The organism is Agromyces sp. H17E-10 (assembly GCF_022919715.1).
GTDB lineage: Bacteria > Actinomycetota > Actinomycetes > Actinomycetales > Microbacteriaceae > Agromyces.
In genome coordinates this window covers 1,656,597-1,713,826 of sequence record NZ_CP095042.1, presented here as the reverse complement: position 1 = coordinate 1,713,826, position 57,230 = coordinate 1,656,597, and the positions used below count along the sequence as shown (strand labels likewise).

Annotated in this window: 45 protein-coding genes and 3 pseudogenes (1 of these 48 only partly in view); 28 read left to right on the top strand and 20 right to left on the bottom strand. The window is 71.4% G+C overall.

Annotated elements, in window-relative coordinates; all coding sequences use genetic code 11:
• Positions 1 to 239: 239 nt before the first annotated feature.
• Entirely contained in the window at positions 240 to 2,090 is a 1,851-nt protein-coding gene (locus MUN74_RS07630) for a SulP family inorganic anion transporter (RefSeq protein WP_370647361.1), read from the bottom strand.
• A gap of 34 nt (positions 2,091 to 2,124) precedes the next feature.
• Positions 2,125 to 2,697, bottom strand: a complete 573-nt coding sequence (locus MUN74_RS07625; protein WP_244855874.1) for a TetR/AcrR family transcriptional regulator — start codon at positions 2,695 to 2,697, stop codon at positions 2,125 to 2,127.
• A gap of 74 nt (positions 2,698 to 2,771) precedes the next feature.
• Here MUN74_RS07625 and MUN74_RS07620 point away from each other — a divergent pair, with 74 nt between their 5' ends.
• The 3 genes from MUN74_RS07620 to MUN74_RS07610 all read left to right on the top strand — a co-directional run bounded on the left by MUN74_RS07620 (position 2,772) and on the right by MUN74_RS07610 (position 4,279).
• Positions 2,772 to 3,344: a dihydrofolate reductase family protein gene (locus MUN74_RS07620; protein WP_244855873.1), complete on the top strand. Its 573-nt coding sequence runs from the start codon at positions 2,772 to 2,774 to the stop codon at positions 3,342 to 3,344.
• Between the two features lie 84 nt (positions 3,345 to 3,428).
• Entirely contained in the window at positions 3,429 to 3,776 is a 348-nt protein-coding gene (locus MUN74_RS07615; protein WP_244855872.1) for a hypothetical protein, read from the top strand.
• Positions 3,777 to 3,778: 2 nt separating this feature from the next.
• Positions 3,779 to 4,279 carry a hypothetical protein gene (locus MUN74_RS07610; RefSeq protein ID WP_244855869.1) on the top strand — a complete coding sequence of 167 codons (501 nt, stop codon included), beginning with the start codon at positions 3,779 to 3,781 and terminating at the stop codon, positions 4,277 to 4,279.
• A gap of 341 nt (positions 4,280 to 4,620) precedes the next feature.
• Here the strand turns inward: MUN74_RS07610 and MUN74_RS07605 are convergent.
• The 4 genes and pseudogenes from MUN74_RS07605 to MUN74_RS07590 form a co-directional block, all read right to left on the bottom strand.
• A pseudogene (locus MUN74_RS07605) lies at positions 4,621 to 5,853 on the bottom strand (alpha-hydroxy acid oxidase); the annotation flags it as partial.
• A gap of 55 nt (positions 5,854 to 5,908) precedes the next feature.
• Positions 5,909 to 6,610 (bottom strand): FadR/GntR family transcriptional regulator, encoded by a 702-nt coding sequence (locus tag MUN74_RS07600; RefSeq protein ID WP_244855868.1) that lies wholly within the window; start codon positions 6,608 to 6,610, stop codon positions 5,909 to 5,911.
• Positions 6,611 to 6,740: 130 nt separating this feature from the next.
• Entirely contained in the window at positions 6,741 to 7,775 is a 1,035-nt protein-coding gene (locus tag MUN74_RS07595) for an NAD(P)-dependent alcohol dehydrogenase (RefSeq protein WP_244855867.1), read from the bottom strand.
• Between the two features lie 66 nt (positions 7,776 to 7,841).
• Positions 7,842 to 8,927, bottom strand: a complete 1,086-nt coding sequence (locus MUN74_RS07590) for an NYN domain-containing protein (RefSeq protein ID WP_244855866.1) — start codon at positions 8,925 to 8,927, stop codon at positions 7,842 to 7,844.
• 177 nt (positions 8,928 to 9,104) lie between these two features.
• On the opposite strand from MUN74_RS07590, the gene MUN74_RS07585 reads away from it, so the two are divergent.
• Complete coding sequence (locus MUN74_RS07585; RefSeq protein WP_244855857.1) at positions 9,105 to 10,073, top strand: aldo/keto reductase; 969 nt, start codon at positions 9,105 to 9,107, stop codon at positions 10,071 to 10,073.
• 158 nt (positions 10,074 to 10,231) lie between these two features.
• Entirely contained in the window at positions 10,232 to 11,821 is a 1,590-nt protein-coding gene (locus MUN74_RS07580) for a serine hydrolase (RefSeq protein ID WP_244855856.1), read from the top strand.
• 9 nt (positions 11,822 to 11,830) lie between these two features.
• Here the strand turns inward: MUN74_RS07580 and MUN74_RS07575 are convergent, their stop codons facing one another.
• Positions 11,831 to 12,772 (bottom strand): 2-hydroxyacid dehydrogenase, encoded by a 942-nt coding sequence (locus MUN74_RS07575; RefSeq protein WP_244855855.1) that lies wholly within the window; start codon positions 12,770 to 12,772, stop codon positions 11,831 to 11,833.
• A 95-nt stretch (positions 12,773 to 12,867) separates the two neighbouring features.
• Between MUN74_RS07575 and MUN74_RS07570 the strand changes: the two genes are divergently transcribed.
• From MUN74_RS07570 to MUN74_RS07560, 3 genes are all read left to right on the top strand, one after another.
• Positions 12,868 to 13,383, top strand: coding sequence for a hypothetical protein (locus tag MUN74_RS07570; protein WP_244855853.1), 516 nt, complete (start codon positions 12,868 to 12,870; stop codon positions 13,381 to 13,383).
• A gap of 110 nt (positions 13,384 to 13,493) precedes the next feature.
• The gene (gdhA, locus tag MUN74_RS07565) at positions 13,494 to 14,855 is read left to right on the top strand and encodes an NADP-specific glutamate dehydrogenase (RefSeq protein WP_244855851.1); all 1,362 of its coding nucleotides are present in this window, start codon (positions 13,494 to 13,496) and stop codon (positions 14,853 to 14,855) included.
• A gap of 30 nt (positions 14,856 to 14,885) precedes the next feature.
• Positions 14,886 to 16,298 (top strand): GH1 family beta-glucosidase, encoded by a 1,413-nt coding sequence (locus MUN74_RS07560; protein ID WP_244855850.1) that lies wholly within the window; start codon positions 14,886 to 14,888, stop codon positions 16,296 to 16,298.
• 1 nt (position 16,299) lies between these two features.
• On the opposite strand, the gene MUN74_RS07555 is transcribed toward MUN74_RS07560, so the two are convergent.
• The gene (locus MUN74_RS07555; RefSeq protein WP_244855844.1) at positions 16,300 to 17,673 is read right to left on the bottom strand and encodes an MFS transporter; all 1,374 of its coding nucleotides are present in this window, start codon (positions 17,671 to 17,673) and stop codon (positions 16,300 to 16,302) included.
• A 5-nt stretch (positions 17,674 to 17,678) separates the two neighbouring features.
• Entirely contained in the window at positions 17,679 to 18,173 is a 495-nt protein-coding gene (locus MUN74_RS07550) for a MarR family winged helix-turn-helix transcriptional regulator (RefSeq protein ID WP_244855843.1), read from the bottom strand.
• Between the two features lie 89 nt (positions 18,174 to 18,262).
• Between MUN74_RS07550 and MUN74_RS07545 the strand changes: the two genes are divergently transcribed.
• Positions 18,263 to 18,676 carry a nitroreductase/quinone reductase family protein gene (locus MUN74_RS07545; RefSeq protein ID WP_244855842.1) on the top strand — a complete coding sequence of 138 codons (414 nt, stop codon included), beginning with the start codon at positions 18,263 to 18,265 and terminating at the stop codon, positions 18,674 to 18,676.
• A gap of 138 nt (positions 18,677 to 18,814) precedes the next feature.
• Here the strand turns inward: MUN74_RS07545 and MUN74_RS07540 are convergent, their stop codons facing one another.
• Positions 18,815 to 22,621, bottom strand: a complete 3,807-nt coding sequence (locus MUN74_RS07540) for an NPCBM/NEW2 domain-containing protein (protein ID WP_244855841.1) — start codon at positions 22,619 to 22,621, stop codon at positions 18,815 to 18,817.
• 140 nt (positions 22,622 to 22,761) lie between these two features.
• Between MUN74_RS07540 and MUN74_RS07535 the strand changes: the two genes are divergently transcribed.
• Both MUN74_RS07535 and MUN74_RS07530 read left to right on the top strand, forming a co-directional pair.
• A complete protein-coding gene (locus MUN74_RS07535; protein WP_244855840.1) occupies positions 22,762 to 23,607 on the top strand; it encodes an alpha/beta hydrolase in 846 nt (281 codons plus the stop codon).
• Between the two features lie 140 nt (positions 23,608 to 23,747).
• Positions 23,748 to 25,469: a beta-N-acetylhexosaminidase gene (locus tag MUN74_RS07530; protein WP_244855836.1), complete on the top strand. Its 1,722-nt coding sequence runs from the start codon at positions 23,748 to 23,750 to the stop codon at positions 25,467 to 25,469.
• Between the two features lie 114 nt (positions 25,470 to 25,583).
• Here the strand turns inward: MUN74_RS07530 and MUN74_RS07525 are convergent, their stop codons facing one another.
• Positions 25,584 to 26,228 (bottom strand): histidine phosphatase family protein, encoded by a 645-nt coding sequence (locus MUN74_RS07525; protein WP_244855834.1) that lies wholly within the window; start codon positions 26,226 to 26,228, stop codon positions 25,584 to 25,586.
• A 123-nt stretch (positions 26,229 to 26,351) separates the two neighbouring features.
• Between MUN74_RS07525 and MUN74_RS07520 the strand changes: the two genes are divergently transcribed.
• The 5 genes from MUN74_RS07520 (at position 26,352) to MUN74_RS07500 (ending at position 29,691) form a co-directional block, all read left to right on the top strand.
• Positions 26,352 to 27,011, top strand: a complete 660-nt coding sequence (locus MUN74_RS07520) for a TetR/AcrR family transcriptional regulator (protein ID WP_244855833.1) — start codon at positions 26,352 to 26,354, stop codon at positions 27,009 to 27,011.
• Complete coding sequence (locus MUN74_RS07515; RefSeq protein WP_244855832.1) at positions 27,008 to 27,580, top strand: hypothetical protein; 573 nt, start codon at positions 27,008 to 27,010, stop codon at positions 27,578 to 27,580. The genes MUN74_RS07520 and MUN74_RS07515 overlap by 4 nt, the downstream gene beginning before the upstream one ends.
• Positions 27,581 to 27,636: 56 nt before the next feature.
• Complete coding sequence (locus MUN74_RS07510) at positions 27,637 to 28,143, top strand: hypothetical protein (protein WP_244855830.1); 507 nt, start codon at positions 27,637 to 27,639, stop codon at positions 28,141 to 28,143.
• Positions 28,144 to 28,270: 127 nt separating this feature from the next.
• Complete coding sequence (locus MUN74_RS07505; protein ID WP_244855829.1) at positions 28,271 to 29,320, top strand: lipoate-protein ligase LplAB; 1,050 nt, start codon at positions 28,271 to 28,273, stop codon at positions 29,318 to 29,320.
• A 44-nt stretch (positions 29,321 to 29,364) separates the two neighbouring features.
• Positions 29,365 to 29,691 (top strand): hypothetical protein, encoded by a 327-nt coding sequence (locus tag MUN74_RS07500; protein WP_244855827.1) that lies wholly within the window; start codon positions 29,365 to 29,367, stop codon positions 29,689 to 29,691.
• An 88-nt stretch (positions 29,692 to 29,779) separates the two neighbouring features.
• On the opposite strand, the gene MUN74_RS07495 is transcribed toward MUN74_RS07500, so the two are convergent.
• Positions 29,780 to 30,388 carry a TetR/AcrR family transcriptional regulator gene (locus tag MUN74_RS07495; RefSeq protein ID WP_244855826.1) on the bottom strand — a complete coding sequence of 203 codons (609 nt, stop codon included), beginning with the start codon at positions 30,386 to 30,388 and terminating at the stop codon, positions 29,780 to 29,782.
• Between the two features lie 99 nt (positions 30,389 to 30,487).
• Between MUN74_RS07495 and MUN74_RS07490 the strand changes: the two genes are divergently transcribed.
• The 6 genes from MUN74_RS07490 to MUN74_RS07465 all read left to right on the top strand — a co-directional run bounded on the left by MUN74_RS07490 (position 30,488) and on the right by MUN74_RS07465 (position 41,933).
• Positions 30,488 to 31,951, top strand: coding sequence for an APC family permease (locus tag MUN74_RS07490; protein WP_244855824.1), 1,464 nt, complete (start codon positions 30,488 to 30,490; stop codon positions 31,949 to 31,951).
• A 355-nt stretch (positions 31,952 to 32,306) separates the two neighbouring features.
• Positions 32,307 to 34,037: an amidohydrolase gene (locus tag MUN74_RS07485; RefSeq protein ID WP_244855823.1), complete on the top strand. Its 1,731-nt coding sequence runs from the start codon at positions 32,307 to 32,309 to the stop codon at positions 34,035 to 34,037.
• A gap of 95 nt (positions 34,038 to 34,132) precedes the next feature.
• Entirely contained in the window at positions 34,133 to 35,029 is an 897-nt protein-coding gene (locus tag MUN74_RS07480) for a DNA-methyltransferase (RefSeq protein ID WP_244856385.1), read from the top strand.
• Positions 35,026 to 35,754, top strand: a complete 729-nt coding sequence (locus tag MUN74_RS07475; RefSeq protein WP_244855821.1) for a GntR family transcriptional regulator — start codon at positions 35,026 to 35,028, stop codon at positions 35,752 to 35,754. The genes MUN74_RS07480 and MUN74_RS07475 overlap by 4 nt, the downstream gene beginning before the upstream one ends.
• Positions 35,755 to 36,004: 250 nt before the next feature.
• Positions 36,005 to 40,474, top strand: coding sequence for a LamG-like jellyroll fold domain-containing protein (locus MUN74_RS07470; RefSeq protein ID WP_244855820.1), 4,470 nt, complete (start codon positions 36,005 to 36,007; stop codon positions 40,472 to 40,474).
• On the top strand, positions 40,464 to 41,933 hold the full coding sequence (locus MUN74_RS07465; protein ID WP_244855813.1) for a HupE/UreJ family protein: 1,470 nt from the start codon (positions 40,464 to 40,466) through the stop codon (positions 41,931 to 41,933). The genes MUN74_RS07470 and MUN74_RS07465 overlap by 11 nt, the downstream gene beginning before the upstream one ends.
• A 182-nt stretch (positions 41,934 to 42,115) precedes the next feature.
• Here the strand turns inward: MUN74_RS07465 and MUN74_RS07460 are convergent, their stop codons facing one another.
• From MUN74_RS07460 to MUN74_RS07440, 5 genes are all read right to left on the bottom strand, one after another.
• Complete coding sequence (locus MUN74_RS07460; RefSeq protein WP_244855811.1) at positions 42,116 to 43,138, bottom strand: LacI family DNA-binding transcriptional regulator; 1,023 nt, start codon at positions 43,136 to 43,138, stop codon at positions 42,116 to 42,118.
• Between the two features lie 18 nt (positions 43,139 to 43,156).
• Positions 43,157 to 44,620: a GH1 family beta-glucosidase gene (locus MUN74_RS07455; RefSeq protein WP_244855810.1), complete on the bottom strand. Its 1,464-nt coding sequence runs from the start codon at positions 44,618 to 44,620 to the stop codon at positions 43,157 to 43,159.
• 26 nt (positions 44,621 to 44,646) lie between these two features.
• Positions 44,647 to 45,570: a carbohydrate ABC transporter permease gene (locus MUN74_RS07450; RefSeq protein ID WP_244855808.1), complete on the bottom strand. Its 924-nt coding sequence runs from the start codon at positions 45,568 to 45,570 to the stop codon at positions 44,647 to 44,649.
• Positions 45,567 to 46,742: a carbohydrate ABC transporter permease gene (locus tag MUN74_RS07445; RefSeq protein ID WP_244855806.1), complete on the bottom strand. Its 1,176-nt coding sequence runs from the start codon at positions 46,740 to 46,742 to the stop codon at positions 45,567 to 45,569. The genes MUN74_RS07450 and MUN74_RS07445 overlap by 4 nt, the downstream gene beginning before the upstream one ends.
• 75 nt (positions 46,743 to 46,817) lie before the next feature.
• Positions 46,818 to 48,140 carry an ABC transporter substrate-binding protein gene (locus MUN74_RS07440; protein WP_244855805.1) on the bottom strand — a complete coding sequence of 441 codons (1,323 nt, stop codon included), beginning with the start codon at positions 48,138 to 48,140 and terminating at the stop codon, positions 46,818 to 46,820.
• A 240-nt stretch (positions 48,141 to 48,380) separates the two neighbouring features.
• Between MUN74_RS07440 and MUN74_RS07435 the strand changes: the two are divergent.
• The 4 genes and pseudogenes from MUN74_RS07435 to MUN74_RS07425 form a co-directional block, all read left to right on the top strand.
• Positions 48,381 to 48,992, top strand: a pseudogene (locus tag MUN74_RS07435) (M15 family metallopeptidase); the annotation flags it as partial.
• A pseudogene (locus tag MUN74_RS19310) lies at positions 48,969 to 49,058 on the top strand (D-alanyl-D-alanine carboxypeptidase family protein); the annotation flags it as partial. The pseudogenes MUN74_RS07435 and MUN74_RS19310, both read left to right, overlap by 24 nt.
• Before the next feature lie 74 nt (positions 49,059 to 49,132).
• Positions 49,133 to 50,419: an MFS transporter gene (locus MUN74_RS07430; protein ID WP_244855803.1), complete on the top strand. Its 1,287-nt coding sequence runs from the start codon at positions 49,133 to 49,135 to the stop codon at positions 50,417 to 50,419.
• A 186-nt stretch (positions 50,420 to 50,605) separates the two neighbouring features.
• Entirely contained in the window at positions 50,606 to 52,096 is a 1,491-nt protein-coding gene (locus MUN74_RS07425) for an amidase domain-containing protein (RefSeq protein WP_244855802.1), read from the top strand.
• 13 nt (positions 52,097 to 52,109) lie between these two features.
• Here MUN74_RS07425 and pgm read toward each other — a convergent pair whose 3' ends face one another.
• Both pgm and MUN74_RS07415 read right to left on the bottom strand, forming a co-directional pair.
• Positions 52,110 to 53,738 (bottom strand): phosphoglucomutase (alpha-D-glucose-1,6-bisphosphate-dependent), encoded by a 1,629-nt coding sequence (gene pgm / locus MUN74_RS07420; protein ID WP_244855798.1) that lies wholly within the window; start codon positions 53,736 to 53,738, stop codon positions 52,110 to 52,112.
• Between the two features lie 94 nt (positions 53,739 to 53,832).
• Entirely contained in the window at positions 53,833 to 55,101 is a 1,269-nt protein-coding gene (locus MUN74_RS07415; RefSeq protein WP_244855797.1) for a DUF445 domain-containing protein, read from the bottom strand.
• A gap of 48 nt (positions 55,102 to 55,149) precedes the next feature.
• On the opposite strand from MUN74_RS07415, the gene pheA reads away from it, so the two are divergent.
• On the top strand, positions 55,150 to 56,112 hold the full coding sequence (pheA, locus tag MUN74_RS07410) for a prephenate dehydratase (protein WP_244855796.1): 963 nt from the start codon (positions 55,150 to 55,152) through the stop codon (positions 56,110 to 56,112).
• Positions 56,113 to 56,144: 32 nt separating this feature from the next.
• Positions 56,145 to 57,107: a hypothetical protein gene (locus MUN74_RS07405; RefSeq protein ID WP_244855795.1), complete on the top strand. Its 963-nt coding sequence runs from the start codon at positions 56,145 to 56,147 to the stop codon at positions 57,105 to 57,107.
• Between the two features lie 21 nt (positions 57,108 to 57,128).
• Here MUN74_RS07405 and MUN74_RS07400 read toward each other — a convergent pair whose 3' ends face one another.
• On the bottom strand, positions 57,129 to 57,230 hold the 3' portion of the coding sequence (locus MUN74_RS07400; protein ID WP_244855794.1) for an ROK family transcriptional regulator. The gene runs 1,122 nt beyond the window's last position; the window shows 102 of its 1,224 coding nt (coding positions 1,123-1,224); the start codon falls outside the window, past its right edge; the stop codon is at positions 57,129 to 57,131.

Genomic DNA, 57,230 nt, shown 5'->3' with positions numbered 1-57,230 from the left:
GTCGCCGTCGTCGCCGGCGCGATCTCGACCGGCATCTTCGCCATGAGCTACCTGCCCATGCTGGTGAAGGCGGCGCGCACGAGGGACCTGTCGTCGTACAGCGTCGGCAACCTCGTGATCACGAACATCGGCAACGCGCTCTACACGGTGTACGTCGTGAGCATGCCGTTCGGGCCGATCTGGTTCCTGCACGGCTTCTACCTCGCGAGCTCGGCGCTCATGCTGGCGTGGTTCGTGCGCTACCGATCGCGGTCGGATGCCCCGGGGCCGGCGTCGTCGAAGGGCGAGGCCGGGTCGGATGCAGAGCCCGGGGTGGGGGGCCCGGCGAACGCGCGCGCCGCGGCGATCCCCGCGTCGAGCGAGTCGCCGATGCGCGGCGTCGCGGCGAAGACCCGGTCGCGTCCGATCACGACCGTCGCACGCGTCGCATCGAGCTGGGTCATGACGCGGTCGCCGAGACCGACGAGGATGAGCGCGCCGCCCGCGCGCCGCAGGCGCTCGGAGTAGTCGGTGACGACGCGGATGAAGGTCGACCCGAGTTCGTCGGTGCCGCGCATCCGGAGCACGACCACCGCGCGCTCGCACCGCTCGGGGATCGCGGGCAGCTGCTCGGCGAAGATCGGGGCCGCCGCGAAGAACAGGCTGCCGTACGGCACGAGCACCACGATCTCGCCCGGCGTGAGCGTCGCCGGCGGATCGGTCTCGACGGGGTGCGGGCTCGCGTCGTCGTAGACCCAGCGGCGGATCACGACCCGGTTCGACTGCCGGGCGACGTGCAGCACCACCGCGAGCCCGACGCCCACGAGCACGGCGTACTGCAGCGGGACGATGAGGGTGAGCACGAAGGTCACCGCGAGCACGCTCGCCTGGATCGGGCCCGTGCGCCACACCATCACGAGGTCGCGCGGCTTGAACGTGCGCACGCCGATGAGGATGAGCAGGCCCGCGAGCGCCGGCATCGCGACCTGCGTGATGAGGCCGCCGAGCAACAGGATTCCGATGATCATGACGATCGCGGCGCTCAGGTTGCCGAGCGCACTGCGGGCGCCCGCCGCCCGCACGATCGCGGTCGCCGACATCGAGCCGCCGACCGGCATGCCCTGGAAGAGGCCGCTCGCGAGGTTCGCGACGCCCTGGCCGCGGAAGTCTGCCGACGCATCGGGGTACTCGCCGTCGGGATTGGCGATCGAGCCCGAGATCGCGGCGCCCTGCACGAGCCCGACGAGGGCGAGCGACAGGGCCGGCACGAGGAGCTCGAGGGTGAGGGACGGATCGGGCAGCGCGGGCATCGGCAGTGCGTTCGGCACGTCGGTGAGGTCGCCGACGAGCGCGACCTCGCCGAACCAGGGCACGAGCGGCAGCAGCGAGGCGAGGGCGACGGCCGCCACGAGCGAGAGCGGCCCGAGGAAGGTGCGCTCGAGCAGCAGGATGAGGCCGATCGTCACGGCGCCGATCACGAGGCTCGGCCAGTGGATCGAGGTGACGTGGAGAAGCGTGTCGATCGTGCGGAGGATGCGGTTCGCGCCCTCGCCCTGGTAGCCCGTGAGGTTCGCGAGCTGGCCGAGCACGATGTTGATCGCGACCGCGTTGATGAACCCGACGAGTACCGCCGTCGGGATGAACCGCACAAGGGACCCGAGCCGGGCGAGCCCGAGCCCGAGCATGACGAGGCCCGTGAGCATCGCGAGCGTCGCGATGATCGTGCCCTGGCGCTCGCCGGCGGCGTCGATGCCGGGCACGTCGGCGATCATGACGGACATGGCGCCGGTCGCCTGCACCGACATGTACACGGAACCGGTCGCGAGGGCACCGCCGAGTGTTCCGAACAGGTAGCCGTAGAGCCCGAAGACGGGGTTCACCCCGGCGAGCACGCCCGACGCGAGGCCGTCGGGGATGCTCTCGATGCCGAGCACGAGGCCCGCCCGCGCGTCGGAGAGCATCGTGCGGCGGGTGCCGAAGCGGGCGAGGTACCGGCGCATCGGGCTGCGCTTCGGTGCAGGCGCGGCCTCGGCGGGCGCGGCACTCGCGCCGGACTTGCGCGGGCTCCCGTCTGGTTCGTGCGAGTTCGCCTCGCCCGTCGCATCCGTCATGCTCGACCTCCCCCCGCTCATCGTAGGCGGCGGGTCAACCCGGTGGCAGCAGTCCCGTCACGAGCGCGTCGACGACCTCGTCGGTCGAGGTGCCGGGATCGATCGGCATCGTGAGCCGGTCGAGCACGAGCCCGTCGAGGGCGTAGTGGAAGAGCGCGATCTCCCGGCGGCCGCCCGGCAGGCCGGCCGCCTCGTTGAACGCGATGTCGGCCGCGAACGCGGTGCGCTGCCACTCGTGCAGCACGGCGGCGACCTCGGGGCGGCGGGTGCTCTCGAGCCGGAGCTCGAAGAGGGCGAGCGTGACCTCGCGCTCGGCGCAGAGCCGGCGCACGATGTCGCGGACGTAGTCGGCGAAGAGGGCCGGGCCGACGGGCTGCGTCGCCCGGGTGCCGAGGTCGTCGTCGGTCGGCCCGAGACGTTCGCCGATGCGCGTGACGAGGCCGCCGATGAGCGCGTCGCGGCTGCGGAAGTAGTTCGAGGTCGTGCCCGTCGGCACACCCGCCTCGACGTCGACCGCGCGGTGGGTGAGCCCGCGTGCGCCCTCGCGGGCGAGCACCGCGAGACCGGCATCGGCGAGCAGTCGGCGGCGGTCGTCGTTTCGGGCCATGCGTCCGAGTGTAGACAAGATCACGACAGCTGTAGTAGTTTCGCAACCACAACATCAGTAGTGGATAGGGAACGATGCGAGAACTCGTGTACTACGTGGCCGTCAGCCTCGACGGCTTCATCGCCGGACCGAACGGCGAATTCGACGCCTTCGACGCCGAGGGCGACCACATGGCGACGATCTACGACCGCTACCCCGAGTTGATGCCGACCGCCGGAGCGGCCGCGCTCGGGGTCGACCAGTCGACCAAGACCGTCGACACCGTCGTGATGGGCTGGAACACCTACGCCGTCGGCCTGCCGTTCGACATGACGAGCCCCTACTCGCACCTGCGGCAGATCGTGTTCTCCCGGTCGCACCAAGCCGAGGGCGAGAACCTCGTCGTGACGGCCGACGACCCCGTCGAGGTCGTGCGGTCGCTCAAGGCCGAGGACGGCGCCGGCATCTGGCTCTGCGGCGGCGGGTCGCTCGCCGGGCAGCTCGTCGACGAGATCGACCGCCTCGTGCTCAAGGTGAACCCGAAGCTCTTCGGCGACGGGGTGCCGCTCTTCGCAGGCCTCGACTACCGCCCGCGCGGCTTCGAACCCGTCGTGAGCACGCCCCACGGGTCGGGCGTCGTCATCGCCGAGTTCGCCCGCACCCGCTGAGGGGCGGAGCGGCTCCAGCCCGCAACCCCCTTGTCGCGGTCGCCGCGGCGACCTAGACCGGAGGGGACGGAAGGGAGCAGGCACATGGCCATCAGGCTCAACGAAACGGCGCTCCGCCACGCGAGATCGCTCGTGAACGACGGCGACGTCGTGCGCGACGAGCGCGACGACTGGAGCGAGCACGCGCCGAGCACCGACGACGAGAACGCCCTCATCGACGACGAGGGGTGGACCGAGTACCGGCACTGGCACCTCGGCATCGACGACGACGCCGACGACGAGACGAAGGAGGCGTACTCGTTTCCGTACGGCGACTTCCGCAAGGTGCACCGCTGCGCGGTGATCTCGCTCGAGAGCCGGGCGGGTCAGTACGACCACGACGACGTCCGCGATGCAGCGAAGCGCCTGCTCGACCTGATCGACGAGGGGTGAAGATGCGCGACTCGACGCGGGCAGAGCGACGCCGCGCGAAGGAGGCGATCGCCGCGGTGCGCGACATGGAGGGCGAGGTGCGGCGCATGGCGAAGCACCTGCCGCGCGACGCCCGCGGGCGTCGCAGGCTGGACGCGGCCGTCGGCTTCGCGGAGGCCGGGGCGCGGGCGGCGGAGGCCGAACGCCGCCGATCGCCCCGGCTCGCCGCGCTCCTCGCCGAACGTGCCGCCGCACGGCTCGACCGGATGTCGATCCGGTACGCGCCGGGCTCGGGCGCTCGTGCGGGTCATGGCGGCGCCGTCGCACCCGTCGGTGCCGACGCCGCGCAGCGTGCACGGCGGCGCGCGAAGCTCGTGGCGCGCCGCCGCAAGCAGGCCGACCAGGTGCGCAAGATGGCAACCCGGGCGGCCGCACTCACGATCGCCCAGTCGATCGTCGTGCCGAACGACAAGGCGGAGGGGCGAGGCGGGCGAGCGGCATCGCGGCAGGCGCGAGGGCGCTGACCCCACGGCCTTCGCCGACACGGATCGTCGGCGACCTGCGAGGTCGCCGGTCAGTCGGCGGCGGCCTCGGGGGCTGCGGCACCGCCCGTGCGCGGCTTCGCGGAGGCCTTCGCCGCGGGTGCCTTCGCCCGGGTCGTCGTCGACGACTTCGCCGCGGCCGCCGCGGTCTTCGCACCCGTCGTCGTCGTGGCCGCCGACTTCGTGGCCGCGGTCTTCGCGCCCGTCGTCGTCGTGGCCGCCGACTTCGTGGCCGCCGACTTCGCGGCCGGCTTGCTCGCACGCGTGGTCCGCACGGTGGTCGGCTTCGACGACGCGGCCTCGGCAGCGGCATCCTGCACCGGTCGCGCGATGGGCTGCAACCTCGCCAGCTGGGTGACGTGCTGGGGGCCGAGCTCGTCGAGCGTCTCGACCTCGAGCAGCTTCATGGTGCGCTCGATCTCGGTGCGCAGGATCGAGATCGTCTTGTCGACGCCCGCGCGACCGCCGGCCATCAGTCCGTAGAGGTAGGCGCGGCCGATGAGCGTGAACCTGGCGCCGAGGGCGATGGATGCGACGATGTCGGCGCCGTTCATGATGCCGGTGTCGACGTGCACCTCGAGGTCGCCGCCGACCTCGCGCACGACGTGGGGCAGCAGGTGGAAGGGGATCGGCGCCCGGTCGAGCTGGCGCCCGCCGTGGTTCGACAGCACGATCGCGTCGACGCCGCGGTCGGCGAGCAGCTTCGCGTCGCCGACGGCCTGCACGCCCTTGACGGCGATCTTGCCGGGCCAGATCTCGCGGATGATGTCGAGGTCGTCGAACGAGATCGTCGGGTCCATCGCCGAGTCGAGCAGTTCGCCGACCGTGCCGCCCGTCGAGCTGAGCGAGGCGAACTCGAGCTTCGGGGTGGTGAGGAAGTTGATCCACCACGCCGGGCGGGGGATCGCGTTGACGATCGTTCCTGGCGTGAGCTGCGGCGGGATCGAGAAGCCGTTGCGCTTGTCGCGCAGGCGCGCGCCGGCGACGGGGGTGTCGACCGTGAAGAAGAGGGTGTCGAAGCCGGCGGCCGCGGCGCGCTTCGCGAGGTCGTACGAGATCTCGCGACGGCGCATGACGTAGAGCTGGAACCAGTTGCGCCCGTTCGGGTTCGCGGCCTTCACGCCCTCGATCGAGGTCGTGCCGAGCGTCGAGAGCGTGAACGGGATGCCGGCCGCGCCCGCCGCACCGGCGCCGGCGACCTCGCCCTCGGTCTGCATCAAGCGGGTGAACCCGGTGGGCGCGATGCCGAACGGCAGCGCGCTCGGGCCGCCGAGCACCTCGCGGCTCGTGTCGACCTCGGGCACGCTGCGCAGGATGCCGGGGTGGAACTCGATGTCCTCGAACGCCTGGCGGGCGCGGGCCAGCGACAGCTCGCCCTCGGCCGCACCCTCGGTGTAGTCGAACGGCGCCTTCGGCGTGCGGCGCTTCGCGATCGCGCGCAGGTCGGCGATCGTGAGCGCCTTGTCGAGGCGGCGCTTCGTCGCGTTGAGCTCGGGCGCCTTGAAGCGCATGAGCTCGGCGAGCTCCTTGGGGTTCGGGAACTGGCGCTGGACCATCGTGGTGCGTGCCTCTCGTGGGTCGGTGCCGGCGGTGGACGCCGGTCGTGGTGGGTCAGTGGTGGTCGACGAAGGTCTCGGCGTAGTACCCCGAGATGTGGTCGTGGATACGGGTGCGGGCAGCGTCGGCGTCGCCCGCCCGGATCGCGGCGACGACTGCGCGGTGCTCGCCGCGCAGGCGAGCGGAGGTGGTCGGCCAGTCGTCGATGCGGGCGAGCCCCTCGAGCGCGTACCCCTCGATGCCGCTGCGCAGGCCGGCCATGGTGGCCGTGATGACCTGGTTGCCGGATGCCTCGGCCAGTGCGAGGTGGAACTCGGCGTCGAGCGCGAGGAACTCCGCGGGGGTGAGCCCGGGGGAGTCCATCGCGTCGAGGAGGCGCTCGGCGGCGGCGAGGTCGGGGGTGCTGCGCTCGGCGAGCTCGCCCGCGACCGTGCTCTCGAGCAGCAGTCGCGTGCGCACGATGTCGGCGACCGGGAACCCGCTCGCGGCGACCTGCAGCCGCATGAGGGTGCTCATGCCGCCCGATGGCGTCGCGATGATGATCGCTCCGGCGTTGGGACCCGAGCCAGCCTGGGTGCGGATGAGCCCGAGCACCTCCAGCACCCGCAGTGCTTCGCGCACGCTCGAGCGGCCGACGCCGAGGTCGGCCGAGAGCGCGCGCTCGCCGGGCAGCCGGTCGCCCGGGCGCAGGCGCCCCTCGATGAGCTGCGACTCGATGTGCTCGAGCACGGTGCGCCACGCGCGCGTCTCGCTCATGCGGTCGCCTCCCTGCGCTCGTCGTGGTGCCACCTGTGGTCTGACCACACGCTACCACATGTGGTCAGACCACACAGCGGATGCCCCGGGGTCGGCCCCGGGGCATCCGCATCGCGTCTCGAACCGCGCGTCAGGGCACGACGACCGCGCGCCCGCGCAGGGTGCCGTCGTGCAGGCGCCGGTACGCCTCGGGCGCCTCGTCGAGCGAGAAGCGCTCCGTCTCGATCTTGACGAGCCCCGCTCGGGCGAGGTCGAACACCTCGAAGAGCTCGGCCCGTGAACCCCAGTAGGGCGAGCGCACCGTCGCGTCGTACGGGGTCATGAGCATGCCGGCGGGCAGCATGCCGGCGCCGACGCCGACGATGACCTGGTCGCCCTCGACGGCGAGCATCGCATGGCCGGCGTCGAGCGTCGGCTGGATCGCGACGAAGTCGAACACGGCCGCGGCGCCCCGGCCGCCCGTGAGCTCCTTGACGCGTGCCGGTGCCTCGGCGTCGGAGGGGAACACGTGGTGCGCCCCGACCTCGGTCGCGAGCCGCAGCTTGTCCTGGCTGACGTCGAGCGCGATGACCGTCGCGGGCGTGAGCGCGCGCAGGATCTGGATCGCGACGTGCCCGAGTCCGCCCGCGCCGATCACGACCGCGGTCGTCCCTGGTCCGAGCTTCGGCAGCGACATCTTGATCGCGTGGTACGGCGTGAGCCCCGCGTCGGTGAGGGCGACGTGCTCGACCGGGTCGAGGTCGCCGAGCGGCAGCAGGAACCTCGCGTCGGGCACGATCATGTATTCGGCCATGGCACCGGGTGCGCCGAGGCCCGGCGGCCGGATCTCGAGCTCGGCGGCGCGCTCGCAGTAGTTCTCCTTGCCCTGCGCGCACTGCACGCAGCGGCCGCAGCCCCACGGTCCGTAGACGGCGACGGCCTCGCCGAGCTCGACGCCCGTCACGCCCTCGCCGAGCGCATCGACGACGCCCGCGCCCTCATGGCCGAGCGTGAGCGGCAGGCCGTAGACGTACTGCTCCTCGTTCAGCCCCATGATGAAGCTGTCGGAGTGACACGCTCCGGCGGCCGTGATCCTGAGCCGCACCTCGCCCGGCCCCGGCTCGGGCGTGTCGATCTCGACCAGCTCGGGCTCCTGCCCGATCGCGCGGTACTGCAGTGCCTTCATCTCGATCTCCCCTTCGTGATGGCCCTCCGCCGGTCGAGGGGCCGACGAACGAGGCGTCTCGAAACCTCAGTCCTTCTTCGGCCGGATTCGCACCCGCCCCCGGCCCGTCTCGTCGAGCTCGACGACGCCGCCGCGCGACTTCAGGAAGTCGGTGAACGACGCGAACCCGAGCCGCCGCTCCTGGAACGACGGGTCCATGCGCAGCATCTGGTTCTTGACGGCGCTCGACGACTGCCACTCCTCGTCGTTCTTCGAGTGCAGCAGCTCGATCGCCTTCTGCAGCAGGCGGCCGGGGTTGCGCGGGCTGCCCGTCGGTTCGGCCTCCGACGGGTCGGTCGGCGCGACGAACTGCAGCACGCGAGCCGACGGGCGCTCGACCGGTTCGGCGGGCGCTGCCGGCTCGGCGGGTTCGGTGGGCTCGGACTTCGCGCGGCGCCTCGAGCCGCTCTTCGACGTCTTCTCGGGTGCGGATGCCTCGGGCTCGGCGTCGGCCGCGGCATCCGGCTTGCTCGTGCCCGAGCGCCGGCGGCGGTTCGGCGCGGGTTCGGGTGCTGCCGCGGGCGAATCGGCTTCGGACTCGTCGACGGCCGCGTCGGTCGTGAGCAGCGCGTCGTAGTCGGCGAACTCGTCGACCGCCGCCGTGAGGGCCCGGCTCGTGCCGCCGGCGACCCCGATGCCGACGACGTAGCGGCCGAGCCGCTTCGCCTTCTGCGCGAGCGCCACGTAGTCGGAGTCGCCCGCGACGATCACGATGTGCGAGAGGTCGTCGATGCGGAACATGTCCTCGACGGCGTCGACCGCGAGCCGGATGTCGGCGCCGTTCTTCGTCGCCGACAGCGGGAACAGCTGCACGAGGTCGACGGCGCGGTCGATGAGCTGGCCGCGGTAGCTCGCGTTCACGGGCGTCGACCAGTCGGCGTAGGCGCGGGCGATCGCGATCGTGCCGAACGTGGCGGCGAAGTCGAGCACGGCGTCGATGTCGACCGTCGCCTCGCGCAGCTTCTCGGCGGTCTTCGTGCCCGCGGCCGGGGCCTTCGACCGCGAGGTGTCTTTTCGGTAGGCGAAGTCGCCGTGGAGCTGGTCGTACCGCGAGATGACGATGTTGTCGAAGTCGAAGTAGAGGGCCACGCGGGGTTCTGCCGAAACGGGCATGTCGACCTTCCGTCGGTTGGCGTCACCTTCGAGCCTATGCCCGCGCGAGCCCATCGCGCAGGCGTCATCGTGCGCAACACGGGGAATACCGTCCCGGCGTCGTGGTTGTGGTCACTGCCGGCGGGTCCACCTCGCCGATGCCGACCCCTGCCGTCCATCGACCCGACTGGAGCACACGTGACCGAGACCGCCACCGCCGCCCGCGCCCGCATCGGCGCATCCGACCTCGAGATCGCGCCGCTGTCGCTCGGCACGAACGTGTTCGGCTGGACCGCCGACCGCGATGCGACGTTCGCCGTGCTCGACGCGTTCGTCGCGGACGGGGCGAACTTCGTCGACACCGCCGACGGCTATTCGGCCTGGGTGCCCGGCAACACCGGCGGCGACAGCGAGCGGCTCATCGGCGAATGGATCGCGGCCCGCGGTTCGCGCGACGACGTGGTCATCGCGACCAAGGTGAGCACGCACCCCGAGTACCCGGGCCTCGCCGCCGCCAACGTGCGTGCGGCGGCCGACGCTTCGCTGCACCGTCTCGGCACCGACGTCATCGACCTCTACTACGCCCACTTCGACGACGCCGAGGTGCCGCTCGAGGAGACGGTCGGGGCGTTCTCGGCGCTCGTCGACGCCGGCAAGGTGCGGGCCATCGGCATCTCGAACTATTCGCCCGAGCGCATCGACGAGTGGTTCCGGGTCACCGAGGCGAACGGCTTCCACCGTGCGGTCGCCCTGCAGCCGCACTACAACCTCGTCGAGCGCGACTTCGAGTCGAACGGCCTGCGCGAACGCGCCGAGCGCGAGGGGCTCGCGGTCTTCCCCTACTTCTCGCTCGCGAAGGGGTTCCTCGCCGGCAAGTACCGCACAGAGGCCGACGTCACCGCCGATGGGGCGAGCGTGCGCGCGGGCGGCGCCGCGCCGTACCTCGGCGAGCGCGGCGACCGGGTGCTCGCCGCGCTCGACGAGGTCGCCGCGGCACACGGCGCATCGGTCGCCGCCGTGTCGCTCGCCTGGCTGCGGCAGCAGCCGACCGTCGTCGCGCCCATCGCGAGCGCCCGCAACGTCGAGCAGCTCGGCGACCTGCTCGCCTCGATCCAGCTCGAACTCAGCGACGCGGAGCTGACGGCGCTCGCCGACGCCTCCGCCTGACGCCTGGGCCTGGACGCTCGGGCCCGGACGCCCGGGCACGATCGCACCGGGAGGGTGCCGGTCGTGCGCCGGGGCCGGGCCGGACGCTAGGCTGCGCTCGTCGCTTCATGGGGGGAGCCGGGGCTCGGTCAGTCCGGCGCGAACGGGGGAGGAACGCCATGCGCGTCATCCGAATCGCCGTACTACCGGTCATGGTGATCGTGGCCGCAGCACTCGCCGGATGCACAGCGGCTCCGCCGTACGCGCCGAGGATCGAGCTCGGCGACGCGCCGCCCGCCGACGCCGTCGAGCTCGCCGAGGGCGGCCTCGACTCGGCGATCGAGTCGCTGCCCGATCTCATCGAGCGCGTACTCGACGAGACGGGCGTGCCCGGCGCGGCGGTCGCGGTCGTGCACGACGGCGAGACGGTGTTCGCCGACGGGTTCGGGGTCAAGAAGGTCGGGGAGGACGACCCCGTCGATGCGGAGACGGTGTTCCAGGTGGCGTCGATGTCGAAGCCGATCGGGGCGACCGTCGTCGCGACGCAGGTCACCGACGGCGTCGTCGGCTGGGACACCCCCGTCGCGCCGCTGCTGCCCGGCTTCGCCCTCGCCGACCCATGGGTCACCGAACACCTCACGGTCGGCGACCTCTACGCCCACCGGTCGGGCCTCCCGCTCGCCGCGGGCGACGACCTCGAAGACATCGGCTACGACCGCGAATACGTCATCGACCACCTGCGGTACCAGCCGCTGAACCCGTTCCGCACCAGCTACGGCTACGCCAACTTCGGCATGACCACGGGCGCCGAGGCCGTCGCGAACGCCGCGGGCGTCGACTGGGAGACGCTCTCGGAACGCGAGCTCTACGAGCCGCTCGGCATGACCTCGACGAGCTCGCGCCACGACGACTTCGTCGCCCGCGACGACCGCGCGGCGTTGCACGCGCTCGTCGACGGCGAGTTCCAGCCGCTCTACGAACGCGACCCCGACGCGCAGTCGCCCGCGGGCGGTGTGAGCTCGAACGTCGTCGACCTCGCCAAGTGGATGGAGTTCGTGCTGGCCGACGGCGTCGTCGACGGCGAGACGCTCATCGACGCGGCCGACCTGGCGGCGGCGATGCGCCCGCAGGTGACCTCGGCCCCGTCTGACGTGCCCGGCATGCGATCGGGGTCGTACGGCTACGGATTCAACGTCGGCACGCAGACGAGCGGTCGCGCGACGGCCTCGCACTCGGGCGCCTTCGTGCTCGGCGCGGGCACGAACTTCCAACTCGTGCCCTCGCTCGGGCTCGGCGTCGTCGCCCTCACGAACGGGGCGCCGGTCGGCGCGGCCGAGGCGATCGTGAGCGAGTTCCTCGACCTCGTGCAGTACGGCGAGTCGACCCGCGACTGGGTCGAGGCGTATGGAGCGGCGCTCGCGCACTACCGCGAGCCGGCGGGAGACCTCGTCGACGCGACGCCGCCCACCTCTCCGGCCCCGCCGACGGCGCCGCTCGAGTCGTACGCCGGCACGTGGTCGAACGAGTACTTCGGACCGGCCGAGGTGGTGGTCGCCGGCGACTCCCTCGTGGTGCGACTCGGGCCCGACGGCGGCTACGAGGTGCCGCTCGAACCGTGGGACGGCGACGTATTCGCCTTCACGCCGAGCGGGGAGAACGCGCCCGAGGGCTCGCGCTCGTCGGTGACGTTCGAACTCGGGCGTTCAGGGGAGTCGGCGATGACCGTGCAGTTCTTCGACGGCAACGGGCTCGGAACCTGGACCCGCTGATCGGCCGGCTCAGCTGCGCAGCACCACGTTCTCGGGCTCGTCGCCGCGCAGCATCCGCTCGATCTGACGACGCAGGAGGCGCGCCATGCGCGGCATCATCGCGGTCGAGGCGCCGCCCACGTGCGGCGTGACGAGCACGTTCGGCAGCGCGAAGAGCGGGTGGCCGTCGGGCAGCGGCTCGGGCTCCGTGACGTCGAGCGCGAAACGCAGCCGGCCCGTGCGCGCCTCGGCGAGGATCGCATCGGTGTCGGCGACCATGCCGCGTGCGACGTTCACGACGAGCGCGCCGTCGGGAAGTGCCGCGAGGAAGGCGGCGTCGACGAGCCCCGTCGTCGCGTCGTTGAGCGGCACGCCGACGATCACGATGTCGGCTTCGGGCAGCAGCCCCGGCAGTTCGTCGACGCCGTGGATGCGGCCCCGCTCGTCGTCGCGCGCGTGACCCGCGACCCGCGTGATCTCGACCTCGAACGGCTCGAGGCGCGCCTCGATCGCCCGGCCGACGCCGCCGTACCCGACGATCAGCACGCGTCGGTCGGCGAGGCTCGCATGCCGGGCGGGCGCCCACCTGCCGGGGCCGGCTTCCGTCGGCTCGGCCGCCGCGCGCACGAAATCGGGGATGCCGCGCTGCGAGGCCAGCACGAGCGCGAGCGCGAGCTCCGCGGTCGACGGCTCGTGCACGCTCGCGGCGTTCGCGAACACGTGCCCGGGCGGCAGGGCCGCGGCGATGTCGTCGTAGCCGATCGACTGCGACTGCACGAGGCGCGTCGTCACGTCGGCGAGTGCGCCGAGCCGGTCGGACGTGCCCATGTACGGCGGCACCACGATGTCGACATGCGCGGCGGGCGGGGGCGAATCGAGGTCCCACACGACGACTTCGGCACCGTCGGGCGGAGTGCCGAGCGCATCGCGCAGGGTGGTGCCGGGCACGGAGACGAGGAGCGTGGCAGCCATGCTCCGATCCTCGCAGACCGGCTGCGTGCCCGTGGCAGGCGGTGCGGTCGCGATCCTCGCAGACGCCGGAGATGGCTGCTGCTAGCGTTCAGCGCATGGACCACCGCCACCGGGAGGACCGCCCCGAGGACGAACGGACCGACGCCCTGAAGGAGCGGGTCTACGCCACGTTCACGGGCCTCGCGATCGTGCTCGTGCAGCAGGCGAACGTCGAGCACGTCGACGCCAACCGGGCGGTCGTGACGCTGCTCGTCGGCATCGTCGCGATCACCGCAGCCGGGTTCGTGGCCGACGTCATCGCGCACCTCGCCGTGCACAACGCCTTCCCCGATCGGGCCGAGGTCGGCCGCATGCTGCGCGTCTCCGGTTCGGCGATCGCCTCTGCGGGCGTGCCGCTCATCCTGCTCGCGCTCGCCGCGGTCGGCGTGTTCACGCTCGAGGGTGCGCTCCGGGCCTCGTCGATCGTCTACATCGCGACGCTCGGCGTGATCGGCTACGTCGCCGTGCGCCGCACCCGGATCACGTGGTGGAAGCAGCTCGTGGCGCTCGGGACGCTCATCGCGCTCGGCCTCGCCGTGGTCGGGCTGCAGCAGCTCGCGCACGGGCACTGAGCGGGTCCGCGTCACACTTCGCCGAGGCATCCTCGACGCTGGGTATGGTGGAGGGCGTCGCGCGCGAGCCCTACCACGCGGCATCCCCGTCTCTGAGAGAAGGAGCGCGCGTGACCGCACCTCGCACGGCAATCGACGACGTCTACGCCCAGATCCTCGCCCGCAACCCGGGCGAGTTCGAGTTCCACCAGGCGGTGCGCGAGGTCTTCGGATCCCTCGACCGGGTGCTGGAGCGCAACCCGCACTACGTGCAGGCGTCGATCCTCGAGCGCATCTGCGAGCCCGAGCGGCAGATCATCTTCCGCGTGCCGTGGGTCGACGACTCGGGTCGCGTGCAGATCAATCGCGGCTTCCGCGTGCAGTTCAACTCGGCGCTCGGGCCCTACAAGGGCGGCCTGCGCTTCCACCCGACGGTCGGCCTCGGCACGGTCAAGTTCCTCGGATTCGAGCAGATCTTCAAGAACTCGCTCACGGGCATGCCGATCGGCGGCGGCAAGGGCGGCAGCGACTTCGACCCCAAGGGCAAGAGCGACGCCGAGATCATGCGGTTCTGCCAGTCGTTCATGACCGAGCTCTCGCGCCACGTCGGCGAGTACCGTGACGTGCCCGCGGGCGACATCGGCGTCGGCGGTCGCGAGATCGGCTACCTCTTCGGCCAGTACAAGCGCATGACCAACCAGTACGAGTCGGGCGTGCTCACGGGCAAGGGACTCACGTGGGGCGGCTCGCTCGTGCGCACCGAGGCCACCGGGTACGGCGCGGTCTTCTTCACGCAGCACATGCTCGAGACGAAGGGGCGGTCGTTCGACGGTGCGCGCGTGCTCGTGTCGGGCTCCGGCAACGTCGCCGTCTACGCGATCGAGAAGGTGCACGAGCTCGGCGGCGTCGTCGTCGGCGCATCCGACTCGTCGGGCGCCGTGTACGACCCCGACGGCATCGACGTCGCGCTCCTGCGCGAGGTCAAGGAGGTGCGCCGCGAGCGCATCGAGCGCTACGCCGCCGACCGCGGCGGCCGGGCCGAGTTCGTCGCCGGCGCCACCGTGTGGGACCTCGCCGACCGCGGCCCCGTGCACGTCGCGCTGCCGTGCGCGACCCAGAACGAGCTCGGCGAGGCGCACGCGCGGGCACTCGTCGCCGCGGGCGTCGTGGCCGTCGCCGAGGGCGCCAACATGCCCACGACGCCCGAGGCGATCGCGGTGCTGCGCGAGGCCGGTGTGCTGTTCGGGCCGGGCAAGGCGGCGAACGCGGGCGGTGTCGCGACGAGTGCGCTCGAGATGCAGCAGAACGCGTCGCGCGACTCATGGAGCTTCGAGCACACCGAGGAGCGGCTCGCCGCGATCATGGAGGCCATCCACGAGCGCTGCGCGACGACCGCCGAGGAGTACGGGGCGCCGGGCGACTACGTCGTCGGCGCCAACATCGCCGGATTCATCCGGGTGGCCGACGCGATGCTCGCGCTCGGCGTGATCTGAGCCCGGACCGCAGAGCAGGGGAGAGCCGTGATGAGCAGCGCAGATCGTACCGAGGCGCCGGGCGGCCTCGTCTTCCCGCCCGGCTTCGTGATCGGCTCGGCGACGGCGTCGTACCAGATCGAGGGGGCCGCGAACGAAGACGGGCGCACGCCGTCGATCTGGGACACGTTCAGCCGAACGCCGGGCCGCACCTGGAACGGCGACACCGGCGACGTCGCGTGCGACCACTACCACCGGCTCGAGTCCGACCTCGACCTCATGGCGTCGCTGGGCCTCGAGGCGTACCGCTTCTCGCTCTCGTGGTCGCGACTGCTGCCGGGCGCGGGAGATCGGCCGAACCCCGCCGGCGTCGACTTCTACTCGCGGCTCGTCGACGGGCTGCTCGACCGCGGCATCCGGCCCATCGCCACGCTCTATCACTGGGACCTGCCGCAGGAGCTCGAGGACGCCGACGGCTGGACGAACCGCGACACCGCGCTGCGCTTCGCCGAGTACGCGGGGCACGCCGTCGACGCGCTCGGCGACCGCGTGCACACGTGGACCACGCTCAACGAGCCGTGGTGCTCGGCGTACCTCGGCTACGGTTCGGGCGCGCACGCGCCGGGGCGCACCGACGGCGCTGCCGCACTCGCCGCGGTGCACCACCTGAACCTCGCGCACGGGCTTGCGGTGCCGGTCATCCGCGAACACGCCACGAACGACCCCGACGTGTCGGTGACGCTCAACTTCCACGTCATCCGCGGCGGCGACGCCGAGGCGACCCGCCGCATCGACGCGCTCGCGAACCGCGCGTTCACGAGCCCGATGCTGCTCGGCCGCTACGACGACGACCTCATCGCCGACACCGCTGCGGTCACCGACTGGTCGTTCGTGCGCGACGGCGACCTCGGCCTCGTGCACCAGCCGCTCGACGTGCTCGGCGTCAACTACTACTCGACCGTGACCGTCGCGATGTGGGACGGCACGAGCGAGCGCAGCCGAAACGACGGCCACAAGGACGTCGGCGGCACGCCGTGGCCCGGCAGCGAGCACGTCGAGTTCCTGCCGCAGGCGGGCCCGTACACCGACATGGGCTGGAACATCGCCCCCGACGGCCTCGAGGACCTGCTCGTCTCGCTCGCCGCGCAGTTCCCCGATCAGCCGCTCATGATCACCGAGAACGGTGCGGCATTCGCCGATGTGGTGACGCCCGGGCCCGACGGGCCGCGCGTGCACGACGCCGAACGCGTCGACTACCTGCAGCGGCACTTCGCCGCGGCACGGCGTGCGATGGACCGCGATGTCGACCTGCGCGGCTACCTCGTCTGGTCGCTGCTCGACAACTTCGAGTGGGGCTACGGCTACTCGAAGCGGTTCGGCATCGTGCGCGTCGACTACGACACGCAGGAGCGCATCGTGAAGGACAGCGGCCGCTGGCTGGCCGGGCTGCTCGCGTCGCGCTGAGTCACGCCGTGCGGCGTGCGCCTGCGCCCGTCGCGTCGGCGATCGGCGTCGCCTCGGTGGGCACCGCGAGCGCCTCGGTCGGCACCGCGATGGCCGACGTCGGAACGACCGCGATCGCGGCGGTCGGCGGGGCGTCGAAGCGCACCGCGGGTGCCCAACGGCGATCGGGATGCCGCGTGAGACGCATGCCACGCGAGGTGACGAGCCAGATCGCACCGATGAGCGCGGCGAGGCCCGCGGCGATCGCGGCGACGCCGAGCCCCCAGCGCGGGCCCCAGCTGTTCGCCACGGCGCCGACGATGGGTGCGCCGATGGGCGTGCCGCCGGAGAGGATCGCGAAGTACAGCGCGAGCACGCGCCCGCGCAGGGCGGGCTCGGTCGTCGTCTGCACGTAGCCGTTCGCGGTCGTCAGCATCGTCACGGCGGCGAAGCCGATCAGCACGGTCGACGCGGCGAACAGGGGGAACGTCGGCATCACAGCCGAGATGAGCGCGGCGACGCCGAACCCGGCGGCCGCGAGGATCACGACGCGGATGCGCGCGCGTTCGCGCCGGGCGGCGAGCAGGGCTCCCGCGAGCGACCCGATCGCCAGGATCGAGTTGAGCAGCCCGTACTCGCCCGCGCCGCGGCCGAACTCGACCGCCATGGTCGAGGAGAAGATCGGGAAGTTCATGCCGAACGCGCCCACGAGGAACACGATCACGAAGACGACGACGAGGTCGGGCCGGCTCCACACGTACTTGAATCCCGCGACGAAGGCCCCGCGTTCGCGGCTGGCCCGGGGCATCCGCTTCAGCTTCTTGCCCTTGAGCATGGCGAGCGCACCCAGCACCGCGACGAACGTGAGCGCGTTGATGATGAACACCCAGCCCGAGCCGACGAGCACGATGAGCACGCCCGCGACGGCCGGGCCGATGAGGCGGGCCGTGTTGAACGAGGCCGAGTTGAGCGCGACCGCGTTCGACATGTCGGTGCTCGACACGAGGTCGGTGACGAAGGTCTGGCGTGCGGGGTTGTCGATCGCGTTCACGATGCCGAGCAGGCCCGCGAAGACGTAGAGCTGCCAGAGCTCGGCGTGCCCGCCGAGCAGCAGCAGGCCGAGGCCGAGGGCGAGCAGCATGAGCGCCGTCTGCGTGCACATGAGGATCTTGCGCCGGTCGAAGCGGTCGGCGATGAGGCCCGTGACCGGCACGAGCAGAAGCTGCGGGGCGAACTGCAGGGCCATCGTGATGCCCACGGCGAACGCGTCGTTGTCGCTGAGCTCGGTGAGCACGACCCAGTTCTGGGCGGTGGCCTGCATCCAGGCGCCGACGTTCGAGACGAGGGCGCCGATGAACCAGATGCGGTAGTTGACGTGGCTGAGGGAGCGGAACATGGCACTCACTGGTCGAGGAGCCTCCCGAGGATCGTGGTGGCGCGCGCGAGGACCTCGCGGTCGTCGGGGCTGAGGGCGGCATAGCGCTTCGCGATCCAGGCGTCGCGGCGCTTGCGGGTCTCTTTGACGGTGGTGTCGCCGGCGGGCGTCACCTCGACGAGCACCCTGCGGCGGTCGTCGTCGTCGGTGCGACGGGTGACGTAGCCCGCATCGACGAGGCAGTTGACCGTGCGGTTCATGCTCGGCGCGGTGACCCGTTCGAGCTCGGCGAGCCGGCCGATGGTGAGCGGCCCCTCGCTGTGGATCCACCCGAGGGTCGAGAACTGCGAAGCGCTGATCTCGGTGTCGCTGCGCTGCTGGCGCAGGCGCCGCGAGAGGCGCATGACCGCGATGCGGAGTTCGGTCGACTGCTCGGCGAGCGTGCGGCGATCGCGGGTCAGGCGGGGGGATGCTGCGGGGCTGGGCCGCTCGGGCGCGGCCGTACTCGTGGCATCGGTCATAATGCTTAGTCTAACAAATTAGTGTGGCTAAGTATTTCGATGGCGTCTGAGGCGGGAAGATTCCGCGCCTCGCCCGGGTTGCAGACGGCATGGGTTGGAATGATGACGTCATCGAGCAGTTCCGCAGCAGCAAGGGCACGGAGAACCACTGGGGTCCGAAGTTGGTGATCCTGCACTCCATCGGCGCGAAGTCGGGCGAGAAGCACCTGAATCCGGTCGTCGGATTCCGCAACGACCGCGGCTGGCGGGTGGTGGCGTCGAAGGGCGGCGCACCTGAGAACCCCGCCTGGTACCACAACCTGCGTGCGAACCCCACGTTCGACCTCGAGGCGCTCGTCGACGGCGAGATCGTCGTGCAGACGGTGACGGCGACCGAGATCCCCGACGACGAGTGGCGCGCCGCGTACGACGAGATCGTGCGCGAGGAGCCCCAGTTCGGCGGATACCTCGACAAGACCGACCGCCGGATCCCCGTGCTGCAGCTCACGCCCAGCGAGCGCTGAGCGGGCGGAGCGGCGCCGCCCGACCGCCGGAGAGGCAGACCGCCTGGGTGACGACGAACGGATGCCTCGGCGAGCAGGCGCTCGCCGAGGCATCCGTCGGTGCGGGGCGGGCTGTAGGGAGCCCGCCCCGCACGGTCGTCACTCGCAGGTGAACTTCGCGTCGCCCCACACACCGTGGGCGCCGTTGATGCTGCCCGGCGCCTCGACGATCAGGTCGACATACTGCACGCCGCTGAGGTCGACGTCGACCGACTCGGGCGCGAACCCGGGCGTGAACGTGCGCGACTGGTAGCGGTTCTCGCCGTCGGCGTCGACCTTGAAGATCACGTTGCCGGCGAAGTTCGCCTCGAGGCCCACGTCGGCCGTGAACGCCGAGCATGCGCCGCCCACGTAGTACGTGATCTTCGAGAGCGCGTGCACGCCCAGACCCTTCGCGTACGTCGGGTGCTGGCCGGTCGCCGGGTCGGTGTAGTTGATCGCGAGCGGCACGTCGGGCGAGTTCGCCGCGTCCTTGTTCGCGACGTTCTTGCCGATCACGCCCCAGCCGTTGGTCGCGCTCAGCCACGGCAGCTCCGAGGCGTAGACCGTGCCCGACGGCGGCGTCGGCAGCGGCTGGTCGACGACCTTCCAGTCGAAGATCCGCATCCGCGACTCCGTCGGCAGCACGACGTAGGCGAGCTCCTTCGACGGGTTCAGGCGCAGCACGTTCGAGTACACCTGGTACTTGCCCGTCGGGTACTCGTACACGTTCGGGTTCGTCGCGCTGTTGCGCCCGAGCGACGTGATCGCCACGGTCGACCCCTGCAGGCCCGATGCCTGCAGCAGCCAGTTCGGGAAGTACACGTTCTGCTTCGCCACGCTGCCGTCGGTGTAGTGCAGCTCGAGCTCGGGGTTGACCCCGCCGCCGGTCGCGGCCGAGGCGAGCACCGCGAGGTGCGTGCCCTGGCCCGAGAGCGCGATCGTCTGCCCGGCTGGCGACACCGAGTCGGCCGCACCGCTCGGTGCGGGCCAGGTGTACTCGATGGCCGCGTCGCCCGTGCCGACCGTGACGGTCGAGCCCGGCGTGACGCCCGCCCGGGCGAGCGCCTCGGCCGAGAAGCTCGCGCCGCCGCCGTCGAAGTTCGCGGCCTTCGCGGTCGCGATCTCGCTGATCGAGTCGGCGTTGTAGGCGCCCGCGAGCGAGCCGTACGCGACGTAGATCTGGTTCGCGCCCGACGCCGTCTGCGGCGAGCCCTGCGACGTGTACGCCGCGTCGACGCCGACCGTCTGGCGGTCTGCCGCCGCGGCATCCGTGACCTCGAACACGAACTCCGCCGTCGCCGAGGCGCCGGCGCCGACCGTGCCGGGCCGGTCGCCCGTCGCGGAGACGAGGGTCCAGCCCTCGGGTGCGGCGGGCGTCAGCACGACGCCGTCCTTCTTCTTCGTGCCGGTGTTGCGGAAGGTCGCCGTCACCGTCGTCTGCTCACCCTGGAAGACGCGGTCGACGAGGTCGACCGACACCGAGGCCGCCGACGCGTCCGCGTCACGACCGCCGACCGAGCTCGTCGCGGCGAGCACGACCTCGGCGCGCTCACCCGAGGCGATCGGCGCGAGCTTCACGGTGACCACACCGCCCGCGTCATCCGCGTCGTAGAACCAGCCGGATGCCGCGGACTCGAGTGCCTCGAGCGACGAGGCCTGCTTCAGGCCCTTGCCGTCGACCGCCACGTTCGCCGGCGCCGAACCGGTGTGCGCCTCGATCACATACGGGCGGGCGTCGGCCTTGCCGGCGTAGTCGCCCTCGCGTTCGCCGATGCCGATCGTGACGGTGCCCTTCTTGCCGGGGGCCGGCGCGTCGACCGTGAACTGCTGCGTGCTCGACTCGCCGTCGGCGTAGCCGCGGGTCACCTTGTCGTCCTCGTAGAGGGCGAACTCGCTCTCGTCCTGCGGGTAGACCGACAGGGTGACGGGCGAGTCCTCGGGCACGAACGACGCGTTGCGGGCCACGATGCCCTGGGGCACGAGGGCACCGGCGCGCACGAAGATCGGCAGCTTGTCGAGCGGTGCGGGGTGGCCGTTGATCACCTGGCCGCCCTCGTAGAGCTTGCCCGTCCAGTAGTCGACCCACTGCTCGCCCGCCGGCAGGTAGATGCCGTTGCGCACGGTCGTCTTCGTGAAGACGGGCGCCACGAGGTAGTCGCTGCCGAGCAGGAACTCGTTGTTCGCCTCGACGCTGTAGGCGCCCTGGTCCTTCGGGTACTCGAGCGCGAGCGAGCGCATCATCGGCAGGCCGCTTCGGTGCGACTCGGCCGCGAGCGAGTAGATGTACGGCATGAGCTGCTGGCGCAGCTGCAGGTACGAGCGGTTGATCGCCGTCGCCTGCTCGCCGTACAGCCACGGCCGCTTGTCGACCGAGGCCCAGCCGCTCATCGAGTAGAGCGCGGGCGCGAACGCCTTCCACTGCAGGTCGCGCACGTAGCTCTCGGCGCTGCCGCCGAAGATGCCGTCGACGTCGCCCGTCGTGAAGGGCAGGCCCGAGTTGCCCGCGCCCGTGAGCGCCGAGACCTGCCAGCGCACGGCGTCGAGGTTGCCCGAGTGGTCGCCCGTCCACTGCATGCCGCAGCGCTGCGCACCCGCCCAGCCCTCGACCATGAGCGAGGTGCCGCGAGCGTCGGAGTACTGCTCGATGCCGTCGTGGGCGGCCTCGCAACCGGTGAGCGCGAGGCGGTAGCCCGAGCCGACCCAGGCGACGTCGAGCTTGCGCAGGCGGATGCCGGCGTCGCCGACCTCGTACTCCTGCTGGGTGAGCGAGCGCTGCGTCCACAGGCCGGTCTTGAGGCCGGTCTCCTGCTCGATCGCGTCGACCGTCTCGGGCAGTTGCTGGTACTCGCAGCCGTAGCCGTCGTTGACGAGCATCCAGCCGCCGGGCATGTCGTTCTCGACGAAGTCCTTCGCGATCTCGAGCGCCTGGGGCGTCTTGAGCTTCGCGGGGTCCCTCGTGCCCGAGTAGGTCGGGCTCGAGCGGTTGTAGCAGTCGGCGTCGCCGTACTCGAGCGCGTAGACCGGCGGCATGATCGGCCGGCCGGTGAGCTTCGTGTAGCCGTCGAGTGCCGACTCGTAGTCGCCGACGAAGTAGAACGCGTCGAAGCGCTGCTCGGCGTGGGTCGTCGTGCCGGCGGCGAAGTCGTAGCTGCCCGCGGCGAACGTGTCGCGCAGCACGCCGTAGCCGTTCGACGACATGTAGTAGGGCACCGCGTTCGGGTAGCCCTCGTCGTCCCAGTCGAAGTTCTTGGCGACGTTGATGGTCGCGCCCGTGTGGATGGAGCGACCGTTCTGCATGCCGCCGCCGAGGAACTGCTCGCCGTCGATCGGGGCGAGGTGCTGGGTGGTCGAGCTGCGGCCGAACGTGAGCGGCGCCGACTCGGCCCAGACGGTCGAGCCGTCGGCGCGCTCGAGCGACGTGCGCCCGGTGGCGCGGTCGATCTCGAGGGTGGTCTTCGCGGTCGCGATGGTGATCGTGTCGCCGTCGGTGACCGAGACGGATGCCCCGTCGAAGTCGTCTTCGCCGACGACGATGTTCGCGGTGCGGGTCGGGTCGCCCTGCGGGGTGTTCGCCGGGTCGGTGAACTCGCCGGTCGGGGTCGCCTCGAGGCGGAGGGTGCGGTCGTCGAGGAACGTCGCGCGCAGCGCGCCGTGCTCGGCCTCGAGCGTGACGGTCGCGCCGTCCTGCTCGACGCCCGTGATCGCGCCGAGCGTCGTGCCGGTCTCGTCGACGGGAACCTCGGGGTTGACCTTCTTCGGCGTGATCGGCGTCGGTTCGCTCGACGCGGCTTCGGCAGTGCTCGGCGGCGCGCCGACCGCGAGCACGAACGAGCCGAGGCCCGTCATCGCGACGAGGGCGGCGAGGCCGAGGGCGGTGAAGCGGCGTGGCGCCCCGAGGGGGCGTGTACACGGTTGCTGCATCATTGCTCGCAATCTCAAAGTGATGGTTTCTGACGTTTAGGGCCACCAAACGTTCACATTCGAGCACTGCGGCACCACCGCCGTCAAGGGGGCGTCCGGGATCGGGACGATCGGCTCGAGCGAGCGCCTGCGAAGATGTCGGCATGGCGACCTTCACCGACGGGCACGGCGTGCGCATCCACTACGAGTCCTGGCGCGTCGCCGAGCCGACCGCCGTCGTGCAGCTCGCCCACGGCGTCGGCGAGCACATCGGCCGTTATCGCGAACTGATCGCCGTGCTGAACGAGGCCGGCTACTCGGTGTGGGCCGACGACCACCGTGGTCACGGGCAGACGGGCTTCGAGCAGCACGGCGGCGACCTCACCCGCATGGGCCGGCTCGGACCGGGCGGCCTGCGCGCAGCCGTCGATGCGGTGGAGCAGTTCACCGGCGTGGTCCGCGACGCCGAGACATCCGACCTGCCGCTCGTCTACCTCGGCCAGTCGTGGGGGTCGTTCCTCGGGCAGATCATCATGAACCGGCACCCCGAGCGCTATGACGGCTTCGTCTTCACGGGCACCGCGTATCGCACGCTGTTCGACCTGCACTCGCCGAGCAACAAGCGGTTCGGGCACACCGGCCCCACGACGATGGAGTGGCTGAGCCGCGACCCCGCCGTCGCGCAGGCGTTCGTCGACGACCCGTACGCGACCGAGGTACCGCTGCCGAAGCTGTTCGGGCTGCCCGACACCCTCCGGCTGATCGGCCGACCGGCGCGCGACCTCCCGTCCGAGCTGCCCCTGCTCATCATGAGCGGCACCGAGTGCGCGGTCGGCGGCGAGCGCAGCGTGCGGCGCCTCGCCGAGGCCTACGTGCAGCGGTCGGGCCTGCGCGACGTCGAGCTCATCGTCTACGAGGGCGCCCGTCACGAGCCCTTCAACGAGACCAATCGCGAGGAGGTCTTCGGTGACCTCATCCGATGGCTCGACGAACGGTACGCGGTCGACTGACGCGAGAAGTGAGCGAATGATCAACGCTGCTGATCGTTTCTGATCGGAAACATCGGACTATTGACAGCCTCGATCATCGATGGCAAATTCTCGGAGTGAACCCGAGACCGCCCTACCACCGATGCTCGAGGAGGACACCGATGTCCAGATCCCCCCGCGCCGCACTCGTCGCCACCGTGGCGGCCGGAGCGCTCGCATTCGTCGCCGCTCCGATGCCGGCGACCGCCGACGACGGCGGCGGCGACCCGCTCGCCGACCTCGCCCTCATCCCGCAGCCGTCGCATGTCGCGGCGACCGGTGCCGCGCCGGTCGAGCTCGGCGCCGGCACCGTCATCAAGGTGCACCCTCGAGACGACGGTGCGGCCGCGGTCGGCGAGGGTTTCGCCGAACTGCTGCGGGATGCCACGGGCTACACGATCCCGGTCGGGCAGCGTGCTGCCGGGGCATCCCAGGGCGCCACCATCGAACTGTCGACCGACGGCGACGCCGCGCTCGGCGACGAGGGCTACACGCTCGAGACCGAGGGCACGCACGTCTCGCTCGAGGCGCACACCGCCGAGGGGCTGTTCCGCGGCGTCACGACGCTGCGGCAGCTGCTGCCGCCGCAGATCGAATCGGCCGGGGCATCCGACGTCGCCTGGGCGATCCCCGCCGTCGACATCAGCGATGCGCCGCGGTACGACTACCGCGGCGCCATGCTCGACGTCGGCCGGCGCTTCTACCCGGTCGACGACGTCAAGCGGTTCATCGACCACATGGCGCTCTACAAGTACAACGCGCTGCACATGCACCTGACCGACGACCAGGGCTGGCGGCTCACGGTCGACGCGCGGCCCGAACTCACGCAGGTCGGTGCCTCGACGCAGAGCGGATGGAAGCCCGGTACCGGCGGCCCCTGGTTCTACACGAAGGCCGACTACCAGGAGATCGTCGAGTACGCCGCCGACCACTTCATCGAGGTCGTGCCCGAGATCGACGGACCGAGCCACGCGATGGCGGCGAAGGCGTCGATCCCCGAGATCAACTGCGACGGCAAGGCCGTGCCGCCGTACTCGGGCTTCGACGTCGGCCTGCCGACGATCTGCCTCACGCCCGAGAAGCGAGCCGAGGTGCGCGCCTACCTGCAGGACGTCTTCACCGAGGCCGCGCAGCAGAGCTCGTCCGACATCGTGCACATCGGCGGCGACGAGGTGCCGTCGACCACGCAGGAGCAGATGGACTGGTACGTGGGCGCCTCGTCCGAGATCCTCGCCGAGCAGGGCAAGCGGGTCATGGGCTGGCACCAGATCGGCGCCTCGCCGCTGCCCGAGGGCGCGATCATGCAGTGGTGGGCCGACGCCGGCGACCAGGCCTCGATCGGCACGCCGAACGAACGCCCCGACGTGCGCGAGCTCCGCAACGCGCTCGCGCAGGGCGCGACCGTCGTCGCCTCGCCCGCCGACCGCTCGTACCTCGACATGAAGTACGACGCGACGGTGCCGTACGGGCTCAGCTGGGCCGGGCTCGTCGACCTCGAGCGCTCCTACGACTGGGACCCGATCTCGGTGACCTCGAGCCCCGACGGCAGTGTCTCGCTCGCGACCGAGGACCAGATCGAGGGCGTCGAGGCGGCGCTCTGGGCCGACCGGGCGTACCGCGGCTCGACGAAGCTGCCGACCTCGCTCGACCAGTTCATCCCGGTCTCGCAGTATGCCGACTTCACGAGCTTCCCGCGCATGCCCGCGATCGCGGAGGTCGGCTGGTCGGCGCCCGAGGTGCGTTCGTTCGACGACTTCGAGCGCCGCATCGTCGAGCAGGCCCACCGTTGGGACGAGATGGGCATCGGCTACTACAAGGCGCCCGACGTGCCCTGGGAGGAGTAGGGCTGCGGCATCCGCCCGTCATACGACGCGGGGCGTCACCGGTTCGCCGGTGGCGCCCCGTTGCGTTCGTGGGTCGAGGAGGCGCGCCAGCGCCGTCTCGAAACCCGGTGGCGCCTACAGCCCCGCGTGCCAGGGCGGCACGTCGTACCCGAGCAGCCGGATGCGCGGATGGTGCGCTGCGCGCGACTCGGTCGCCCACGGGTAGACGATCGTCGTGACGTTGCAGTTGCCGAGCACGGGCAGCAGGTCGCGGTAGCCGTCGGGGTCCATGCCGGCGAGCTCGCAGAACAACAGGCGGATGAGCGTCGCGTGCGCGACGACCAGCACGCGGCCGTCGGGGAACTCCTCGACGAGCTCGTCGAACACGGGCAGTGCGCGGGCGATGCCGGCGCGGCCCGTCTCGCCACCGGGGAACGGGTTCGACGCCGGCGCCTCGCAGAACGCCGCCCACTCGGCGGGGTACCGCTCGACGAGCTCGTCGGGCGTGAGGCCTTCGGCGGCGCCGAAGTCGATCTCGACGAGCCGGGGCTCGCTGCGCACGGTCAGGCCGGTGGTCTCGGACGAAGGAGCGGCCGAGCGCTGCGCGCGGCTGAGCGGCGAGGCGACGATCGCGTCGAGTCGCGCGTCGACCGCCCAGGCACCGAGCGCCGCGGCCTGGCCGAGCCCGTGGCGGGTGAGCGGCACATCGGAGTTGCCCGCGTACCGGTGGTCGGCGTGCCAGACGGTCTCGCCGTGCCGCGCCAGGAAGAACGTCGTCATGTCGCCAGCGTACGGCGCGACCCGGTGGGTCGAGGAGGGAGCGCGGCGACCGTCTCGAAACCCGCAGGTGACGAACGACGTCGATTGCGGTAGTTTTTGAACATGTTCGAAAATGAGACCGGGATGCCGCAGACGAAGTCCGAGCGCACGCGCGCGCTCATCCGCGACACCGCTCTGGCGTCGTTCCGCGGGCGCGGCTTCGACGACACGACACTCCGACTCATCGCGAAGGAGGCCGGGGTCTCGCTCGGCAACGCGTACTACTACTTCCCGACGAAGAACCACCTCGTGCAGGAGCTCTACGTCGAGGTGCAGCGCGAGCATCGCGTGGCCGCCGAACCGCTGCTCGCGGGGCACGCCGACCTCGTCGAGCGCCTCGGCGTCGTCTACCGAACCGGTCTCGCGACGCTCCAACCGTTCCATCCGTTCGCAGCCGGGTTCGTGGGCGCGGCGATCTCGCCGAAGTCGCCGATCAACCCGCTCGGCGAGGACTCGGCCGAGGCGCGCGAACTCGCGGTCGGGCTGTTCACGGAGGCGGTCGCCGGTGCGAAGCATTCGCTGCCCGACGACCTCGCCCGCTCGCTGCCCGAGGTGTTCTGGCTCGGCTACCTGCTGCTCGCCCTGTATTGGGTCTATGACTCGTCGCCCGGGCAGGAGCGAACGCTGCGCCTGCTCGACCGCGGGCTGAAGCTGCTGGCGCTCGCCCTCCCGCTCGCGAAGGTGCCGCTGCTGCGCAAGCCGCTGCGCGAGCTCGTCGAGCTCATCGCCGAGGTGCGGGCATGACCGTGCCGGCGCCGGGCGTCGCCGGCCGCTATGGCATGCGGGTACGCACACCAGAGTTGCCGATGGCGTTCACCTGGGGTGAGTTCGCGCGCGGGGCAGGGTTCGCGTGGTTGGCGTTCCAGCTCGTGTTTCCGCTGAGCTACCCGGTGATGAGCATCGTCGTCGCCCTTTCGTCGCCCGACCCGTTCGAGTCCGTGAAGAGCGCGGTCGGCTGGGCGTTGCTCGTGGTGATGATGAGCTTCCTCTACGCGCTGCCGTGGTCGATCGGGGCTCTTCTGTTGATCGGCGGGCCCGCTGCATGGGGACTGGGTCTGGGCCTTCGACGCGTGGCGTCCCTTCGGGTGCACCTCGTTGCGTTCGCACTGCTCGGTGCGGTGGTGGGCGCGGTCGTCGCGTGGATCGCCGGCACGATCATGAGCATGGGTGCGTCGGCGACGGTATTCGCCATCGACGCCGCGGTCGTCACCGGCGCGAGCGTCGCCTACGGCTGGCGCCGCACCGCCCGGCGTGCGCTCGCCGACGACGCCCGCTTGATCGGCCACGCACCTGACGGGGAGTGGCGCGCATGACGGCGTCCGGCGTACTCCGCCCGGACGGGAGGCCGGTGCGCCCGCGTGAACTGCCGATGGCGTTCACCTTCGGCGAGTTCGCTCGCGGGGCAATGTGGGCGTGGTGGACGTTTCAGTGGGTGTACCTGCTCGCCAATCTGGCGGTCGATGTCGTCGTCGCGTTTTTCGCGCACGGATCGAGCATGTCGCTGGGACTGTTCTGGTCCGTGTTCGCTTTCCTTTGGTCGGTCGGTGCGCTCCTGTTGCTCGGCGGGCCGTTGGCCTGGTTGCTCGGCCGGTCTTTGCGGAGGGTGCCGAGATCGTTCTGGCATCTCATCGCATTCGGCGCGCTGGGCCTCGTCGTCGGCGCAGTGACGACGCTCGTGGCGACCCAATGGTTCGGATTCTGGCCGGTATGGTCGTCGCTCAGCGCCATGTCGACGGCGATCGCCGCCGTGTCGACCGCGATCGCCGTCGCGTTTGGCTGGCGCCGCACCGCGAAGCGTGCGCTCGCCGGTGATGCGCGGCTCCGGGCGTCAGCCGACAGCGACCAGACCTCGACGGACGCGGAGTCGCTTGACTGAACGTTCGCCGCCGCCCGCCCCGTGATCGAGTGGGCAGAGATCGTCCAGAATTCGTTGAACCTGGACGATCTCTGCCCATTCGATTCGGCCGCCCGAGGGCGAGGGGCCGAACCGTAGGCTTGACCCCATGCACGGTGAATACAAGGTGCCCGGCGGCAAGCTCGTGATCGTCGACTTCGACGTGGTGGGCGGCGCGATCCGCAACCCGCGGGTCGCGGGCGACTTCTTCCTCGAGCCCGACGAGGCGCTCGACGACATCAACGCCGCGCTCGACGGCCTGCCCGCGGCATCCGACTCGAAACAGATCTCGGCGGCGATCAACGCCGGGCTGCGCGGCGACGCGGTGATGCTCGGCTTCTCAGCCGATGCCGTGGCCGTCGCCGTGCGCCGTGCGCTCACCGAGGCGACGAGCTGGGCCGACTATGACTGGGAGGTCGTGCACGATCCGGCGGTGCCGCCGCGCGTGCACCTCGCGCTCGACGAGGTGCTCGCCACCCGCGTCGGCGACGGTCGCCGCAAGCCGACGCTGCGCATCTGGGAGTGGGACGAGTCGGCCGTCGTCATCGGCTCCTTCCAGTCGGTGAAGAACGAGGTCGACCCCGACGGCGCCGAGCGTTACGGCTTCGACGTCGTGCGCCGTATCTCGGGCGGTGGCGCGATGATGATGGAGCAGGGCAATGTCGTCACCTACTCGCTCTACGTGCCCGCCGAGCTCGTGCAGGGCATGAGCTTCGCCGACTCGTACGCGTTCCTCGACGACTGGGTGCTGCAGGGCCTGCGCGGGCTCGGCATCGAGGCGACGTACCAGCCGCTCAACGACATCACGAGCCCGCTCGGCAAGATCGGCGGTGCCGCGCAGAAGCGCCTCGGCAACGGGGGAGTGCTGCACCACGTCACGATGGCGTACGACCTCGACAACGAGAAGATGCTCGAGGTGCTGCGCATCGGCCGCGAGAAGATCAGCGACAAGGGCATCGCGTCGGCGGCGAAGCGCGTCGACCCGCTGCGCTCGCAGACCGGGCTGAGTCGGGGCGCGATCATCGAGAGTCTCAAGCAGACCTTCGTCGCGCTCAACGGGGCGACGCCCGGGTCGGTCACGGCCGACGAGCTCGCCGAGGCGGAGGAGCTCGTCGAGACGAAGTTCGCCACGCGCGAGTGGCTCTACCGGGTGCCCTGACCGCTCGCGAGGAAGGCTCAGGGTCGTCCCGCTAGAATCGCCGGGTGGATTGGTGGATCTGGCTCGCGATCGCGCTCGGCGCGCTCGCCGTCATCGCCGTGGCCGTGCGGCTCGGCTGGATCGACCTCTCCGATAAGACCAAGAAGGGCAAGCCCTCGGGCAGCGCCGTCATGATGATCGGCGACGAGGTCTTCGCGCCGCGCAAGTACGAGGCCCAGGTCGAGATGGACCGGGAGAACCGCCTGCCCACCCCGGCGCCCACGCCCGACGGCGACAAGGGCATCGCCTTCGCCGATGACGAGGCGGATGCCGCGGCGGCGCCTCCGGCGCGGTCCGACCGGTTCAAGGGGTCGATCCGGCTCGACGTCTGACGCCTTCGCGGGTTGAGGAGGCGCGCCAGCGCCGTCTCGAAGCCCGCTGGTGATGAGAACGGGTTTCGAGACGCTCCTTCGTCGCTCCTCAACCCGCCGCGGACGGCGGGCAGCCCAGCTCGCGGGCCACTGAACGCATCGCGCCCGCGGCGGTCTCGACCGTCATGAGGGCGTTGCCGGCGACGATGTGCAGGCCGTAGGCGTCTTCGAGGGCGACGAACGTCATCGCGAGCTCGTCGTCGCCGAGGTTCGGGGAGAACACCCCGGCCGCGCGGCCGGCCGCGAAGATGCGACGGTACGTCTCGAGCTGGCGCAGGTAGAGCTTCTGCACGAGCTCGTCGTGCAGCTCCGAGTTGCCGGCGAGCACGTCGAACTCGTAGAGCAGGCTCATGAGCGCGTCGTCGGGGCCGCTCGGCAGGCCGCCGTCGATCGCGGCCGCCAGCTGTTCACGGGGATCGTCGAGACCTGCGACGAGCGCATCGCGCTCGTCGCAGAACCGCTCGACACCGGCCGAGTGGGCCTCGACGAGCAGGGCGTCGAGGTCTTCGAAGTAATAGAGGATCGCGCCCCGCGTGAGGCCCGCCTGGGCGGCGACGTCGGTGAGCGACAGTGATCGCAACCCGTGCATGCGCCCTGCGGCATACGTCGCCTCGATGAGCTCCGCGCGCCGGGCTTCCTGGTTGCGGGGTCGGGCCATGTTCTTGACACTAACCGATCGGCCTGCCATGCTCGGTGCATTCTTTGACACTTGAGTCAAATAATGTCCCTTGGTTCCCCCGACGAAGCGAGACCACCCATGTCCTCACCCGCTCCAGCGCCCTCGCCGGCGCCCGCCCTCGACACGGCCGCGACGACGACGCACGGCGCGCAGCTGTCGCGCTCGCTCGGCGTCGGCGGCAACGTGCTCATCACCCTTTCGGGCATCTCGCCCGCCTCGAGCGTGTTCATCCTGGGCGGCGCCGCCCTCGCGACCTACGGCACCGGTGTCTTCTGGGGCTTCGCCCTGGCCGGCGTCATCAGCCTGCTCGTTGCCCTCTGCTACGCGGAGCTCGGGTCGCGGCATCCCATCGCCGGCGGTGACTACTCGCTCGTGAACCGAGTGCTCGGGCCGGCCTCGGGTGCGGCGGTGTTCTTCATCAACCTCGTGACGCTGCCGCTCATCGTCGCGATCTTCGCGCTGGGCGTCGCCGACTACCTCGGCGTCGCGATCGCGGGGCTCGACCCGCTGTGGACGGCGCTCATCGTGATCGTGCTCGCGACCGTGACGGCGTGCTTCAACATCCGCACGAACGCGTGGGTGACCGGCGCGTTCCTGTTCGTCGAGATGGCGGCGCTCGTGCTGCTCGCCGTGCTCGGGCTCATCCACGTCGAGCGTCCGATCACGGCGCTCTTCGACCCGCAGGTGCTCGACCCCGCGACGGGTGGACTCGCGCCGCTCGGCATCGCGGGCCTCGTGCTCGCGATCACGCAGGGCATCTTCTCGTACAACGGCTACGGCGGTGCGATCTACTTCGCCGAGGAGACCCGCAACGCCCGCCGCACGATCGCCCGCGCCGTGCTCTGGAGCGCGCTCATCACCGTGCTCGCCGAACTCATCCCGCTGACCGCGATCCTGCTCGGCGCCGACTCGCTCGAGGGCCTCTTCGGTGCTGCCCTGCCGGTCGAGACCTTCCTCGCCGAGAGTGCCGGCGACGCGGTGACGATCGTCGTGCTCGTCGCGATCGCGCTCGCGATCGTCAACGCGATCATCGCGATCGCCCTGCAGTCGGGCCGCCTGCTCTTCGCCGCAGCCCGCGACCAGGCGATGCCGGCCGGGCTCGCCCGCCCGCTCGCGAAGGTCTCGCCCTCGACGAAGATGCCGGTCGTCGCGACGATCGTCATGGGCCTGCTCGCCCTCGCCGCGTGCTTCGTGCCGTTCGACGTGCTGCTCAACGCGACGGGCTCGACGCTCGCGTTCAGCTACGGGTTCATCGCGCTCGCCGCCCTGGTCGTGCGGCGTCAGACGAACCGCGAGGCCGCGGCCGGTGCATCCATGTCGGCGTACTTCCGCATGCCGCTGTGGCCACTCGCCCCCGTCGTCGCCCTCGTCGCGATCGCGACGATCTTCGTCATCGGCATCCTCGACCCCGCGCAGTGGTTGAGCCTCGGCATCGCCGCGGGCATCATCGTCGCCGGGTTCCTGTACTACGCCCTCTACCTGCGCACGCACCCCGGCGCCGCGCACCTGCTCGACGCCGACGAGGACGACGACCTCGCCTGATCGGCAGCGGCCGGACCGCCCGGGCTGCCCGGGCCGGCTCTGCCGAATCCCCGGCCGGACCGCGGCATGCTCGTGATCCGGCCGGGCGCCGGCACCGGCGGTGCACGGCAGGCGCCGCGGCCTGTCGCCGCGAGGTGGACGCCCTCCATCCCCGGACCGGTGGCCCACCAGGGGAGCAGCACCCCGCAGCGGTCGACCACATGACCACATGACCACACCCGGGTCGACCACATGACCACATGACCACACCGTCCGCCGAGTGAACCTCCCGCCGGATTCGCCAGGCAAGATCTCCTCAGCACCACAGCGCTCCCCGGATCACCCCGAAGCGCACGAACCGCAGAAAGCCAGCACCATGACCCTCGACCTCCTCATCACCGGCGCCCGCGTGCGCACCTTCGACCCCGCGCAGCCGTGGGCCGAGGCGATCGGCGTCTCGGGCGATCGCATCGCGTACGTCGGCCCGGCGGCCGGGGCCCCGGCTGCGCGCCGCACGGTCGAGGCCGACGGGCGGCTCGTGACGCCCGGGGTGATCGACAGCCACAACCACCTGCTGCTCGGCTTCGACGAGGACGCGGTCTCGCTCGAGGGCGCGCACACCCTCGCCGAAGTGCGGCGGCGCATCGCCGCGTTCGCCACGGCCCGCCCCGACCTGCCGTGGATCTGCGCCGAGAACGCCGTCTACGCGATCGTCGAGAACCGCCGGCCGAACGCGCGCGACCTCGCCGGGCTCGACCCGCACGGACGGCCGATATTCGTGACGACCTACGACCAGCACTCGGTCTGGCTCGACGCCCGTGCGCTCGACGTGCTCGGCGTCTCGGGCGGCGGCGAGATCGCGTGGGGCAGCGCCGAGCGCGACGCCGACGGTACGGCGACCGGCTGGGTGACCGACTTCTACACGAGCGCGATGACCGTCGCGGGGCTCGCGGCACTGCAGCGCGACATCCCGATGTACTCACCCGAACGCCGGTACCGCAAGCTCCAGTCGAGCATGCGCATGGCGACGGCGCTCGGCATCACGACCGTCGTCGAGCCGCAGGTGCCGCTCGCCGAGCTGCCGCTCTTCGAGCGGGCGCTCGCCGAGGGCGTGCTGAGCTCGCGGGTGATCGCGGCGCTCTTCCACCCGGTGGGCGCCGACGGCGAGTTCCGGCGGGCGCTGCGCGACACGATCGACGATGCGGCGGCGCACGCGGATGCCGCGGGGCTGCTCAGGCTCGGACCGATCAAGCTCTACTCCGACGACGTCATCGAGCCGCACACCGCACTCATGCTCGACGACTACGCGAACCGTCCCGGCCGGCGCGGGCGCCCGAGCTACGCGGGCAACGGCGGACGCGAGCTCGTCGACGTCGTCACCGAACTCGATCGGCTCGGCCTGCAGACCCACACGCACGCGACGGGCGACGGCGGCATCCGGCTCGCGCTCGACGCGATCGAGCACGCGCAGCGGGTGAACGGCACGGTCGACCGGCGCCACGGGGTCGTGCACGTCGAGTGCCTGCATCCCGACGACCTGCCGCGGTTCGCCGAGCTCGGCGTCACCGCGGCGATGCAGCCGCGCCACTGCTCGCCCGACCTCGTCGCCGGCACCTGGATGGAGAACGTCGGCGAGGAGCGCTGGAGCCGCGCGTGGCGGTTCAGGAGCCTCCTCGACTCGGGCGCGACCGTCGCGTTCTCAAGCGACTGGCAGGTCGGCGAGATGGACCCGTTGGTCGGGCTGTTCTCGGCCGCGACGCGCGCCGCGATCGACGGCACGGATGCCTGGACCGCGGCCGAACGCGTCGGTCTCGACCGTTCGCTCGAGGCCTACACCGTGCACGGGGCGAAGGCTTGGCACCTCGACGACCGACGCGGCCGGCTCGCGCCGGGCATGGATGCCGACCTCGTCGTCTGGTCGGGCGACCTGTACGCGCACGAGCACGACCCGATGGGCCTGCTGGGCGAGCACGCCGAAATCACGATGGTCGGCGGGCGCGTGGTGCACTCGCGGGGCGCGGTCGCCGATGTCGTCGGTTCGGCTGCGGCATCCGACCCGGCAACGGGCCGCGAGGTCGGCGACGCGCACGCGCACGAAGTGGGTTGAGGAGGCGCGCCAGCGCCGTCTCGAAACCCGTGAGCACACGACTTCGGGTTTCGAGACGCTCCTGCGTCGCTCCTCAACCCGCCTCCTGCGGCAGACTGGAGCGCGTGGCCCCCGACGAACCAGACCGCATCATCCATGCGGACAACCTCGCCGTGCTGCCCACCCTGCCCGACGGCCGGTTCACGCTCATCTACCTCGACCCGCCCTTCAACACCGGGCGCGTGCAGGCGCGGCAGGCGCTCCGCCACGTGCGGCAGGTCGAGACGGATGACGCCGACCGCGAGGCATCCGCCACGGAAACCGGAATCGGTACGATCACCGGCTTCGCGGGCAAGCGGTACGAGCGCATCCGCGGTGACCTGCTGCGCTACGACGACCGCTTCGACGACTACTGGGCGTTCCTCGAGCCGAGGCTCGTCGAGGCGTGGCGGCTGCTCGCCGACGACGGCACCCTGTACCTGCACCTCGACTACCGCGAGGCGCACTACGCGAAGGTGCTGCTCGACGCGCTGTTCGGGCGCGAGTGCTTCCTCAACGAACTGATCTGGGCGTACGACTACGGCGCCAAGTCGAAGCGGCGCTGGCCGACGAAGCACGACACGATCCTCGTCTACGTCAAGAACCCCGAGACGTACTGGTTCGACTCGACCGCGGTCGACCGCGAGCCGTACATGGCGCCGGGGCTCGTCACCCCCGAGAAGGCCGAGCTCGGCAAGCTGCCCACCGACGTCTGGTGGCACACGATCGTCTCGCCGACCGGGCGCGAGAAGACGGGTTATCCGACGCAGAAGCCCGAAGGGATCCTGCGCCGTATCGTGCAGGCGTCGACCCGCGAGGGCGACTGGGTGCTCGACTTCTTCGCCGGCTCGGGCACGACGGGCGCGGTCGCCGCGACGCTCGGCCGCCGGTTCGTGCTCGTCGACGAGCATCCCGACGCGATCGCCGTCATGCGCGGCCGCTTCGCCGAGGTCGCGGGCGTCGAGTTCGAATGACCGCCGCCCACGAGCGCGATCTGGCCCGCGAACTGCGGCGGCAGATCACCTCGGGTGAACTGCCCGCCGGGTCCCGGCTGCCGAGCGAGCTCGACCTCGCCGCATCGCACGCGGTCTCGCGCAGCGTCGTGCGCAGCGCGCTCGCCGCGCTCGCCCGGCAGGGGCTCGTCGAATCTCGACGGGGAGCCGGCTGGTTCGTGCAGGCGGCGACGACGCAGGGGTTCGACCGGATGCGCTCGTTCACGCAGTGGGCCGAGGCCCGCGGTCGCGAGTCGGGTGGCCGCGTCGTCCGCCGTGAGGTGCGCCGGGCGACGCCACGCGAGGCGCGCCTGCTCGGCATCGGCACCGGCGACCAGGTGCTGGCCATGGTGCGCGTGCGCACGCTCGAGGGTCGCGACGTCATGGTCGAGCGGTCGACCTGGGCACCGTGGGTGCTGCCGCACGTCGAGCGCATGCCCGACGACGCGCACTCGACCACCCGGTTGCTCGCCGACGCGGGCATCGTGATCACCCACGGAAACCACCGCATCGAGGCGGTCGCCGCGTCGAGCGAGGACGCGCGGCTGCTCGGCGTCCGCCGTTCGAGCCCGATGCTGCAGGTGCGGCGGGAGACCTATGCCGCGAACGGCCGCCCGGTCGAGTGCGGCGAAGACCGCTACCTGCCGCACACCATCTCGTTCGAGGCCCAGGCCGCGGGCACCGCGGAACTGCCCGACGCGGGCTGACGCGACCCGCGCCGAACCCTCCCGCGCCGAAACCGCTCCCGCACCCACTGTGCGCAGCGGGCCGACGAATCCGCGCCGACTCGCGATTCCGCCGCCGTGTCGTCCCGTCGCGTTCACCCGGTGGCCACCTTCGCTCGATTTCGTGGCAGCGTTCCGGCTCCTGTCATCCGAAGGACGTACCGTGTCGCACCCTGTCGTTCCCCCGTCCGAATCCGCCGTGCCTCGCCGATCCCGGCATCGCCCGGCCCTCATGGTCACCTCCGTCGCCGCGGCGACGCTCCTGCTCACCGGCCTCGCCGCGGTGCCGGCCCAGGCGTTCACCGCGCGGCCCGCCACCGCGCCGGCCGCCACCGCGCGGGCCGCCACCGCACCGGCCGGCGACACCTCGTCGTCGAGCACCCCGTCGGTGGGTACGTCGACGACCGCCGCCATCACCGGCCCGGCCACCGCGAACGTCGGTGACACCGTCGCCTTCACGGGTGGCACCGGCTCGGTCGGCGACCTCGTCGTCACGGTCGAGAGCCCCGACGGCGTCGTCGCCGCGGTCACCCCCGGTGACGACGGCGCCTACCGCTTCGTGCCCGCCATCGCCGGCGAGTACACGGTCGCCTTCACCGTCACCGACGCCGACGGCGGCATCACCGAGGAGACGCGCACCGTCGTCGTCACCGGGGGAGCGGCCGCCGAGGATGCCGCTGCGCCGTCGGCCACGGACGCTTCGGCCGCCGGCCGACCCGACGCCGAGGCATCCGCCACCGCACCGACGGACCCGGCGGCGACGGCAACCGGCACGACCGGCGCGGCCACCGCGACCGCCGCGGGCGAGCCCGACATCCGGTTCGCCGCGATCGGCGACATCCACGACAACTGGAGCGAGCTCGCCGAGGCCTACGACTTCTGGGCGGCCGAGAACGTCGGCACCGCCCTCTTCGTGGGCGACCTCACGAACTCCGCGACGGCGAGCGAATACGCCGGGCTCAAGTCGACGATCGACTCCAAGGCCGACCTCGGCATCGACCTCGTCGCCTCGCTCGGCAACCACGACGTCAACGCGATCTCGTCGTACGACCTGTTCACGCAGGCGACCGGCGGACAGAAGCCGAACGCCGACTACACGATCAACGGCTACCACTTCATCACCGTCTCGCCGGGCGCCGGCACGCTCGACCCCGTGACGGGCAAGCCGTCATCGGCGAGCTCGGGCAACTACGCCTACGCCGCCTCGTGGCTGCAGCAGCGGCTCGCGGCCGCAACGGCCGAGGACCCGACCAAGCCCGTCATGGTGCTCGTGCACCACCCGCTGCAGTGCACCCACTACGTCTCGAACGAGTGGTACGGCACGGGCCTGTCGAGCGGCTGCGGCAACACGCTGCAGTCGGTGTTCGACGACTTCCCGCAGGCGGTCGTCTGGGGCGGGCACATCCACACTCCGCAGAACATCCCGACGTCGGTCTGGCAGGGTCAGGAGAACCGGGCCGGCGACAAGTCGGGCAAGGGCTTCACGACCGTGAACGCGCCGCCGCTCGCGTACTACGAGTTCGAGTCGGGCGTGGTCAACACGAGCCCGACCAGCCGCGCGAACGACACGACGCCCGACGATGCGGGCAACAACCGCCAGACGGCCGTCGTCGAGATCACCGGCTCGAAGGTCACGATCAAGAACTACGACCTGCTCGCCGACCAGTGGATCGACCAGACCTGGTCGTGGGACGTCGCCGACTCGGTCGACACGACGAAGAGCTACGACGAGCGGTTCCCGCTCAACAACACGCACCGCGCGAGCCTCACGAAGGCACCCGTGTGGAACGCCGGCTCGGCGCTGACGGTGAACGGCGTCGGCGAGGACAAGGCCATGGTCGCGTTCCCGCAGGCGGTGCCCGCCCCGAACACCGTGCAGGACATCGTGCACAAGTACCGCTACACGACGGTCGACGTCGCGACGGGGCAGACGGTGAACACGTTCCTGCAGTGGTCGGGCTTCTACAACCTGCCGATGCCGACGAGCCGCAACCACGAGGTGTGGAACCTGCGCCCGTCGCGCGAGTACGAGGTGCGGGTCACCCCGATCAACGCGTGGGGCAAGGAGGGGACGGCGCTCACCGCGCGCTTCACGACGACCGGTTCGACGGGCCCCGCCGAGCCGCCGTTCGACCCCGAGACGCTGACGTTCGACGACCTGCGCGAGCAGGTGCCGACCGCCGACCTGCTCGACGTCGGCTTCGCCGAGGGCAAGGCGGTGGATGCCTCGCCGAAGGCGTGGGCCCTCACCGCGGGTTCCGCGGCCCGAGTGGCCGACGACGCCGACCTCGGCGCGCAGGTCGCGATCGGCGAGCAGGGCGCGGCGTCCGCGATCAGGACGTCGCTGTGGAGCGACGCCGACTACGCGAAGCTGCAGGACGGCTTCACGATCGACGCGACCTTCAAGCTCGACGCGATCGACAAGCCCGTCGGCGGCTACGTCGACGTGTTCGGCGGCATGCAGGGCGGCGGCATCGGCCTCGAGGCGGTGCGCACGGCCTCGGCCGAGACCTACGAGCTCGGCTTCTGGTACGCGAGCCCGCGCCCGTCAGTCGCACTGAAGTACGGCACCTGGTACCACGTGACCGGCTGGTACGACGGCACCGACGCCCGCCTCTACGTCAACGGCGCGAAGGCGGTGACCACCGAGGACGTGTCGTTCCCGGTGAAGCCGACCAACGCCGCGGCGAAGTACATGGCGATCGGCGGCGACGCGAACCCGAACGGCACGCTCGACGACTCGACGTTCGACGGGCGCATCGCGGGGGTCGAGATCTACAGCACGGCGCTGAGCGACAAGAACGTCTACCGCGTCGCGAACCGCGAGCTGAAGCTCATCGACGCCACGCCGCCGCAGGTGAGGGCCGATCGGCCAGTGCCCGGCGCGTCTGCGGTCGTCGACCAGCCGTACATCGCCCCCGCCGCGCAGGCGGTCGACAACTCGGGCCGGGTCAAGGTCGCCGTCGAGGTCACCGACCCCGCAGGCGGCGTCGTCGAGGTCACCCGCACCGACGACGGCCGGTACACGTTCACGCCGACGATGACGGGTGCGCACACGCTCGCCTACGTCGTCACCGACGCGGCCGCCCGGCAGTCGCAGGCCACCTTCACCGTGACCGCGGCGAAGGGCTCAGCGGCGATGGCCGGGCTCCTCGAGCCGCTGCCCGCCGCCGACCTGCTCGACCTCGACTACGTCGCCGGCAAGCCGGTCGACCGGTCGCCGCGGGCGCACGCGATCACGGCGGGCAACGCACCGATCGCGGTCGACGCCGCGCTCGGCACCGAGGTCGCCACGTTCACCGCGAACTCGGCGCAGGGGTCGCGCATCCCGTGGTCCGATGCCGACTACGCGAAGACCGAGGACGGCTTCGCCATCGAGTCGGTCGTCATGGTGCCGCAGATCACGACCGAGCGCGACATGATCTCGAACACGCAGAGCTCGGGCCAGGGCCTCGAGATGCTGCCGGGCACGCAGCCCGGTAAGGTCTCGCCCGAACTGTGGGTGCGGGTCGGCGGCACGTACGTCGTCGCCCGGGCCGAGAACGCGGTGACCGCGAACCGGTGGTCGCACGTCCTCGCGACCTACGACGCGACGTCGGGTGCGCTGCGGGTCTTCGTCGACGGTCGCGAGGCCGGGTCGGCCGTCGCAGCCGGCGGCGGCAAGGTGCAGAACCCGACGGGAGCTGCGCGCTCGTTCGTCGTCGGCGGCGACATCTCGACCGCCGGTACGGTCGAGTACCCCTTCGAGGGCGTCATCCAGTCGGCGAAGATCTTCAGCGAGCCGATCGCGGCAGCGCAGGTGAAGCGCCTCGCCGCCCGTGCCCTGCAGAGCAACGACACGACCCCGTCGCTCGTCGAGGTCGACCCCGAGCCCGCCGCGACCGCGACGGTCGGCGCCGACTACACGGTGCCGTCGGGCATCGCAGGCGACGACTCGGGTCAGGTCGAGCTCGCGATCACCGCGTCGGGGCCGATCGGCGACGACGTGGCGATCGAGCCGGGCACGATCGTGCCGCCGGCCGCGGGGGAGTACACGCTCCGGTACCGTGCGGTCGATGCGGCCGGCAACGACACCGTGGCCGAGTTCGACGTGACCGTCGAGGACCCGGCGCCCGTCGCGACCGTCCTTCCGAGCATCTCGGGCACCACCGAGGTGGGCGGCCTGCTCTCGGCGAAGCCCGGTGAGTGGGATGCCTCGGGCCTGACCTTCTCGTACCGCTGGACGGCGGACGGCGAGGAGATCGAGGGCGCGACCGGTGCGCAGCTGCAGGTCGGCGGGTCGCTGAACGGCGCGGAGATCGCGGTGACCGTCACCGCGAGCCGGCCGAACAGCGCCGACGGCTCGGCGACCTCGAACGCCGTCGCGATCTCGGCCCTGCCGGCCTGGCGCGCCGACCGGGTCTACAACACGGGCGACCGGGTGCTGCACGACGGCCGCGTGTTCGTCGCCCAGTGGTGGACGAAGGGTGCGACCCCCGGTGCGACCGCGAAGAACGGCAAGGTGACGAGCGCCTGGGCCGAGCAGGGCGTCGAGGTCGGCACCGCGAAGGGCGTCGTGCGGGCGTGGACCCCCTCGTGGGTCTACACCGGCGGTGAGACCGTCGCCCATGAGGGCCGGCTCTACCGTGCCTCGTGGTGGACCCGCGGCGAGGAGCCCGGTACCGCGAAGCACCCGGCCTGGGCGGACCTCGGTGCGCTCTGAGCAACCCCGCGAGCGGAGCGCGCGCCTCGTGCGCGCGCTCCTGCTCGCGTCCGCAGCGATCGTGGCGGCCGGCCTCGCCCTGCTCGTGCCGGCCGCCCCAGCCGCCGCCCACAGCTACGCGGCGACCGTCTTCGCCGACGTCACCGAGCCCGAGCCGGGACTCGTGCGCACGGTGCTCGAGGTCGAGTACGTGCTGCTTGCGACCGACGGCGCACGCGCCATGGAGGACGCCGACTTCGAGGCCGACGCCTACGCCGACGTGCAGGCGTCGGGGCGCGATCCCGAGAAGCTCACGACCGAGGTGCTCGAGCGGCACTCGGACTCCGTGCTCGGCTACGTCCTGCCCCGGTACTCGATTTCCGTCGAGGGGGATGCCCCGGCCGGGACATCCGCGCCGGTCGACGCCTGCCCGAACACGCTCGCCGAGCCGTTCGCGATCACGATCCGCGACGGCGTGCCGCACGCGAAGCTCGTGATCGACAGTGACTGCCGGTCGGAGGTCGGCGCGGCCGCGCCCGTCTATCGCATCGGCACCGAGCTGTTCCCGGGCACGGCGCCCGGCGGCAAGACGACGACGATCGTGAGCTACGACCTCCGTTCGGGGTCGGGCGTCGCGAACCTCGACACCGACACGAGCCCGACTGTGACGACGACGCAGGACTGGGGCTCGCGCATGGGGGAGTTCCTCGTGCTCGGCAGCGAGCACCTGCTCTTCGGGCCCGACCACCTGCTGTTCCTGCTCGCGCTCATCGTCGGCGCGCGGCGCCTGCGCGACATCGTCGTGGTCGCGACGGCGTTCACGGTCGCGCACTCGATGACGTTCATCGCCGCGGCGCTCGGGTTCGTGAGCGTGCCGCCGGCGATCGTCGAGCCGATCATCGCGTTCTCGATCGCGGCGGTCGCGCTCTGGAGCGTGTGGGTGTCACGGCGCGGGCGCGGCGGGCTCGGCGGGATGCTGCCCTGGAATCGGGCCACGCCCCTCGACGTCGACCTCCTGGGCTCGGGCGGCCGCAGCGGCTTGGCCTCGGGCGCCGGTTCCGGCTCGGGCGCGGGAACGCGACAGGGCTCGGGCGGCGCCTCGGCCGCGAGCCAAGGCGGCGGGCTCGCGCTCCGCGAGCGCACGGTCGTCACCCCGTTGCCGGCGGTGCTCGCGCCGCCCCGCGGGTTCTCGCGCGAGGACTGGGTGCGCGTCGCCGTCGTGTTCGTCTTCGGGCTCGTGCACGGCGTCGGCTTCGCGGGCGCGCTCGGCATCGAGGAGCCGTTCTCGTGGGGCCTGCTCGGCGCGCTGCTCGTCTTCAACGTGGGCATCGAGCTCACCCAGCTCGTGCTCATCGCGATCGCGTTCCCGCTCATCGTGCTCGTGCGGCGCCGCGTGCCCGGCGTGCCGCTGTGGATCGAGCTGGCGGTCGCGGCGGTCGGGCTCTTCTGGTTCTTTGAACGCCTGTTCGCCGTGGGGTGACGGGCGGCAGCGTCCGTCGGGTCACGACCTGGCGGGTGCGCCGACCCCGCTCCGTCGCACCGCCCCGGTGAGTCGCCGGAAGATGTCATTCATCGCTCGACGAACGACACTTTCTGGCGACTCGGCGTCCCCGACTGGGCGTGCAGCCGCGGCGTGGTGAACGACGGGCGCGGCCGCTCGCCCTACGCCGACTCGCGCACCACGAGCCGCGTCGGCAGGATGGTCTGCTTCGGCACGTCGTCGTCGCCCGAGATGAGGCGGATGAGCAGCTCGGCCATCGTGCGGCCCTGCTCCTCCGACGGCTGGGCCACGGTCGTGAGCGCGACCGGCAGGCGGGTCGCGACCGGGCTGTCGTCGAAGCCGACCACGGCGACGTCGTCGGGCACGTGCAGGCCGCGCTCGGCGAGCACCGCGAGCGCACCGCTCGCCATGAGGTCGCTCGCGACGAACAACGCGTCGACGCCGTCGTCGCCGACCCGGTCGAGCAGCCGCCGCGTCGCCGCGGCCGCTCCCTCGGCCGTGAAGTCGCCCGACTCGACGAGGTCGTCGGGCAGCCCGGCGGCGGTCACCGCGGAGCGGTAGCCGTCGCGGCGGTCGACGCCCGCGCGCATGTCGAGGGGGCCCGTGATCGTGCCGATGCGCCGGCGACCGAGGTCGATGAGGTGCTGCGTGCCGACCGCCGCGGCCGCCTCGTTGTCGACGTCGACGTAGGTCGCTCCGGCGACGAGCCCGTCGACGGGCCGACCGCCGAACACGAGCGGCACCGACGAGTCGGCGAGCAGGATCTCGTCGCCCGTGTGGTGCGAGATCACGAGCGCGCCGTCGACGACGCCCGACTCGAGGTACGTGCGGGTCTTGTGCCGCGGGTCGCTCGACGCCACGAGCAGGTTGAGCACGTAGTCGCTGTCGTCGATGCGGCTCATGATGCCCTTGACGATCTCGGCGAAGTACGGGTCGCCGAAGAACGTCGTGACGTCCTCGGGCACGACGAGCGCGATCGCGTTGGACGAGCGGCTCGCGAGCGAGCGCGCGGCTCGGTTCGGCACGTAGCGCAGGCGTTTGACCGCGTCGTTGACCGCTGCGGCCACCTCGGGGCTCACCTTGGGCGAACCGTTGACGACGCGGCTCACCGTCGCCCGCGACACTCCCGCGACGCGTGCGACCATCTCGAGCGTGGGGGCGCCCCCCGAGGCATCCTTCGCCATGTCGTCAGTCTAGGCAGGTCACAGTGAACGGTCTCGGATGACGCGGGCATACGCGTGCCCGCTGCGCTTGACGGTGCGCTCCTGGGTCTCGTAGTCGACGCGCACGATGCCGAACCGCTTCGCGTAGCCCCAGGCCCACTCGAAGTTGTCGAGCAGCGACCAGTAGAAGTAGCCCTCGACCGGCACGCCCTGCTCGATCGCGTCGAGCACGGCCGCGAGGTGCGCGACGACGAACCGTTCGCGGTCGACGTCGTCGACCCGTGCGACGCCCTCGAGATCGAGCGAGAGCTCGTCGTCGTAGGCGGCGCCGTTCTCGGTGACGTAGAGCGACACCCCGGCCGACGAGGCGTACTCGTCCCAGATGCGGCGGAGGAGCCGGGTGAGGCCCTCGGGCTGCACCTCCCAGTTCTGCGCGGTGCGCGGCAGGCCCCGTTCGACGTTGTGCAGGTCGTGGGCCGCCGGGTAGGGGCTGCGCGTCGGGCGGGTGTTGCCCGGTCCGCTCGAGACCGGCGTGTCGGCCGGTGCGGGCGGGGTCGCCGACACGAGGTCGCCGTGGTAGTAGTTCACGCCCAGCGTGTCGATCGGCGCCGAGATCAGTTCGAGGTCGCCGGGGGCGACCGCGGCTTCGAAGCGTTCGACGGCCGCGGCATCCACCGCCCTGATGTCCTCGACCACGTCGGCGGGGTAGCTGCCGCGGAACAGCGGGTCGAGGAACCACCGGTTGAACTGCCCGTCGAGCCGGCGCACCGCATCGAGGTCGCGCGGGTCGGTCGGGTCGGCGGGGTCGGCGACGGTGTGGTTGAGGGTGATGCCCAGGCTGAGCGAGGCGTCGCGTGCCCGCAGCTCGCGCACGACCTGCCCGTGGCCGAGCAGCAGGTGATGCGAGGCGAGCAGCCCCTCGGCGATGCTCTGGTGCCCGGGCGCGTGCTCGCCGCCCGTGTATGACAGGAACGAGGCGCACCACGGCTCGTTGAGGGTCGTCCACGCGGTCACCCGGTCGCCGAGCGCGTCGTGCATCGACAGTGCGTACTCGGTGAACCGGTCGGCCGTCTCGCGCACCGTCCAGCCGCCGCGCTCCTGGAGCGCCTGCGGCAGGTCCCAGTGGTAGAGCGTGAGCCACGGCTTGATGCCGGCTTCGAGCAGCTCGTCGACGAGACGCGAGTAGAAGTCGACGCCGGCCGGGTTCACCGCGCCGCCGTCGGGCCGCACGCGCGCCCACGAGGTCGAGAACCGGTACGTCTGCAGGCCGAGCTCGCACATGAGCGCGACGTCCTGCGGCATGCGATGGTAGTGGTCGCACGCGACGTCGCCGTCGTCGCCGCCCACCACGGCGCCCGGCACCCGGCAGAATGCGTCCCAGATCGACGCGGTGCGGCCGTCTTCGAAGGCGGCGCCCTCGATCTGGTACGCCGCGGTGGCCGCGCCGAACAGGAAGGCCTCGGGGAACGCCCGCCCCGCGGCATCCGTCGTCGTGTCGGTCATGGAGAGGTCCTCTCGAATTCCGATGGTCATCCCTTGACTGCTCCTGCCATGATCCCTGAAATGAGTTGCTTGCCGGCGATGATGAAGAGAATCAGCAGCGGCAGCGTCGCGAGCACCGCGCCCGCGAGCACGACCGAGTAGTCGACGTACCGCGCCGACTGCAGCTGGCTGAGCGCCACCTGCAGGGTCGGGTTCTGCGGCACGACGAGCAGCGGCCAGAGGTAGTCGGTCCACGCCGTCATGAAGGTGAACAGGCCGAGGATCGCCATCGCGGGACGGGCCGCCGGCACGCCGACGTGCCAGAAGGTGCTGATCATGGATGCCCCGTCGACGCGGGCCGCCTCGATGAGTTCGTCGGGGATGACGTCGACCAGGTACTGCCGCATGAAGAACACGCCGAACGCGGTCACGAGGGTCGGCACGATCACGGCGCCGAGGGTGCCCGTCCAGCCGAACTGCTTCATGAGCATGAACAGCGGGATGATGCCGAGCTGGGTCGGCACCGCGAGCGTCGCGATGACGAACACCATGAGCCCCTCGCGGCCGCGGAACCGCAGCTTCGCGAAGGCGTACCCGGCGAGCGTCGAGAAGCTCACGACCGAGAGCGTGATGACGCTCGCGACGATGATCGAGTTGCCGAGCGCGAGCCAGAACGGCACCGTGTCGAGCACCTCGCCGACGTTGGTCCAGAACTGGCCGCCAGGCAGCAGCGGCGGCCAGGTGCTCGTGAGCGCCGACTTGTCGCTCGAGCCGATGATGAACGACCAGTAGAGCGGGTAGGCGCCGGCGACGAAGAAGACGCCGAGCAGCGTGTAGGTGAGCCAGCCGGGGCGTCGCTCGATGCCGAGCGCTCGGCGGCGGGGTGCGTCGTGCCGTGACGGGGCGAGGTCGCGACCGCGGCCGCGGCCGCCCGTCGCGCCGCTCGTGACGACGGCCTTCGTGGCGGTCATGCGCGGTCCTCCCTGCTGGGTTCCTCGAGGCTGTCGTCGTCGAGTGTGGGTTCGGCCACCATGGCCCCGGTCACGCCCCCGGCTCCGGGCACGGCGGCGAGGGATGCCCCGGCCCGAGTCGCGGCATGGGCGTCGAGCCGGCGTCGGGTGCGGCGCTTCGCACTCTTCGCCTCGGCTCCGGCGATGCGTCGCGAGAGCCAGAAGTTCACGAGGCCGATCGCGACGATGATGAGGAAGAGGATCCACGCGACGGCGGAGGCCTTGCCGAAGTCCTGCCGGTTGAACGCGAGGTCCCAGAGGTACAGCACGGTCGTCTGGTACTGCCGTTGCGGTCCGCCGGGGATCGAGCTCGTCGCGTTGAAGAGCTTGGGCTCGGTGAAGATCTGCAGGCCGCCGATGGTCGCCGTGATGACGACGAAGACGATCGTGGGCTTGATGCTCGGGATCGTGACCGAGAAGAAGCGTCGCACGGCGCCGGCGCCGTCGATCGCGGCGGCCTCGTGGATGTCCTTCGGCACGGCCTGCATCGCGGCGAGCAGGATGAGGGCGTTGTAGCCCGTCCAGCGCCAGTTGACCATGGTCGCGATGGCGATGTGGCTCGGCAGGGTCTCGGTCTTCCACATCACGGGATCGGCGCCGAGCGTCGTGAGCAGGTTGTTGATGAGCCCGTACTTCTCGCCGAAGACGTTGCTGAAGATGAGGGCGACCGCGACGGGCGTCACGACGTAGGGGAGGATGACCGACAGCCGCCAGAAGGTCTTGGCGCGGATGTTCTGGTCGAGCACCGCCGCGATGACGATCGCGGCGATGAGCTGCGGCACGGCCGACAGCAGGAAGATGCTGAACGTGTTGAACAGCGAGTTCCAGAACAGCGGGTCGGTGAGCTCGTCGGTGAAGTTCTGGAGGCCGATCCACTCGCCGGGGCCGGTGAGCAGGTTCCAGTCGTTGAGCGACACCACGAAGGTGTAGCCGAGCGGGAAGAGTCCGACGAGTCCGAACAGCACGAAGAACGGCGCGATGTAGAGGTAGGGCGAGTACCGCACGTCCCAGCGGTTGAGCCGCTGCCGGGTCGTGAGCGGGGTGCGGGGTGCGGTGCGGGCGCGGTCGCGCTTCGCACTGCCCGACGGCGTGGGGGATGCCGCCTCCGTCGGCGGCGTGATGGTCGAAGTCATTGGGGGTTCCTCTCGTGATGCGGGCCCTTCGGAGCGGTTCGTTCCGAAGGGCCCGCGTTCACCGCACTGGTCGGACTACTGCTGGACCAGCTGGTCGAGGAGGTCGAGCGCGTGCTGCCACGCGGTCGGGCCGTCGGCCTTGCCCGAGTCGAGCTCCTGGATCGACGGTCCGAAGACCTGCTCCTGGATGACCGAGTCGTCCGGTCCCTTGTACTGGGCGACGACGCCCTCGGCACGCGAGCCGAGGATCTCGCCGATCGGGGCGTCGTTGAAGAACGCGGTCAGCTCGCTCTCACCGGTCACGCCCGCGTCGGACTGCGCCTCGACGTTCGAGGGGAACGTGCCGGCCGCCTGGAACGCGGCGACCTGCGACTGCGCGTTCGTCAGGTACTCGGCGAGCTCGGCCGCCTCCTTCGGGTGCTTCGAGGTGGTGGGCACCGTCAGGAACGCACCGCCCCAGTTGGCCGCGCCGCCGGGGAAGACGTCGGCGAAGTCCCAGCCCGTGGTGGCGTCGCCGCCGGCGGCCTCGACCTGGCCCTTCACGACGCCGAGCATCCAGCCCGGGCAGACGAAGGTCGCGAACGAGCCGTCGGTGAACGCCTTGCCGCCGCCCCAGTCCCACTGGGTCTGGTTCGACGAGAGGCCGTCGGCCGCGCCCTGCGCGAGCAGCGCCCAGCGCGCCTCGAGCTCCTTGTTGCCCTCGACGTTGAGCTCGCCGTCGGCGGTGTAGTAGCCCTCGGGCAGCTGGTTCACCATCGAGTTCCAGACGAAGCCCGACTGGTCGTAGAACGCCTTGCCGGTCTTGTCGTGGTAGGCCTTGCCGACCTCGAAGAACTTCTCCCACGAGGCATCCTCGCCGCCGAACAGGGCTGCGACGCCCTCGCGGTCGCTCGGCAGGCCGGCCTCCTCGAAGAGCTTGCCGTTGTAGCAGAGGCCCTCGGGGCCGATGTCGGTGCCGTAGCCGATGATGCGGCCGTCGGCGTCGGTGGCCTGCTTCACCTTCCAGTCGACCCACTGGTCGCTGAGGTCGTCGGCACCGTAGTCGCGCAGGTCGGTGAACGAGTCGCTCACCTGCATGACCTTCGAGAGCCAGCCCTCCTCGACGGCCTGCACGTCGGGGAGCCCGGCGCCGGCGGCCTGCTTGGTCTGCCAGTCGGTGAGGGCGTTGCCGCCCGTGTCGATGTTCGTGGCCTTGATGGTGATGCCGGGGTGGTCGGCCTCGTACTGCTCGTACAGGCCCTCGAGGCCCTGGGTGCCGAACGTGGTGACGGTGAGGGTGATGTCCTCGCCGTCGCCGGTCGTGTCGCCGCCGCCGGTGGAACAGGCTGTGGCGAGCAAGGCGATCGATGCCGCGCCGGCGATGGCGACGGCGCCGCGGGTGCGTCGTGAGAGCTTCACGGTCACTCCTTTGTGTGCGTGGTCGATTGGGGATGATGATGCAGGAATCAGAGAGCGCTCTCACCCGATTGTGAGAGCGCTCTCACATATTCGAGAGGTGACTCTACGACGCCATTTGAAAGATGTCAAGAGAGCGCTCTCACAGGCGCTCGGAGAACGGTCGGCGACCCCGCGTAGACTCGACGGGTGCCAGAGCCCGAAGGTCCCCCCGCCGTCAGCGACGAGGTGCAGCGACGTCGCATGACGGTTGCGCTCGTGCTCATCGCCGTCCTCGTGGCGATCAGCGTGGTCGTTGTCGGCGCGGTCGCCGGAGCGACCCCCGGGGGTGCGTCGGGCGCGGGCCCCGAGGCATCCGGTTCGAACAGCCCGACCCCGCGACCGGCACCGCCGACCGCTCCGCCGCCCGCGACGGTCGACACCTTCGACAAGACCGCCTATTCGCTCGACGACCCGGCGAGCATCTGGGTCGTCGTCAACCAGGTGCGCCCGCTGAACCCGCAGGACTACGTGCCCGCCGACCTCGTCGAGGTGCCCGTCGCGCACACCTGGGTGCCCGAGATGCGGCAGGAGGCGTCCGACGCGGTCGTCGCGATGTTCGCCGCCGCGGCCGACGAGGCCGACTTCTACCTGGCCTCGAACAGCGCCTACCGCAGCTACGACACGCAGGTCGAGCTCTACGGCGACGGCAGCGACCCGACGACGGCGCCGCCGGGGCACTCCGAGCACCAGACCGGCCTCGCGATGGACATCGGCACCGAGGGCGGCTGCACGTTCGAGTGCATGGACGACAGCGCCGAGGGCGAGTGGGTGCGGGCCAACGCCTACCGGTTCGGGTTCATCCTGCGCTACCCGGCCGATAAGGTCGAGGTCACGGGCTACCCGCACGAGTCGTGGCACTTCCGCTACGTCGGCGTGCCGCTCGCGACCGAGATGCACGAGAGGGGCATCACGACCCTCGAGGAGTTCTTCGGCGTGCCCGGCGGCGCCGCGCAATGACCGAGGCGGCGAGCTCGCCCGACGCGCCGACGCCGGCCGCGCCCCAGCCCGTCCCCGCCGTACCGCACCGCGGGCTCTCGCTCACGGTGCTCATCGTCAACCAGCTGCTCGCGGGCGTCGGCGTCGCCTCCGGCATCGCGGTCGCCGCGCTCCTTGTCGACGAGCTGACGGGCGTTGTCGCGTTCGCCGGCTTCGCCCAGTCGTCGAGCGTGCTCGGCGCGGCGCTCACGGCCATCCCGCTCGCGAAGCTCGCCGTGCGACGCGGGCGTCACGTCGCGCTCGCGACCGGCTATGCGCTCGGATGCCTCGGCGCCCTGCTCGTCATCGCCGCGGCGGTCAGCGGATTCGTGCCGCTCGTGTTCCTCGGGCTCATGGCGTTCGGGGCCGGAACGGCCGCCGGCCTGCAGGCGCGGTTCGCGGCGACCGAGGTCGCCGCGCCCGGCTTCGAGGCGCGCTCGATGTCGCTCGTGCTCTGGGCGACGACGCTCGGCTCGGTCGCGGGGCCCCTGCTCTCCGACCTGGGCGACACGGTCGGCCAGGCGATCGGACTGCCCGCGCTCGTCGGGCCGTTCCTGTTCTCGGGGGCGGCTTTCGCGTTCTCGACACTGCTTGTGGCGGCACTGCTGCGACTGCCGCCGGCCGGCCACCTCGCCGGGGATGCCGCGGCCGGGGCATCCCGTTCATCGGCGCGGATCGGATCGTGGCAGGCCATGCGCATCGCGTCGCGCAATCCGCGCGCGCTGTTCGCGATCTTCGCGATCGTCTGCTCGCACACGGTCATGGTCGGGGTCATGGTCATGACGCCCGTGCACATGATGGCGCACGGGCTCTCGCTGTCGCTCGTGGGCGTCGTGATCAGCATCCACATCCTCGGCATGTACGGGGCGAGCCCGCTCGTCGGCTGGCTCGCCGACCGCATCGGGTCGGAGCGCGTGATCTTCATCGGCATCGGCATCCTCGCGCTCGCGACGCTGATCGGCATCCTCGCGCCGGCCGACGACATGCTGCTCGTGCCGCTCGCGCTCGGCCTGCTCGGGCTGGGCTGGTCGTGCGGGCTCATCGGCGGCTCGACGCTCGTGACCGATGCGGTCGACCCGTCGATCCGCGTGCCGCTGCAGGGCGCGACTGACGCGTCGATGAACCTCGCGGCGGCGATCGCGGCAGCGCTGAGCGGGTTCGTGCTGGGCTTCGGCGGGTTCGCCGGCGTGTGCCTCGTGGCGATGCTCGTGCTGCTGCCGCTCGTCGTCATGGGCGTGCGCTCGGCTCGCCGTCGCCCGGCCTGAGTTCGCGGCTGCGCCGCCGTCGTGCGGGAGCGGGACGCAGCGTTCTCTGAGATCGCTCTCATCCTCCTCCCAGAGTTTGGGAGGGTTCCTCACAAAATCGCGTGGTGAGGTTTCGTGTCCCCCGAAACGCCGACCGGAACCACCTTCCCCGTGTTCAAACGAATCTCCAAGAACCCGCCTGCCCCCATGCCGCAGCGCCGACGCACGACGTTCCGTGCGCCGGGCGCGATCGACCCCGCACTCCTCGCCGAAGGCGCGGAGGCCCTGGTCGACGGCACGGGCGAGGGAGCCTCGTTGGGGCACACGACGGAAGCGCTGGAACCGGCCGGCACCCGGGAGGACTCGGCCGAGCCCGATCCGGCCGAGCCCTCCCGCCCGGCACGGGCGCGTCGCGGCTTCGTCGCCGCGAAGCCCGGCCGTGGCGTCGCAGCGCTCGAAACGACGTCCCCCGACGACGGGACTCCGCAGGGCCCGGGTTCAGTTCCCCCGAACCCGGGCCCGCCGGAGTCCCGTCGCACGGACGTCGATGCCCACGGACCCGTCTCCGCCCCGGCATCCGACGAGCCCGGGTCGCATCACCCGCGGCATCGCGCCGACCACGCACGTAACCGGCGCCCGTCGAGCGGTGCCCGGCGGCTCGTCGCGCTCGGCGCCACGACCGCGCTGCTCGGCGTGACCGCGTTCGGTGCGGTCGCATCCGCGTTCGCGCCCGACGGCGCCGCCTCGGCCGTCACCGCGATCGGGGCGACGCGGTCGGACGCGACCGGCGCATCGGCGGCCGACTCGCGGGCGGCCGCCGCCCGCGACGAGATCGTCTCGACGGCAGCGGCGGTCGACGACGGGCCGACGATCACGGGCGGCCTCTCGACGGCCGCCGTTCCGTTCACGGGCGGCACGCAGGTCTCGGTCACGGGCGACGGCCTCGACCAGGTCGGCTCTGTGACGGTCGCGGGTGTCGCCGCGCCGATCGTCTCGGCCGACGAGGGAACCGTGACGTTCACCGTTCCGGCGACCTCGGCGCAGTCGATCGGCGACGCCGAGGTGAGCTTCACCGACGCCGCGGGCAACCCCGTGCCCGTCGAGACGCCCGCCGCGTCGGTCGCGGCCGGCGTCGAGGTGCCGACGTCGTCGACGAGCGACCTGGCCGGCATCACCGCGGCATCGACGACCGAGGTGCCGACCGTGCTCACCCTCGACTACACGTCCGACGCGCGCATCGATGCGCAGGTCGGCTACGTGCTCGCGCACTGGAGCGACTACAACACCGCCGAGTACACCGTGCTGAGCGGGGTCGACTGCGCGAACTTCACGAGCCAGTCGCTCGTCGCCCGCGGCTGGAAGATGGACGACGGCTGGTACTACGACCGTGCCACGGGCGCCATGTCGCCCAGCTGGGGCAGCTCGACCGCACTGCGCGACTACCTGCTCGGACGCCCCGATCGCGCGACCCCGCTCGACGACTCCCAGCGCGGCCTCGTCAAGGTCGGCGACATCGCCCAGTTCGACTGGGATGCCTCGGGCGACCGCGACCACACCGCCGTCGTCACGCGCGTCGAGCACTCGGGCGGCACGACCCGCATCTGGGTCGGCGGTCACACGAAGGACGCCGACTACTGGGACGTCGACGAGGCACTCGCCTCGGGCGGCGGCACGGTCACGTACTTCTCGTTGAAGTGACCGCTCCCGCGGATCAGCCGCCGAGCGCGCCGTCGACGATGCGCTTCGCCTCCGCCTGCACGAGCTTCAGGTGCTCGGGGCCCTTGAACGACTCGGCGTAGATCTTGTAGACGTCCTCGGTTCCGCTCGGCCGGGCGGCGAACCACGCGTCGGCCGTCTCGACCTTGACCCCGCCGATCGAGGCGTCGTTGCCGGGCGCCTTCGACAGCTTCGCGGTGATCGGCTCGCCGGCGAGCTCGGTCGCGGTGATCGCGTCACCGTCGAGGCGGCCGAGCGCGGCCTTCTGCGCGGCGTTCGCCGCGGCATCCACCCGCTCGTATGCCGGGTCGCCGAAGCGCGACACCAGGTCGGCGTACAGCTCCGACGGCGACTTGCCGGTCACGGCGCGGATCTCGGCGGCCAGCAGGCAGAGCAGGATGCCGTCCTTGTCGGTCGTCCACACGGTGCCGTCGAAGCGCAGGAACGACGCCCCCGCGCTCTCTTCTCCGCCGAAGCCGACCGAGCCGTCGACGAGGCCCGGCACGAACCACTTGAAGCCGACCGGCACCTCCCACAGCCGGCGGCCGAGCGACGCGGCGACGCGGTCGATCATCGAGCTCGAGACGAGCGTCTTGCCGATCGCGGCATCCGACCGCCAACCCGGACGGTGCGCGAACAGGTACTCGATCGCGACCGCGAGGTAGTGGTTCGGGTTCATGAGCCCGCCGTCGGGGGTCACGATGCCGTGCCGGTCGGCGTCGGCGTCGTTGCCGGTGAGCAGATCGTACTCGCCCGCCCTCGCGACGACCGAGGCCATCGCATTGCGGCTCGACGGGTCCATGCGGATCTTCCCGTCCCAGTCGAGCGTCATGAACGACCAGGTCGGGTCGACGCGCTCGTTCACGACCGTGAGGTCGAGCCCGTAGCGGTCGCGGATCGCCGCCCAGTAGTTGACCGACGCCCCGCCGAGCGGGTCGGCGCCGATGCGGATGCCGCTGCCCTTGATCGCCTCCAGGTCGATGACGTTCGCGAGGTCGTCGACGTACGCGCCGCGGAAGTCGTACGTCTCGACGCCGCTCGGCTCGGCCTGGTTCACGCCGCGCAGGCCGCCCTCGATGAGCTCGTTCGCGCGGGCCGCGATCCACGCGGTCGCGTCGCTGTCGGCCGGGCCGCCATGCGGCGGGTTGTACTTGAACCCGCCGTCCTGCGGCGGGTTGTGCGACGGCGTGATGACGATGCCGTCGGCCTCGCCCTCGGCGCGCTTGGCGGGATCGTTGTTCCAGGTGAGGATCGCGTGCGAGAGCGCCGGCGTCGGCACGTAGTCGTCGAACTCGTCGACGAGCACGCGCACCTGGTTGCCGACGAGCACGTCGAGCGCGGTCGTCTGCGCGGGAGCGCTCAGCGCGTGGGTGTCGGCGCCGATGAAGAGCGGCCCCGTGATGCCCTGCGCGGCGCGGTACTCGACGATGGCCTGGGTCGTCGCGAGGATGTGGTGCTCGTTGAAGCTCGTCGAGAGCGACGACCCGCGATGCCCCGAGGTGCCGAACACGACCCGCTGCTCGGGCACCGAGGCGTCGGGCTGCAGCTCGTAGTACGCCCTGATGAGCGCTTCGACGTCGATGAGGTCGGACTCGATGGCCGGGGTTCCCGCTCGCTCGTGCATGCGAACAGTCTTCCGTGGGTTGAGGAGGCGCGCCAGCGCCGTCTCGAAACCGGATGCCTCGAGGGGGTTTCGAGACGCTCGTTGCGCTCGCTCCTCAACCCACCAGCGCGTGCACGGCCGTCGCGACCGAATAGATCGCGAGCCCCGCGAGCGCACCCACGACGGTGCCGTTGATGCGGATGAACTGCAGGTCGCGCCCGACCTGCAGCTCGAGCTTCTCGGTCGTCTCGCGGGGGTCCCAGCGCTCGACCGTCTCGGTGATGACGCCGGCGATCTCGTGGCGGTAGTTGCGCACGACGTAGGCCGCGGCGTCGGTGAGCCAGTCGTCGACCTTCGCCGCGAGCGCCTCGTCGGTCGCGAGGCGGGTGCCGACCTCGACGATCGCGGTGCGCAGCCCGGTGCGCAGTTCGCTCGCGGGGTCGGCGAGTCCGTCGAACAGGGTCGCCTTGACCGCGCCCCACGCCTCGCCGGCGAACTCGCGCACCCGCGGGCTCGCGAGCAGGTCGGCCTTGAGCCGCTCGACCCGGGCGATCATCGCCGGGTCGTGCTGCAGGTCGTCGGCGAGCTCGCCGAGGTAGCGGTCGATCGCGAGCCGCAGCGGGTGCTCGTCGTCGTCCCGTACCGCTTGCACGAACGTGAGCACCTCGCGGTGCGCGCGGTCGTCGACGAGGCGGTCGACGAAGCCCGGCATCCAGCGCGGCAGCCGGTCGGAGACCATGCGACCGAACGCCTCGGGGTGCGCCTCCAGCCAGGATGACGCCTGCTCGAGCACCGCGTCGACGGCGGCGCGCTGCTGGTCGGCGGCGACGAGCTGCGCGCCGATCCGGCCGATCGCCGGACCCCACTCGGGTTCGAAGAGGTGCCGGCGGGCGAGTCGCTCGATGACGTCCTCGACGTCGTCGTCACCGAGCATCGTGAGCACGCCGCGCGCGGCGACGGCGATCTCGGCCGTGACCCGCTCGGCGTTGCCCGGCTCCGCGAGCCAGCCGCCGAGCCGCCGCGAGACGCCGATCGAGCGCAGCTTGCCGAGCACGACCTCGTCGGAGAGGAACTCGTGCTCGACGAAGGCCCCGAGACTCGCGCCGATCTCGTCCTTGCGGCGCGGGATGATCGCCGTGTGGGGGATCGGGATGCCCAAGGGGTGCCGGAACAGCGCCGTCACCGCGAACCAGTCGGCGATCGCGCCGACCATCGCGCCCTCGGCCGCGGCACGCACGAAGCCCATCCAGGCGATCGAGTCCTGCAGCCCGAACGACACCGCGAACACGACGGCCGCCACGACGAGCAGGCTCGTCGCCACGCGCTTCATGCGGCGCAGCGCGACCAGCCGTTCCGCATCCGTCGGCAGGGCCCTGGTGTCCACGTCCGCAGTATCGCAGTCGGGTCGCGGACCGCTCGTTAGGCTTGGCGCATGACGACGGATGCCGCGGCGACACCCCCCGACGAGACCTACTCGTACCTCGGGCCGGCCGGCACGTTCACCGAGGCGGCGTTGAAGCAGGTGCCCGAGGCTGCGGGCAAGCACTGGCGCCCGGTGAACAACGTCGGCGAGGCGCTCGCCGATGTCGTCGAGGGGCGCTCGGTGGCCGCCATGATCGCGATCGAGAACTCCATCGACGGCGGCGTGAGCGCCACGCAGGACGCCCTGGCGACCGTCCCCGGCCTCCGCATCGTCGGCGAGTACCTCGTGCCCGTGAACTTCGTGCTCGTCGCCCGCCCGGGCACCGCGCTCGCCGACGTGCGCGTCGTCAACGCGCACCCGGTCGCCTATGCGCAGTCGCGCGGCTGGCTCGAGCGCGAGCTGCCCGACCACGGTCACATCCCGGCGACGAGCAACGTGCAGGCCGCGGCATCCCTGTTCGATTCGGCGCAGGCGGATGCGGCGGTGGCGCCGCCCGGCATCACCGAGCACCTCGACGTCGACGTGCTGGCGCGCGACATCGGCGACAACCCGAACGCGGTGACCCGGTTCGTGCTGGTCAGCCGGTCGCGCACGCTGCCGGCCAAGACCGGTGCCGACAAGACGAGCCTCATCGTCGAGCTGCCCGACGACGAGCCCGGCGCGCTGCTCGACATGCTCGAGCAGTTCTCGACGCGGGGGGTCAACCTCTCGCTCATCCAGTCGCGCCCGATCGGCGACGCGCTCGGCCGCTACCGGTTCGTGATCGACCTCGAGGGGCATGCCGAGGACGAGCGCGTCGCCGACGCTCTCCTGGGCCTGCGCCGCTACTCGCCGAAGGTCATCTTCCTCGGCTCGTACCCCCGCGCCGACCGGCGTGAGATCGAGTACCACTCGAAGTACGATGACGGCATCTTCATCGAGGCCCGCGACTGGCTGCGCGGGCTCTTGAGCGGCGAGCCCGACGACGCCTGACGGCGTCGCACGCGCACGGGAGGGGGTCGACGATGACCGAGGCACGTGAGGGCATCGATCCGCGCTACGACGCGAGGTTCCAGCGGGGGTACGACGGGCCTGGGGCGGATGCCGCGGCGCCGACTCGCTCGACCGGCGACGAACCCGGACCGAGCGACCCGCCGCTCGCGGGGCAGCGCCGGCCCGCTGCCGCGCGCGAGCTTCCCCTCGTGCATGTACCGGCCGAGCTTCCGCCCGATTCGGCTCGCGAGGATGACCTCGACCTGTTCGCCGGGCTCGAGCTCGACGCCGAGCCAGAGGCTGTGCTCGACGGCGATCGGGCCGACGGGTCCGGCGGTGACGATGACGGCGACGGCGACGGCGACGACGACGGCACGGTCGACGCGGTTCCCGTGCCGGGTGCCGCGCCGCCGCAGGGCGCCACGGCTCGAACCTGGGCCTGGCTCGGCGCGGGGTGGGCGTTCGGCGCCGTGGTCGCCGTGAGCGGCCTGTGGATCGCATGGACGGCCGCCGCCTCGTTCACCCAGAGCTACGCAGTACCGACCGAGGATCCGGCGGTCGTCCAGATGATCCAGACGCTCAGCTGGACGCTCGCACCCTCGCTCCTCATGGCGGGCGGCGTCGGCATCGTCCTCGTGACCGCGGTCGCCGCGTCCCTGACCGATCTCCCCGCCCCGCGCGGGCGCACGTTCGCGCGACCCGCTGCATGGTGGGGACTCCTGCTGCTCGCCGGTGTCGGCCTCCTCGCGGTGCCGGCCGCCGTCTCGATGATCTCCGATGGGATGACGGCCGGGATGGATTACATGGGGAGCAGCGGCCCCGGGTCCACCCCCGAGGAGATGTCCAGGATGGACGCCATGGCCCGGGGCCAGATCGCCCAATCGACCATCGGAGCGCTCGCCCTCACGGTCACGGCGGCGATCGTGTCGATCGCGTCGCTCGAGGCGCGGCGCTCGCTTCGGCGGTCGGCATCGGGCGCGGCATCCGCCGATTGACCGTATCGGCCTCTCGGCGAGTCAGCGCACCGAGCTCCGCCCCGTCGGGCGCGCCGACGGCATGAGGCCGCCGTCGATCGCTGAACCCCACGCCGACCGCACCGCCGCCGTGACCGCGCCGCG

What these genes read in the sequence shown, in the direction of transcription:
- MUN74_RS07550 (WP_244855843.1), bottom strand. Translation starts at nt 18,173, where the DNA reads ATGACCGATGCCACGAGTACGGCCGCGCCCGAGCGGCCCAGCCCCGCA.
- MUN74_RS07510 (WP_244855830.1), top strand. Translation starts at nt 27,637, where the DNA reads ATGGCGTTCACCTTCGGCGAGTTCGCTCGCGGGGCAATGTGGGCGTGG.
- MUN74_RS07445 (WP_244855806.1), bottom strand. Translation starts at nt 46,742, where the DNA reads ATGACTTCGACCATCACGCCGCCGACGGAGGCGGCATCCCCCACGCCG.
- pgm (WP_244855798.1), bottom strand. Translation starts at nt 53,738, where the DNA reads ATGCACGAGCGAGCGGGAACCCCGGCCATCGAGTCCGACCTCATCGAC.
- MUN74_RS07575 (WP_244855855.1), bottom strand. Translation starts at nt 12,772, where the DNA reads ATGGCTGCCACGCTCCTCGTCTCCGTGCCCGGCACCACCCTGCGCGAT.
- MUN74_RS07530 (WP_244855836.1), top strand. Translation starts at nt 23,748, where the DNA reads ATGTCCAGATCCCCCCGCGCCGCACTCGTCGCCACCGTGGCGGCCGGA.
- MUN74_RS07475 (WP_244855821.1), top strand. Translation starts at nt 35,026, where the DNA reads ATGACCGCCGCCCACGAGCGCGATCTGGCCCGCGAACTGCGGCGGCAG.
- MUN74_RS07505 (WP_244855829.1), top strand. Translation starts at nt 28,271, where the DNA reads ATGCACGGTGAATACAAGGTGCCCGGCGGCAAGCTCGTGATCGTCGAC.
- MUN74_RS07600 (WP_244855868.1), bottom strand. Translation starts at nt 6,610, where the DNA reads ATGAGCGAGACGCGCGCGTGGCGCACCGTGCTCGAGCACATCGAGTCG.
- MUN74_RS07570 (WP_244855853.1), top strand. Translation starts at nt 12,868, where the DNA reads ATGGACCACCGCCACCGGGAGGACCGCCCCGAGGACGAACGGACCGAC.
- MUN74_RS07495 (WP_244855826.1), bottom strand. Translation starts at nt 30,388, where the DNA reads ATGGCCCGACCCCGCAACCAGGAAGCCCGGCGCGCGGAGCTCATCGAG.
- MUN74_RS07490 (WP_244855824.1), top strand. Translation starts at nt 30,488, where the DNA reads ATGTCCTCACCCGCTCCAGCGCCCTCGCCGGCGCCCGCCCTCGACACG.
- MUN74_RS07470 (WP_244855820.1), top strand. Translation starts at nt 36,005, where the DNA reads ATGGTCACCTCCGTCGCCGCGGCGACGCTCCTGCTCACCGGCCTCGCC.
- MUN74_RS07545 (WP_244855842.1), top strand. Translation starts at nt 18,263, where the DNA reads ATGGGTTGGAATGATGACGTCATCGAGCAGTTCCGCAGCAGCAAGGGC.
- MUN74_RS07560 (WP_244855850.1), top strand. Translation starts at nt 14,886, where the DNA reads ATGAGCAGCGCAGATCGTACCGAGGCGCCGGGCGGCCTCGTCTTCCCG.
- MUN74_RS07520 (WP_244855833.1), top strand. Translation starts at nt 26,352, where the DNA reads ATGCCGCAGACGAAGTCCGAGCGCACGCGCGCGCTCATCCGCGACACC.
- MUN74_RS07620 (WP_244855873.1), top strand. Translation starts at nt 2,772, where the DNA reads ATGCGAGAACTCGTGTACTACGTGGCCGTCAGCCTCGACGGCTTCATC.
- MUN74_RS07535 (WP_244855840.1), top strand. Translation starts at nt 22,762, where the DNA reads ATGGCGACCTTCACCGACGGGCACGGCGTGCGCATCCACTACGAGTCC.
- MUN74_RS07625 (WP_244855874.1), bottom strand. Translation starts at nt 2,697, where the DNA reads ATGGCCCGAAACGACGACCGCCGCCGACTGCTCGCCGATGCCGGTCTC.
- MUN74_RS07595 (WP_244855867.1), bottom strand. Translation starts at nt 7,775, where the DNA reads ATGAAGGCACTGCAGTACCGCGCGATCGGGCAGGAGCCCGAGCTGGTC.
- MUN74_RS07610 (WP_244855869.1), top strand. Translation starts at nt 3,779, where the DNA reads ATGCGCGACTCGACGCGGGCAGAGCGACGCCGCGCGAAGGAGGCGATC.
- MUN74_RS07555 (WP_244855844.1), bottom strand. Translation starts at nt 17,673, where the DNA reads ATGTTCCGCTCCCTCAGCCACGTCAACTACCGCATCTGGTTCATCGGC.
- MUN74_RS07515 (WP_244855832.1), top strand. Translation starts at nt 27,008, where the DNA reads ATGACCGTGCCGGCGCCGGGCGTCGCCGGCCGCTATGGCATGCGGGTA.
- MUN74_RS07590 (WP_244855866.1), bottom strand. Translation starts at nt 8,927, where the DNA reads ATGCCCGTTTCGGCAGAACCCCGCGTGGCCCTCTACTTCGACTTCGAC.
- MUN74_RS07485 (WP_244855823.1), top strand. Translation starts at nt 32,307, where the DNA reads ATGACCCTCGACCTCCTCATCACCGGCGCCCGCGTGCGCACCTTCGAC.
- MUN74_RS07460 (WP_244855811.1), bottom strand. Translation starts at nt 43,138, where the DNA reads ATGGCGAAGGATGCCTCGGGGGGCGCCCCCACGCTCGAGATGGTCGCA.
- MUN74_RS07525 (WP_244855834.1), bottom strand. Translation starts at nt 26,228, where the DNA reads ATGACGACGTTCTTCCTGGCGCGGCACGGCGAGACCGTCTGGCACGCC.
- MUN74_RS07580 (WP_244855856.1), top strand. Translation starts at nt 10,232, where the DNA reads ATGCGCGTCATCCGAATCGCCGTACTACCGGTCATGGTGATCGTGGCC.
- MUN74_RS07450 (WP_244855808.1), bottom strand. Translation starts at nt 45,570, where the DNA reads ATGACCGCCACGAAGGCCGTCGTCACGAGCGGCGCGACGGGCGGCCGC.
- MUN74_RS07540 (WP_244855841.1), bottom strand. Translation starts at nt 22,621, where the DNA reads ATGATGCAGCAACCGTGTACACGCCCCCTCGGGGCGCCACGCCGCTTC.
- MUN74_RS07630 (WP_370647361.1), bottom strand. Translation starts at nt 2,090, where the DNA reads ATGACGGATGCGACGGGCGAGGCGAACTCGCACGAACCAGACGGGAGC.
- MUN74_RS07430 (WP_244855803.1), top strand. Translation starts at nt 49,133, where the DNA reads ATGACCGAGGCGGCGAGCTCGCCCGACGCGCCGACGCCGGCCGCGCCC.
- MUN74_RS07425 (WP_244855802.1), top strand. Translation starts at nt 50,606, where the DNA reads ATGCCGCAGCGCCGACGCACGACGTTCCGTGCGCCGGGCGCGATCGAC.
- MUN74_RS07615 (WP_244855872.1), top strand. Translation starts at nt 3,429, where the DNA reads ATGGCCATCAGGCTCAACGAAACGGCGCTCCGCCACGCGAGATCGCTC.
- MUN74_RS07405 (WP_244855795.1), top strand. Translation starts at nt 56,145, where the DNA reads ATGACCGAGGCACGTGAGGGCATCGATCCGCGCTACGACGCGAGGTTC.
- pheA (WP_244855796.1), top strand. Translation starts at nt 55,150, where the DNA reads ATGACGACGGATGCCGCGGCGACACCCCCCGACGAGACCTACTCGTAC.
- MUN74_RS07455 (WP_244855810.1), bottom strand. Translation starts at nt 44,620, where the DNA reads ATGACCGACACGACGACGGATGCCGCGGGGCGGGCGTTCCCCGAGGCC.